At 46.3% G+C, this 56,445-nt stretch carries 58 protein-coding genes and 3 pseudogenes (2 of these 61 running past the window's edge); 25 read left to right on the forward strand and 36 right to left on the reverse strand.

Going from position 1 to position 56,445, the window contains the following annotated elements:
* On the forward strand, positions 1-1,376 hold the 3' portion of the coding sequence (locus tag ACFQZR_RS23815) for a glycoside hydrolase family 15 protein (protein ID WP_379350529.1). The gene continues 589 nt to the left of window position 1, outside the view; only the last 1,376 of its 1,965 coding nucleotides appear in the window; its start codon lies off the left edge, out of view; it ends in the stop codon at positions 1,374-1,376.
* 295 nt (positions 1,377-1,671) lie between these two features.
* Here ACFQZR_RS23815 and ACFQZR_RS23820 read toward each other — a convergent pair whose 3' ends face one another.
* Together ACFQZR_RS23820 and leuB are read right to left on the reverse strand one after the other, a co-directional pair.
* On the reverse strand, positions 1,672-2,211 hold the full coding sequence (locus ACFQZR_RS23820) for a peroxiredoxin (protein ID WP_018756256.1): 540 nt from the start codon (positions 2,209-2,211) through the stop codon (positions 1,672-1,674).
* Between the two features lie 151 nt (positions 2,212-2,362).
* Positions 2,363-3,457, reverse strand: coding sequence for a 3-isopropylmalate dehydrogenase (gene leuB, locus ACFQZR_RS23825; RefSeq protein ID WP_018756257.1), 1,095 nt, complete (start codon positions 3,455-3,457; stop codon positions 2,363-2,365).
* Positions 3,458-3,664: 207 nt separating this feature from the next.
* On the opposite strand from leuB, the gene ACFQZR_RS23830 reads away from it, so the two are divergent.
* Positions 3,665-4,513 (forward strand): polysaccharide deacetylase family protein, encoded by an 849-nt coding sequence (locus ACFQZR_RS23830; protein ID WP_379350532.1) that lies wholly within the window; start codon positions 3,665-3,667, stop codon positions 4,511-4,513.
* Between the two features lie 95 nt (positions 4,514-4,608).
* Here the strand turns inward: ACFQZR_RS23830 and ACFQZR_RS23835 are convergent, their stop codons facing one another.
* The 4 genes from ACFQZR_RS23835 to ilvB form a co-directional block, all read right to left on the reverse strand.
* A complete protein-coding gene (locus ACFQZR_RS23835) occupies positions 4,609-6,156 on the reverse strand; it encodes a 2-isopropylmalate synthase (protein WP_379350534.1) in 1,548 nt (515 codons plus the stop codon).
* A 97-nt stretch (positions 6,157-6,253) separates the two neighbouring features.
* Positions 6,254-7,246: a ketol-acid reductoisomerase gene (gene ilvC / locus ACFQZR_RS23840; RefSeq protein ID WP_018756260.1), complete on the reverse strand. Its 993-nt coding sequence runs from the start codon at positions 7,244-7,246 to the stop codon at positions 6,254-6,256.
* 313 nt (positions 7,247-7,559) lie between these two features.
* On the reverse strand, positions 7,560-8,048 hold the full coding sequence (gene ilvN, locus ACFQZR_RS23845) for an acetolactate synthase small subunit (RefSeq protein WP_026263840.1): 489 nt from the start codon (positions 8,046-8,048) through the stop codon (positions 7,560-7,562).
* Entirely contained in the window at positions 8,048-9,790 is a 1,743-nt protein-coding gene (gene ilvB / locus ACFQZR_RS23850) for a biosynthetic-type acetolactate synthase large subunit (protein ID WP_379350537.1), read from the reverse strand. Before ilvB ends, ilvN begins: the two co-directional genes overlap by 1 nt.
* Positions 9,791-10,299: 509 nt before the next feature.
* Between ilvB and ACFQZR_RS23855 the strand changes: the two genes are divergently transcribed.
* On the forward strand, positions 10,300-10,749 hold the full coding sequence (locus ACFQZR_RS23855) for a GNAT family N-acetyltransferase (RefSeq protein ID WP_314585703.1): 450 nt from the start codon (positions 10,300-10,302) through the stop codon (positions 10,747-10,749).
* A 23-nt stretch (positions 10,750-10,772) separates the two neighbouring features.
* On the opposite strand, the gene ACFQZR_RS23860 is transcribed toward ACFQZR_RS23855, so the two are convergent.
* The 6 genes from ACFQZR_RS23860 to ACFQZR_RS23885 all read right to left on the reverse strand — a co-directional run bounded on the left by ACFQZR_RS23860 (position 10,773) and on the right by ACFQZR_RS23885 (position 14,866).
* On the reverse strand, positions 10,773-11,075 hold the full coding sequence (locus ACFQZR_RS23860) for a hypothetical protein (RefSeq protein WP_379350539.1): 303 nt from the start codon (positions 11,073-11,075) through the stop codon (positions 10,773-10,775).
* Between the two features lie 199 nt (positions 11,076-11,274).
* Positions 11,275-11,634: a 50S ribosomal protein L20 gene (gene rplT, locus ACFQZR_RS23865; RefSeq protein WP_018756265.1), complete on the reverse strand. Its 360-nt coding sequence runs from the start codon at positions 11,632-11,634 to the stop codon at positions 11,275-11,277.
* A 31-nt stretch (positions 11,635-11,665) separates the two neighbouring features.
* Positions 11,666-11,866 carry a 50S ribosomal protein L35 gene (gene rpmI / locus ACFQZR_RS23870; RefSeq protein WP_018756266.1) on the reverse strand — a complete coding sequence of 67 codons (201 nt, stop codon included), beginning with the start codon at positions 11,864-11,866 and terminating at the stop codon, positions 11,666-11,668.
* 26 nt (positions 11,867-11,892) lie between these two features.
* On the reverse strand, positions 11,893-12,387 hold the full coding sequence (infC, locus tag ACFQZR_RS23875) for a translation initiation factor IF-3 (RefSeq protein WP_379350983.1): 495 nt from the start codon (positions 12,385-12,387) through the stop codon (positions 11,893-11,895).
* 338 nt (positions 12,388-12,725) lie between these two features.
* Positions 12,726-13,970, reverse strand: coding sequence for a glycosyltransferase family 2 protein (locus ACFQZR_RS23880; RefSeq protein ID WP_018756268.1), 1,245 nt, complete (start codon positions 13,968-13,970; stop codon positions 12,726-12,728).
* Between the two features lie 437 nt (positions 13,971-14,407).
* Positions 14,408-14,866 (reverse strand): type 2 periplasmic-binding domain-containing protein, encoded by a 459-nt coding sequence (locus tag ACFQZR_RS23885; RefSeq protein WP_379350542.1) that lies wholly within the window; start codon positions 14,864-14,866, stop codon positions 14,408-14,410.
* A 10-nt stretch (positions 14,867-14,876) separates the two neighbouring features.
* On the opposite strand from ACFQZR_RS23885, the gene ACFQZR_RS23890 reads away from it, so the two are divergent.
* Complete coding sequence (locus ACFQZR_RS23890) at positions 14,877-15,185, forward strand: helix-turn-helix domain-containing protein (protein ID WP_379350544.1); 309 nt, start codon at positions 14,877-14,879, stop codon at positions 15,183-15,185.
* A gap of 97 nt (positions 15,186-15,282) precedes the next feature.
* Positions 15,283-15,822 (forward strand): phosphatase PAP2 family protein, encoded by a 540-nt coding sequence (locus ACFQZR_RS23895; protein ID WP_379350546.1) that lies wholly within the window; start codon positions 15,283-15,285, stop codon positions 15,820-15,822.
* 105 nt (positions 15,823-15,927) lie between these two features.
* On the opposite strand, the gene trmB is transcribed toward ACFQZR_RS23895, so the two are convergent.
* The 3 genes from trmB to ACFQZR_RS23910 all read right to left on the reverse strand — a co-directional run bounded on the left by trmB (position 15,928) and on the right by ACFQZR_RS23910 (position 17,851).
* A complete protein-coding gene (gene trmB / locus ACFQZR_RS23900) occupies positions 15,928-16,683 on the reverse strand; it encodes a tRNA (guanosine(46)-N7)-methyltransferase TrmB (protein ID WP_379350548.1) in 756 nt (251 codons plus the stop codon).
* Positions 16,684-17,198: 515 nt separating this feature from the next.
* A complete protein-coding gene (locus tag ACFQZR_RS23905) occupies positions 17,199-17,504 on the reverse strand; it encodes a hypothetical protein (RefSeq protein WP_379350550.1) in 306 nt (101 codons plus the stop codon).
* A 164-nt stretch (positions 17,505-17,668) separates the two neighbouring features.
* Positions 17,669-17,851 (reverse strand): hypothetical protein, encoded by a 183-nt coding sequence (locus tag ACFQZR_RS23910; RefSeq protein ID WP_379350552.1) that lies wholly within the window; start codon positions 17,849-17,851, stop codon positions 17,669-17,671.
* 258 nt (positions 17,852-18,109) lie between these two features.
* On the opposite strand from ACFQZR_RS23910, the gene mnmL reads away from it, so the two are divergent.
* The 5 genes from mnmL to ACFQZR_RS23935 all read left to right on the forward strand — a co-directional run bounded on the left by mnmL (position 18,110) and on the right by ACFQZR_RS23935 (position 22,224).
* Entirely contained in the window at positions 18,110-19,063 is a 954-nt protein-coding gene (gene mnmL / locus ACFQZR_RS23915) for a tRNA modification radical SAM protein MnmL/YtqA (protein ID WP_379350554.1), read from the forward strand.
* Position 19,064: 1 nt separating this feature from the next.
* On the forward strand, positions 19,065-19,712 hold the full coding sequence (locus ACFQZR_RS23920) for a class I SAM-dependent methyltransferase (RefSeq protein WP_379350556.1): 648 nt from the start codon (positions 19,065-19,067) through the stop codon (positions 19,710-19,712).
* 63 nt (positions 19,713-19,775) lie between these two features.
* Complete coding sequence (locus ACFQZR_RS23925; RefSeq protein WP_379350558.1) at positions 19,776-20,171, forward strand: VOC family protein; 396 nt, start codon at positions 19,776-19,778, stop codon at positions 20,169-20,171.
* 75 nt (positions 20,172-20,246) lie between these two features.
* Positions 20,247-21,209 carry a type I phosphomannose isomerase catalytic subunit gene (locus tag ACFQZR_RS23930; RefSeq protein WP_379350560.1) on the forward strand — a complete coding sequence of 321 codons (963 nt, stop codon included), beginning with the start codon at positions 20,247-20,249 and terminating at the stop codon, positions 21,207-21,209.
* 67 nt (positions 21,210-21,276) lie between these two features.
* Complete coding sequence (locus tag ACFQZR_RS23935; protein WP_379350562.1) at positions 21,277-22,224, forward strand: alpha/beta hydrolase; 948 nt, start codon at positions 21,277-21,279, stop codon at positions 22,222-22,224.
* A 79-nt stretch (positions 22,225-22,303) separates the two neighbouring features.
* On the opposite strand, the gene ACFQZR_RS23940 is transcribed toward ACFQZR_RS23935, so the two are convergent.
* The 7 genes and pseudogenes from ACFQZR_RS23940 to ACFQZR_RS23970 all read right to left on the reverse strand — a co-directional run bounded on the left by ACFQZR_RS23940 (position 22,304) and on the right by ACFQZR_RS23970 (position 30,372).
* Complete coding sequence (locus ACFQZR_RS23940) at positions 22,304-22,840, reverse strand: GNAT family N-acetyltransferase (RefSeq protein WP_379350564.1); 537 nt, start codon at positions 22,838-22,840, stop codon at positions 22,304-22,306.
* A gap of 114 nt (positions 22,841-22,954) precedes the next feature.
* Positions 22,955-24,721 carry a B12-binding domain-containing radical SAM protein gene (locus tag ACFQZR_RS23945; RefSeq protein WP_379350566.1) on the reverse strand — a complete coding sequence of 589 codons (1,767 nt, stop codon included), beginning with the start codon at positions 24,719-24,721 and terminating at the stop codon, positions 22,955-22,957.
* Between the two features lie 258 nt (positions 24,722-24,979).
* Positions 24,980-26,779, reverse strand: coding sequence for a DNA helicase RecQ (gene recQ / locus ACFQZR_RS23950; RefSeq protein ID WP_379350568.1), 1,800 nt, complete (start codon positions 26,777-26,779; stop codon positions 24,980-24,982).
* A gap of 142 nt (positions 26,780-26,921) precedes the next feature.
* Positions 26,922-27,311, reverse strand: a pseudogene (locus tag ACFQZR_RS23955) (TioE family transcriptional regulator); the annotation flags it as partial.
* Positions 27,312-27,522: 211 nt separating this feature from the next.
* Positions 27,523-28,641, reverse strand: a complete 1,119-nt coding sequence (locus ACFQZR_RS23960; protein WP_379350570.1) for an ABC transporter permease — start codon at positions 28,639-28,641, stop codon at positions 27,523-27,525.
* The gene (locus ACFQZR_RS23965) at positions 28,638-29,618 is read right to left on the reverse strand and encodes an ABC transporter ATP-binding protein (RefSeq protein WP_379350572.1); all 981 of its coding nucleotides are present in this window, start codon (positions 29,616-29,618) and stop codon (positions 28,638-28,640) included. The genes ACFQZR_RS23960 and ACFQZR_RS23965 overlap by 4 nt, the downstream gene beginning before the upstream one ends.
* A gap of 88 nt (positions 29,619-29,706) precedes the next feature.
* Positions 29,707-30,372 carry a hypothetical protein gene (locus tag ACFQZR_RS23970; RefSeq protein ID WP_379350574.1) on the reverse strand — a complete coding sequence of 222 codons (666 nt, stop codon included), beginning with the start codon at positions 30,370-30,372 and terminating at the stop codon, positions 29,707-29,709.
* A gap of 278 nt (positions 30,373-30,650) precedes the next feature.
* On the opposite strand from ACFQZR_RS23970, the gene ACFQZR_RS23975 reads away from it, so the two are divergent.
* The 3 genes from ACFQZR_RS23975 to ACFQZR_RS23985 all read left to right on the forward strand — a co-directional run bounded on the left by ACFQZR_RS23975 (position 30,651) and on the right by ACFQZR_RS23985 (position 33,222).
* Positions 30,651-31,571, forward strand: coding sequence for an RluA family pseudouridine synthase (locus tag ACFQZR_RS23975; RefSeq protein ID WP_379350576.1), 921 nt, complete (start codon positions 30,651-30,653; stop codon positions 31,569-31,571).
* Positions 31,572-31,832: 261 nt separating this feature from the next.
* Positions 31,833-32,354, forward strand: a complete 522-nt coding sequence (locus ACFQZR_RS23980; RefSeq protein WP_379350578.1) for an ankyrin repeat domain-containing protein — start codon at positions 31,833-31,835, stop codon at positions 32,352-32,354.
* A 298-nt stretch (positions 32,355-32,652) separates the two neighbouring features.
* A complete protein-coding gene (locus tag ACFQZR_RS23985) occupies positions 32,653-33,222 on the forward strand; it encodes an SF0329 family protein (RefSeq protein ID WP_379350580.1) in 570 nt (189 codons plus the stop codon).
* 170 nt (positions 33,223-33,392) lie between these two features.
* Here the strand turns inward: ACFQZR_RS23985 and ACFQZR_RS23990 are convergent, their stop codons facing one another.
* Positions 33,393-34,229, reverse strand: a complete 837-nt coding sequence (locus ACFQZR_RS23990) for a GNAT family N-acetyltransferase (protein ID WP_379350582.1) — start codon at positions 34,227-34,229, stop codon at positions 33,393-33,395.
* An 82-nt stretch (positions 34,230-34,311) separates the two neighbouring features.
* On the opposite strand from ACFQZR_RS23990, the gene ACFQZR_RS23995 reads away from it, so the two are divergent.
* The 3 genes from ACFQZR_RS23995 to ACFQZR_RS24005 all read left to right on the forward strand — a co-directional run bounded on the left by ACFQZR_RS23995 (position 34,312) and on the right by ACFQZR_RS24005 (position 35,690).
* Entirely contained in the window at positions 34,312-34,689 is a 378-nt protein-coding gene (locus tag ACFQZR_RS23995) for a DUF1259 domain-containing protein (RefSeq protein ID WP_379350584.1), read from the forward strand.
* A 158-nt stretch (positions 34,690-34,847) separates the two neighbouring features.
* The gene (locus ACFQZR_RS24000; protein ID WP_379350586.1) at positions 34,848-35,393 is read left to right on the forward strand and encodes a cupin domain-containing protein; all 546 of its coding nucleotides are present in this window, start codon (positions 34,848-34,850) and stop codon (positions 35,391-35,393) included.
* 33 nt (positions 35,394-35,426) lie between these two features.
* Positions 35,427-35,690, forward strand: coding sequence for a hypothetical protein (locus ACFQZR_RS24005; RefSeq protein ID WP_379350588.1), 264 nt, complete (start codon positions 35,427-35,429; stop codon positions 35,688-35,690).
* A 65-nt stretch (positions 35,691-35,755) separates the two neighbouring features.
* On the opposite strand, the gene scfB is transcribed toward ACFQZR_RS24005, so the two are convergent.
* Both scfB and scfA read right to left on the reverse strand, forming a co-directional pair.
* Positions 35,756-37,147, reverse strand: a complete 1,392-nt coding sequence (scfB, locus tag ACFQZR_RS24010) for a thioether cross-link-forming SCIFF peptide maturase (protein WP_379350590.1) — start codon at positions 37,145-37,147, stop codon at positions 35,756-35,758.
* Positions 37,148-37,236: 89 nt separating this feature from the next.
* A complete protein-coding gene (gene scfA, locus ACFQZR_RS24015) occupies positions 37,237-37,386 on the reverse strand; it encodes a six-cysteine ranthipeptide SCIFF (RefSeq protein WP_083927148.1) in 150 nt (49 codons plus the stop codon).
* A 139-nt stretch (positions 37,387-37,525) separates the two neighbouring features.
* Here scfA and ACFQZR_RS24020 point away from each other — a divergent pair.
* Positions 37,526-37,705 (forward strand): annotated as a pseudogene (locus ACFQZR_RS24020) (SUMF1/EgtB/PvdO family nonheme iron enzyme); the annotation flags it as partial.
* On the opposite strand, the gene ACFQZR_RS24025 reads toward ACFQZR_RS24020, so the two are convergent.
* Positions 37,634-38,509, reverse strand: a complete 876-nt coding sequence (locus tag ACFQZR_RS24025) for a GNAT family N-acetyltransferase (RefSeq protein WP_379350592.1) — start codon at positions 38,507-38,509, stop codon at positions 37,634-37,636. The pseudogene ACFQZR_RS24020 and the gene ACFQZR_RS24025 sit on opposite strands and share 72 nt — an antisense overlap.
* 147 nt (positions 38,510-38,656) lie before the next feature.
* Between ACFQZR_RS24025 and ACFQZR_RS24030 the strand changes: the two genes are divergently transcribed.
* Both ACFQZR_RS24030 and ACFQZR_RS24035 read left to right on the forward strand, forming a co-directional pair.
* Positions 38,657-40,159 (forward strand): serine hydrolase domain-containing protein, encoded by a 1,503-nt coding sequence (locus ACFQZR_RS24030; RefSeq protein WP_379350594.1) that lies wholly within the window; start codon positions 38,657-38,659, stop codon positions 40,157-40,159.
* A complete protein-coding gene (locus ACFQZR_RS24035) occupies positions 40,119-40,676 on the forward strand; it encodes a GNAT family N-acetyltransferase (protein ID WP_379350596.1) in 558 nt (185 codons plus the stop codon). The genes ACFQZR_RS24030 and ACFQZR_RS24035 overlap by 41 nt, the downstream gene beginning before the upstream one ends.
* Positions 40,677-40,992: 316 nt before the next feature.
* Here ACFQZR_RS24035 and ACFQZR_RS24040 read toward each other — a convergent pair whose 3' ends face one another.
* Positions 40,993-42,669, reverse strand: coding sequence for a DUF4855 domain-containing protein (locus tag ACFQZR_RS24040; protein ID WP_379350598.1), 1,677 nt, complete (start codon positions 42,667-42,669; stop codon positions 40,993-40,995).
* Positions 42,670-42,763: 94 nt separating this feature from the next.
* The gene (locus ACFQZR_RS24045) at positions 42,764-42,967 is read right to left on the reverse strand and encodes a hypothetical protein (RefSeq protein ID WP_379350600.1); all 204 of its coding nucleotides are present in this window, start codon (positions 42,965-42,967) and stop codon (positions 42,764-42,766) included.
* Positions 42,968-43,343: 376 nt separating this feature from the next.
* On the opposite strand from ACFQZR_RS24045, the pseudogene ACFQZR_RS24050 reads away from it, so the two are divergent.
* Positions 43,344-43,529 (forward strand): annotated as a pseudogene (locus tag ACFQZR_RS24050) (bifunctional hydroxymethylpyrimidine kinase/phosphomethylpyrimidine kinase); the annotation flags it as partial.
* A gap of 207 nt (positions 43,530-43,736) precedes the next feature.
* On the opposite strand, the gene ACFQZR_RS24055 reads toward ACFQZR_RS24050, so the two are convergent.
* From ACFQZR_RS24055 to ACFQZR_RS24075, 5 genes are all read right to left on the reverse strand, one after another.
* Positions 43,737-44,525, reverse strand: a complete 789-nt coding sequence (locus ACFQZR_RS24055) for a response regulator transcription factor (RefSeq protein ID WP_379350602.1) — start codon at positions 44,523-44,525, stop codon at positions 43,737-43,739.
* Entirely contained in the window at positions 44,518-46,218 is a 1,701-nt protein-coding gene (locus ACFQZR_RS24060; RefSeq protein ID WP_379350604.1) for a sensor histidine kinase, read from the reverse strand. The genes ACFQZR_RS24055 and ACFQZR_RS24060 overlap by 8 nt, the downstream gene beginning before the upstream one ends.
* A gap of 154 nt (positions 46,219-46,372) precedes the next feature.
* A complete protein-coding gene (locus ACFQZR_RS24065) occupies positions 46,373-48,028 on the reverse strand; it encodes an ABC transporter permease (RefSeq protein WP_314585754.1) in 1,656 nt (551 codons plus the stop codon).
* Entirely contained in the window at positions 48,025-49,125 is a 1,101-nt protein-coding gene (locus tag ACFQZR_RS24070; protein ID WP_379350607.1) for an ABC transporter ATP-binding protein, read from the reverse strand. The genes ACFQZR_RS24065 and ACFQZR_RS24070 overlap by 4 nt, the downstream gene beginning before the upstream one ends.
* A 22-nt stretch (positions 49,126-49,147) precedes the next feature.
* Positions 49,148-50,170 (reverse strand): ABC transporter substrate-binding protein, encoded by a 1,023-nt coding sequence (locus tag ACFQZR_RS24075; RefSeq protein WP_379350609.1) that lies wholly within the window; start codon positions 50,168-50,170, stop codon positions 49,148-49,150.
* 220 nt (positions 50,171-50,390) lie between these two features.
* On the opposite strand from ACFQZR_RS24075, the gene ACFQZR_RS24080 reads away from it, so the two are divergent.
* Positions 50,391-51,188, forward strand: a complete 798-nt coding sequence (locus ACFQZR_RS24080) for a class I SAM-dependent methyltransferase (protein ID WP_379350611.1) — start codon at positions 50,391-50,393, stop codon at positions 51,186-51,188.
* A 215-nt stretch (positions 51,189-51,403) separates the two neighbouring features.
* Positions 51,404-51,946, forward strand: a complete 543-nt coding sequence (locus ACFQZR_RS24085; protein ID WP_379350613.1) for a histidine phosphatase family protein — start codon at positions 51,404-51,406, stop codon at positions 51,944-51,946.
* Positions 51,947-51,993: 47 nt separating this feature from the next.
* Here ACFQZR_RS24085 and ACFQZR_RS24090 read toward each other — a convergent pair whose 3' ends face one another.
* The gene (locus ACFQZR_RS24090) at positions 51,994-52,797 is read right to left on the reverse strand and encodes a helix-turn-helix domain-containing protein (protein WP_379350615.1); all 804 of its coding nucleotides are present in this window, start codon (positions 52,795-52,797) and stop codon (positions 51,994-51,996) included.
* 146 nt (positions 52,798-52,943) lie between these two features.
* Here ACFQZR_RS24090 and ACFQZR_RS24095 point away from each other — a divergent pair, with 146 nt between their 5' ends.
* Positions 52,944-53,393 carry an SRPBCC domain-containing protein gene (locus ACFQZR_RS24095; RefSeq protein WP_379350617.1) on the forward strand — a complete coding sequence of 150 codons (450 nt, stop codon included), beginning with the start codon at positions 52,944-52,946 and terminating at the stop codon, positions 53,391-53,393.
* Between the two features lie 141 nt (positions 53,394-53,534).
* Here ACFQZR_RS24095 and ACFQZR_RS24100 read toward each other — a convergent pair whose 3' ends face one another.
* Complete coding sequence (locus ACFQZR_RS24100; protein WP_379350619.1) at positions 53,535-53,765, reverse strand: nucleoside triphosphate pyrophosphohydrolase family protein; 231 nt, start codon at positions 53,763-53,765, stop codon at positions 53,535-53,537.
* 340 nt (positions 53,766-54,105) lie between these two features.
* Here ACFQZR_RS24100 and ACFQZR_RS24105 point away from each other — a divergent pair, with 340 nt between their 5' ends.
* Positions 54,106-54,861: an SDR family oxidoreductase gene (locus ACFQZR_RS24105; RefSeq protein ID WP_379350621.1), complete on the forward strand. Its 756-nt coding sequence runs from the start codon at positions 54,106-54,108 to the stop codon at positions 54,859-54,861.
* Positions 54,862-55,153: 292 nt separating this feature from the next.
* Here the strand turns inward: ACFQZR_RS24105 and ACFQZR_RS24110 are convergent, their stop codons facing one another.
* Positions 55,154-55,309 (reverse strand): hypothetical protein, encoded by a 156-nt coding sequence (locus ACFQZR_RS24110; protein WP_379350623.1) that lies wholly within the window; start codon positions 55,307-55,309, stop codon positions 55,154-55,156.
* Positions 55,310-55,452: 143 nt separating this feature from the next.
* Here ACFQZR_RS24110 and ACFQZR_RS24115 point away from each other — a divergent pair, with 143 nt between their 5' ends.
* Positions 55,453-56,445: the 5' portion of a DEAD/DEAH box helicase gene (locus ACFQZR_RS24115; RefSeq protein ID WP_379350625.1), read on the forward strand. The gene runs 267 nt beyond the window's last position; 993 of the gene's 1,260 nt are visible here — the first part of the coding sequence; it begins with the start codon at positions 55,453-55,455; the stop codon falls past the right edge of the window.

Raw genomic sequence — 56,445 nt, forward strand, 5'->3', positions numbered from 1 at the left:
TTGACAGCGTGATCAGCGTTAAAGGGATCGTCCCCGCGCGAAGCAGTATTCTTGGCTATTATTGGTTATCTGCGGGGCCCTCCCTCGAAGAAGTGAAGAAGCTGGATACGTATGTACGGGATAGTGGGCCTGGTAATTTGCTGGACCGTATTACCATCTACTGGCAGCGTTGGGCCAATAAATCCGATCGTCAATATGCGGATCTCGGTGTAGCGATTGAGAAGCTATTCAAGCATAGTCTGCTCATTGTCCGGACCCAAACCGATGTGAATGGTGCGATCATCGCAGCCAATGACACCGATATTATGCAATTTAACCGTGATCATTACAGCTACATGTGGCCGCGCGACGGCGCACTCGTAGCCCATGCCATGTCGATGGCCGGATATCACGGCATGATCGTTCCTTTCTTCCATTTCTGTGCTAATGCATTAGCACCTGAGGGCTACCTGCATCACAAGTACAATCCGGACGGAACCGTCGGATCCAGCTGGCATCCTTACATTCATGATGGCAAACAGCAGCTGCCGATTCAAGAAGATGAGACGGCCCTTGTCTTATTTACACTATGGCAGGATTATGTGCGCAATGGAGATGTTGAACTGCCGCAATCGCTCTATCGGACCTTAATCCGGCGCGCAGCCAACTTCTTATATACTTTTGTCGAAGAGGAATTGCAGCTGCCAAAGCCAAGTTATGACCTCTGGGAAGAACGGTATGGCATCTTCACTTTTACCTCTGCTGCGGTCTATGGCGGCTTATCAGCAGCAGCGAACTTCGCCAAATTATTCGGGGATGACAAACGTTCGATTAAGTACCAAGAAGCGGCGGAATCCATGAAGCAAGGAATGGAAAGGCATTTATGGAACGAAGAATTAGGTCGGTATGTGCGCGGATTATATCGGAAAGATGGAGAATGGCAACAGGATTTGACCCCGGAGAGCAGCATCTTCGCCTTATTCGAATTCGGCGTCTTCCCCGCAACGGATGAGCGTGTGCAGCGCACCATGAATGCGCTTCGAAACCAATTATCCGTGAAGACCCAAGTCGGTGGTATTGCACGTTACTACCACGATTATTACTTCCAGAAGAGCAGTAACTTGGAGCAGGTTCCTGGAAATCCATGGATCATCTGCACCCTTTGGTTTGCCAAATTCGATATCGCCAATGCCCGCAGCCTTGCGGATTTATCCATCCCTCGAAGGACACTGATGTGGGTCGTGGAGCACAGCATGGAGAGCGGCATGCTGCCGGAGCAGGTGGACCCGTTCAACGGCACCCCCCTCTCCGTTGCGCCATTAACATGGTCGCATGCGACGTTCGTGTCGACCGTAATCGAGTATTTGCAGCGGTATGAGGAGCTGTCAAAGGTGTAGAAGGTATTCAAGGTATTGCAGGTTTTAAAAGGTTATAAAAAAACCAAAAACCCTCGCGATGGGCCGAGATACTCGGCACCCGCGAGGGTTTAATTCTTTTGAACTTAAATTCAAATGAAGGTTAAATATCGACTTTTCAGCACCGAGAAGGTTGCATGAACCCGAAGAACGAGTAGCGGAGTTTAGGGATACCTAAATGAGCAACGGAGTTCGATGGGTGAATGCAAGATTCGATGTCGACAATGCATCCTGAAAAGGCATCGTGATGGAAAGGTGATATTTAAGTTACCTTATATTATAGGTTTTTGTCGCCTGGTTTCCAGTTGATCGGGCAAAGACCACCAGATTGTAGCGCTTGAAGTACACGAAGTGTCTCTTCAACGCTGCGACCTACATCGTTGTGGTTAACCACTTGGTATTTCAATTCGCCTTCTGGATCGATAATGAACAAGCCGCGAAGCGCGATACCTTCTTCTTCGATCAATACGCCGTAGTCACGAGCAACGTTCTTCGTGATGTCGGAAGCAAGTGGGAAGTTAATTTGACCCAAACCGCCAGCTTCTTTTGGAGCGTTGATCCATGCTTTGTGGCTGTGTACGGAGTCGATACTTACACCAAGGATTTCAGTGTTAAGTTTCTTGAACTCAGGAGCCGCATCGCTAAGTGCTGTAATTTCAGTTGGGCACACGAATGTGAAGTCAAGTGGGTAGAAGAAGAATACTAACCATTTGCCGCGGTAGTCATTCAGTGATGCCGCTCCGAATTTTTGTCCATCTCCTGTTGCTGTCTCCATGTTAAACTCAGGAGCTGGTCTTCCAACTAAACGTTCTGCCATGATAAAAATCCTCCTCTGAATCTATGAAATATTGTTACTTTCAAAGTAAATAACTCACAAGTTAGATGTTATCATTCGCCTATTTGAAAGTCAAGATTAAAGCAGTTACTAATTTAGAATCATTATAAATTAGATGGCTAATTTGTGAAAACTATACTGCGACGCTGACTTTCTCCATCGCTGCGATGATCAAATCGCCCATTGCTGTCGTTCCGATTGCCTTGCTCTTATCGACTGCAATGTCACCTGTACGGTGTCCCGCATCAAGAACATTTTTAACCGCATTTTCAATCGATTGCGCTGCATCTTCATAACCGAATGTGAGACGGAACATGAGTGCAACAGATAGGATCGTTGCGATCGGGTTCGAGATGCCTTGGCCAGCAATATCCGGTGCGGAACCGTGTACCGGTTCGTACAATCCGAAGCTTCCTTCGCCAAGTGATGCAGAAGACAACATGCCAATCGATCCTGTTAACATCGCTGCTTCATCACTGATGATGTCTCCGAACATGTTCTCTGTTACGATAACATCAAAGCTCGATGGGCGGCGAAGCAATTGCATGGCACAGTTATCGACAAGTACGTGCTCCAGCTCAACATCTGGATACTCTGGTGCAATCCGATTCACCACTTCACGCCATAGGCGGGATGTCTCTAGAACGTTCGCTTTATCAACTGAAGCCAATTTTTTGCGGCGCTTCTGAGCGATTTCGAAACCTTGACGCGCAATACGTTCAACTTCTTTTTCGCTGTAAGCACATGTATCAACCGCTTCTTGTCCATTCTCTGTATCCCGACGGAATTTCTCACCGAAATAAATACCGCCTGTCAATTCACGAACAACGATCAAGTCCGTACCTTCGAGCACTTCTGGTTTCAAAGTCGATGCTTCTTTCAAGCAATCGAATACATTTGCAGGGCGGATGTTCGAGAATAAGCCGAGTGCCTTACGAATACCGAGTAACCCTGTCTCTGGACGAAGCTCTTTCGGATTGTTATCCCATTTCGGTCCGCCAACAGCGCCAAGCAGTACAGCATCAGCCTTTTGACAAATTTCAAGCGTCTCTTGCGGTAACGGTGTACCTTTCTCATCAATCGCAATCCCTCCGAACAGACCGTGCTCGGTTTCGAACTTGTACCCGAACAATTCTTCTGTACGTTTCAATACTTTCTCCGCTTCTGCTACCACTTCTGGGCCGATTCCGTCACCGGCAATAATCGCAATCTTTTTCACTTCGGACATATGAACAACCTCCATCTATTTGATCGATCTGATTTTCCTCAATTTCATCATGTACCCATTTTATCGCAATCCTATTATTCTGACTAAGATATAAAATCTATGATCTTAATAGGAATCGACTATAAAGCTGCATAATTTCTGGCCTGGCAACTCACACTAAATCTGGAATTTGATGAACGCATATATGCCGTATGGAGGTCATGCATCATGAGAATCATCAAGAATACACTCCTGCTCCCACTCTTATTGACGCTCATCCTATCAGGTTGCACGAGCCCTTCAGCTCCAAAAGTGAAAAACTATTCAAAGCCTCATACCCTGAGACCTTTCTCGATGAATGAATCTGTGACGCCCGACTTGGCTGGGGGTGCAGAATCTAGTATACGTAAGCCGCAGCCACTTACCTTAGCAGAGCTTCGTGCCAAATATAGCTCCACTTTCTTACTTCATGGTCCACCCGCCCCCAGACGTATTGCGTTAACATTTGACGATGTGCCTGATGATTATTTCACACCACTCATTCTTGATACACTCAAAAAGCTTGATATCAAAGCAACATTCTTCGTTGTCGGAAACCGTGCGGAGAGCCATCCTGATATCGTTCAACGAATGATCAACGAGGGACATGTTATTGGCAATCATTCCTATACACATGCGAACTTGCCCAAAATCGCCGATGCCGCATTTCAAAATGAAGTTCTAAAGACAGAGCATATTATCAAGAAAATTACGGGTAAAACGATGCTATTCATTCGACCTCCTTATGGCAATGTAAGCGAAGATCAGATTAAATGGCTTGCGAGCAAGCATATGAAAATTATTAACTGGAACGTCGACTCCCTCGATTGGAAAGGCTTATCTGCCGATCAAGTTAGAGATAATATCATGAGCCATATCACTTCTGGCGCGATCGTACTTCAGCATGGAGCCGGAGGCGTAGGGGAAGATTTGACGGGGACGATCGAGGCGCTGCCAAGTATGGTTGCAGAGCTCCGAGCACAGAACATTGAAATTGTGACCATTCCGGAGTTACTGCATAAACCTGCATATCGGTAAACAAAAAACCACTTGGACACTACTGCATGCCCATTGTTAGATGATCTGACAATTGGGTGCAGTGCAAAGTCGCAAGTGGTTCTTCTATGTTTTCGTTAGATTAGGCTCATTTTGTCGCGGCGACCTGTAGATGTCTTCCGCTTCTCGATTAGACGATTCAATGCATCGATGTATGCTTTGGCACTCGCTTCGAGAATATCCGTACTTACACCGCGGCCCTGTTCCGTAATGCCATTCTGTGCCAGAATGACATGAACTTCGCCTTGCGCGTCTTTCCCGTGCGATACCGATTTGATGGAGTAATCGCTAAGCTCCACCTCTTCGCCCGTCGCTTTATCAATCGCATTGTAAATCGCATCAACCGAACCATTGCCTTCCGCTTCTTTTTCCAATGTCTTCCCATCGATGGTGTGCAGCGTCACACGTGCAGATGGAACGAATTGATTGCCATACGAAACATGAAGGATATCGAGTTTGAATACTTCTTGCGTTTCGATCAATTTCTCTTCGATCATCGCGCGAATGTCTTCGTCAGATACTTCTTTTTTCTTGTCGGCCAAGTCTTTGAACTTCGCAAATGCGATATTCACTTGCTCTTCGCCCAGATCATAGCCTAGATCAATCAATTTCTCACGGAATGCATGACGACCTGAATGTTTGCCAAGCACGAGCTTGCTATCTTTCAGTCCGATCGTCTCTGGCGACATAATCTCGTATGTTGTCTTCTCTTTCAGCATGCCATCCTGGTGAATGCCTGATTCGTGCGCGAATGCGTTCGCACCCACAATGGCTTTATTCCCAGGTACGACCATCCCTGTCAATTTGCTCACGAGGCGGCTTGTTCGCGCAATTTCGGACAAATGCAACGTCGTCTTCGCTTGGAAAAAGTCTTGGCGTGTCTCAAGTGCCATCGCCACTTCTTCGAGGGAAGTATTCCCGGCACGTTCTCCAATTCCATTGATTGTGCCTTCAATCTGATCCGCGCCATTCAAGATGGCCGCTAGTGCATTGGCAGTTGCCATCCCCAAATCATCGTGACAATGAGCACTAAGCTGAATCGTCTCGATACCTTTGACGTTCTCCTTCAAAGTCTTGAAAATATTGCCGTATTCATACGGCGTCAAGAATCCTACCGTATCCGGAATATTAACGACCGTCGCACCTGCTTTGATCGCCATCTCGGTCACTTGGCATAAGAAGTCCAGCTCCGTACGCCCCGCATCTTCTGGTGAGAATTCAATTTTGCTGAAATACTTCTTCGCATACTTAATCGCCGATTCTGCCGCTTCGAGCATTTGCTCCTTCGTCATCCGAAGCTTGTGCTGACGGTGAATTGGAGAAGATGCAAGGAATAAGTGGATGCATGGATCTTGCGCACCGATTAAGGCTTCACGTACCGCATCGATATCTTGGGTACGTGAACGAGCGAGTCCGATCACGGAAGCATTCTTTACCGCACGAGCTACTGCATTCACCGCCGCCAAATCCCCGGGCGATGCAGCAGGAAAACCTGCTTCAATCCGATCAACACCCAGTTTTTCAAGCTGGTAAGCGATTTCCACTTTTTCTTTCGTATTCAAATTGACGCCGGGCGATTGCTCACCATCCCGCAAAGTTGTATCAAAAATATAAATTTTACGCATGCTGCACCTCCGAATTGAACTAAGAAGCTTTATTGCTAAAAGCTTCCGAAGGTGACCCTCCGGAAGCTTTTCAAAAACGCTATGATATTATTATTTATTATTTCTTGATCCAATGCATCAATTCACGAAGTTGACCGCCAACCACTTCGATTGGGTGGTTTGCTTCGTTACGGCGAGTTGCTGTCAAGAATGCACGGTTCGATTGATTTTCAAGGATGAAGTCGCGAGCGAATTTACCTTGTTGGATATCGGACAATACAGCTTTCATCGCTTTCTTCGTCTCATCTGTTACGATACGAGGACCTGTTACATAGTCGCCGTACTCAGCTGTGTTACTGATGGAATCGCGCATGGAAGCAAGTCCGCCTTCATACATCAAGTCAACGATCAATTTCAATTCGTGCAAGCACTCGAAGTATGCCATTTCAGGAGCGTATCCAGCTTCTGTCAATGTTTCGAAACCTGCTTTAACAAGTGCGCTTACACCACCGCAAAGTACAGCTTGCTCACCGAACAAATCTGTTTCTGTCTCTTCAGCGAATGTTGTTTCGATAACCCCTGCACGCGTACATCCGATACCTTTTGCATATGCAAGACCGATTGCTTGTGCATTACCAGTTGCATCTTGCTCGATTGCGATCAAGCCAGGAACGCCGAAGCCTTCAACATACGTACGACGAACCATATGTCCTGGGGATTTCGGTGCTACGAGCAATACGTCGTTACCTTTCTTCGGAACGATTTGTCCGAAGTGAACGTTGAAGCCGTGGGAGAAGAGTAGTGCCGCATCGGATTTCAAGTTTGGTTCGATTTCGTTCTTGTACACGCTAGCTTGCGTCTCATCCGGCATCAAGATTTGAACGACATCCGCACGGAGTGTAGCGTCTGCAACCGACAATACTTCAAAACCGTCATTGCGAGCTTTATCAGCTGATTTACCTTCGCGAAGACCGATAACAACGTTCAATCCGCTATCACGCAAGTTTTGTGCTTGAGCGTGACCTTGGCTTCCGTAACCGATAATTGCGATTGTCTTCCCTTTAAGAACGCTTAAATCTGCATCATTTTCGTAGAACATTGTAACTGCCATAATAGATAAATCCTCCTTTTAATGTAAACCCTCGCTAAGCGGGTGTCTCAAAGGATAGGGTTGTCCTATCCTCTCAAACACCCGCTTAGCGGGCATTTGATAATAGATTTTAATATAGCATTTTCAAAAAATATAATCGTGCTTTAAATTAAGCTTTTCAGCACCGAGAAGGTTGCGTGAAAGCGAAGAAGGAGAAGCGCAGTGTAGGTGAAACCTACATGAGCATCGGACTTCGAGCTTGAACGCAAGATTCGATGCCGATAATGCCTCATTGAAATACTTCGTGATCAAAAGCTTTATTTAAAGCTTCCACTTAGTTGGCGTTGCCGCGGATCATGGCGGTTACACCAGTCCGGCTAAGCTCCTTGATTCCGTAAGGTTTCATCAACTCGATCATCGCATCGATCTTGTCGGTATCCCCAACGACTTGAACCATCATGCTATGTGTGCCAATATCGACAACCGCTGCACGGAAGGTTTCAACGACACCCATAATCTCAGGACGTACATTGGGTTCTGCCTTTACTTTGATCAAGGCGAGCTCGCGTGCCACCATCGGCTTCGAGCTCAGATCAATAACTTTGATAACATCAATCAATTTGTACAGTTGTTTCTCGATTTGCTCTAGCGTTCCGCTGTCACCTTCCGTAACGATAACCATCCGGGACAAGCCGGCTTCTTCCGACTGTCCCACAGTGATACTCTCGATATTAAATCCACGGCGTCCGAACAAGCCGGATACGCGTTGCAATACACCTGGTTGATCATTTACTAGAACGGCGATGGTATGTTTAGTCTGCATCATTCGCTATCCCCCAATAACATTTGATCGATCGTGTCTCCTGCTTGAACCATCGGGTAGACGTTCTCACCCTTGCGGACCACAAACTCGACGACGACCGGACCCGATGTATTTAGTGCTTCCTGCCATGCAGCCTCAGCTTCTTCTTTATTCGTTGCACGCAATCCCTTCACGCCGTAAGCTTCGGCGAGTTTCGGGAAATCCGGGCTTCCTTCAAGATCAATATGGCTATAGCGACCTTTATAGATAATCTCTTGCCACTGACGAACCATCCCCAATACTTGGTTGTTAATAATAACGACCTTGACCGGAATGTTGTTGATTGCACAGATCGCAAGCTCTTGCGCACACATCTGCATACCGCCGTCGCCGTTGATCGAGATGACTAGGCGATCAGGATGTGCCATTTGCGCACCAATCGCGGATGGGAATCCGAAGCCCATCGTTCCAAGACCACCGGAAGTGACGAAGGAGCGCGGTTGATTGAATTTGTAGAACTGTGCTGCCCACATTTGATGCTGCCCAACGTCTGTCGTTACGATCGCTTGACCTTGTGTTGTGCGGTGCAGCATTTCAATGACCCATTGCGGTTTTAATTCCGTCTCGGAATCTTCGTATTGAAGCGGCTGCTCTTCTTTCCACTGCATCACTTGAGCTCGCCAAGCATCGACATGCGCATATTTTGCATCTTTGTTTAAGATTTCAAGAACGGATTTGACATCACCCACGATTGGGATGTCCGTCGGTACATTCTTGCCGATCTCCGCTGGATCAATATCAATATGAACCACTTTGGCGTGTGGAGCAAAACCTTGAAGCTTCATCGTTACCCGATCATCAAATCTAGCGCCAATGTTGATCAGCAAATCTGTATTCTGGAGCGCCTTGTTCGATGCAAATGTTCCGTGCATCCCCGGCATTCCTGTCCAGAGATCGTGACCGCTTGGGAATCCGCCAAGTCCGAGTAATGTTGTCGTAATCGGAATGCCCGTTGTCGTAACGAACTGATACAATTCCTCGTGACCACCAGAGTAGACAACGCCGCCACCCGCTAGAATAAGTGGTCTTTGTGCCGATTCGATGGCCTTCAGCAATTTATCCGTCTGTAGACGATTCGGATTCACCGTTGGGTTATATCCACGAATGTTCACTTCCGTCACAGGTTTGAACATCGTTTTGTTCGCCGATACGTCTTTTGGGATGTCGATAAGGACCGGACCTTTACGACCTGTAGAGGCAATATGGAACGCTTCGTGAATGATGCGCGGTAGATCCTCTACATCGCGGACGAGATAACTATGCTTCGTGATCGGCATCGTAATCCCTGTAATGTCTGCTTCTTGGAATGCATCCGTTCCGATGAAGTTCGTCGCTACGTTGCCTGTAATGACTACGAGCGGCACCGAATCCATATAAGCTGTCGCAATTCCAGTGACGAGGTTGGTTGCCCCCGGTCCAGAAGTTGCGATACACACGCCGACGTTGCCGCTTGCTCTTGCATATCCATCTGCCGCATGAATCGCGCCTTGTTCGTGACGTGTAAGAACGTGTTTGAAATCATCAAATCCATGCATTGCATCGTAAATGTAGAGCACTGCGCCACCCGGATAGCCGAAGACGCATTCGACACCTTCTAGCAGTAGACTGCGAAGCAGAATTTCCGAACCCGTAATCACTTCCGGCTTCATCCATTTTTCGCGTAGTTGTTCTTTTGACCCCATCATTGCACTTTGAGCGTTCATAAGTGTTCCTCCTTTTTTGAAAATTAATTTAAAATCAAAAAAACCTTCCGTCCTCACACGTATTGCACGTGATGAGGGACGAAAGGTTGATCTTCCGTGGTACCACCCAAATTTGCTACACATCTCGCAATGTGTAACCTTCATAGGTACAATGCAGCCAATCAAATCCTCTGCATGTACGCTGATACGTAACGTGTACCTTACGACTCTCCCTAATAGTTCCCAAATGGAATTCGTTCAGGAGAACAGCTCCGAGGTGAGCTCGTATATAAGGGATTTCGGTGGTGGTTGCAGCAAGTTCCACACACTCTCTGAGCAAAAGGGCCCTTAAAACTTCGTCCTCTTCATCGCTATTACCAATATGTTTCAAATTGTTAGATGTATTATATTCCTAGCTTATGACAGAAGTCAATAGCTATGTAATAAAAAAATTCCCTTTCCATCCGCACGCACATACAATACATAAACGCATGGATCATCTAACTTTCCTTCGAACGGGGTGAAAACACATGCTTATCCGTATGCGCCAGTCGCACTCTGATGATGCAAAAATCATTGCACTCGTAGAGTCAGAATTACTTCCGATGTCCCCCTACATCATGTCCCACGACGAAGTGGCAAAGGACGTTCTAACAAGGTTGAAACGCGGAAGAACCTTCATTCTGTCCGCGCTTCCGAGCAGTGAGCCGCTTGGTTTCATTCACGTCATGATCCACGGCAAATGGATGTACATCGATATGCTTGCTGTGAAGTCCAGCCACAAACGCAAAGGGTATGGAGCTAGGTTGCTGCTCACAGCTGAAAACTATGCACGACGATTAGGATGTCATCAATCCAAGCTGCTCGTCGATGACGTGAATCAAGGTGCACTGCTCTTCTATATTCGCTCGGGTTATCATATTATGCATCATTGGCAGGAAACGCATTACTACGAATTGCTCAGACGGCTCGACCTTTAAGATTTCTGCTGCCCATTCCCTCTTTAATAATATCCATATTGATTGTATCCGCCATAGCCGTTGCCGTAACCTCCGTATGGATAACCGCCGCCATATCCACCATACCCTCCGTAATATGGACTGCTCGCTGTCCCAATCGCCAAGAGGTCGAATAATACAAGTGGAATAATTGCTTTTGTATGGACTTTTTTACCAGAACGACGTTCAAGAATAAGACGATTTCCGGCAATTCGAACCAGTTTACCCGTAACATGAATTCCATCTTTCCGAACGGCTAAAATCTTCTTACCGATAAGTTTCTGGGCTTGAGCCTTTGTGACTGCCATGAGAAAACCCTCCTTTTCCTGGATTATCTACACTCTATTCTATGAACCAGAAAAAGATTGGACTCTTGTCCCCTAGCATTCGCACAACATAACACACGTAAATTTATTAACCATCGTTCAACTCTTTATCCATCGTGGCCGAACAACCAAAAAGAGCCGTCACAGATGTGACGACTCTCTTAACAGCACTTAATATATATTAAGCGTTGATTTTTTCTTTTGCTACGCCAGCCAAAGAGTTGAACGCATTTAGATCGTTCACTGCAAGGTCAGCCAACATTTTGCGGTTGATGTCTACACCAGCCAATTTAAGGCCGTGCATCAATTTGCTGTAAGACAATCCGTTCATACGAGCAGCCGCGTTAATACGTACGATCCACAATTTGCGGAAGTTACGTTTTGTTGTGCGACGATCGCGGTATGCATAGACCAGGGATTTATTAACCTGTTCTTTTGCAGTTTTGAAAATTCTATGTTTCGAGCCAAAGTAACCTTTAGCAAGCTTTAAAATCTTGTTATGACGACGACGTGTTACAAATCCGCCTTTTACTCTTGCCATTTCGAAGTACCTCCCAATAGATTATTGTGTATTATTTCAAGTTCGCTAAGCCTTGTTTCAAGCGTCTAACATCGCCTGCAGCCATGTTTGGTTGCGTGCAAAGAACACGTTTAGCACGGTTAGATTTGTGTGAAAGCAAGTGGTTTTTGCAAGATTTATATCTTTTCACTTTACCTGTACCTGTGACTTTGAAGCGGTCTTTCAGACTGCTATGTGTTTTCATTTTCGGCATTTGTTGTTCCTCCTCAATAGACTTAATTACGCTTTAGGCGCTAAAATCATGATCATGCTGCGGCCTTCCAGCTTCGCAGCACGCTCAACCGAGCAGAGCTCTGTTGCTTCTTGCAACACACGATCCAATACCTTCTTACCGATATCCGAATGTGCAATCTCACGACCACGGAAACGCACGGAGCATTTCACTTTATCGCCGTCTTTCAAAAATTTCAATACATTACGAAGCTTCGTTTGGAAATCATGTTCATCGATGTTGGCACGGAACCATACTTCCTTGACATCGACGATCTTCTGATTCTTACGAGCCTCTTTTTCTTTCTTCTGCTGCTCGTAACGGAATTTACCGTAATCCATAATCCGACAAACTGGCGGTTTCGCCGTTGGTGCTACGTTGACCAGGTCTAGATTCAAGTCGATCGCCATTTGGAGTGCTTCACGAAACGGAGTAATACCGATTTGCTCGCCTTCTGCACCCACAAGACGTACTTCCTTCGCTCGAATTTCATCGTTAATCATATGATCCTTGCTAATACCTTCCACCTCCAACTTGAATTCCCTCTATAGAACAATAAAAGGATGTGAGCCCCAGAAGAACCCACATCCATTTGATCATTATCATTAATGAACAATATCTCCATGAACTATTCATGGACTCATGGACCAGCCAACTGATGTCGGGCAGGTGAGAAGCGTGGGCTTCTACTTTGACTATGTACGTCAAACGTACTCAAATAATATATCATGCTGTCAAAGTGATGTCAAGCACTTTATGTAGTACTCGGGAACTTATAAATTTAGTCTTAAAAAAAGCGAGCTGTATGCATGAAGCATACGCCCGCTTTTGACAAATTCAATTAAGATGCTTGTTCGCTCTGAACTTCCTCAAGGCGAACAACGCGCGTATGCTCCGTGTGACTCCATGTTTTGTTGTTCTGCGTGAAGAACGCATAGACCGTAATCGGCCACCAGGACAACAAGAAGATCGGGAATGTGATCAGCGAGACGTAAATTCTCCATGACTTCACACCCTCTAGAATAAGCGCGAGTACGAATGTGACACAAGACGCTAATAGCGATACAATGGCCACCCAAGGCGGCAAGAACTGATAGAAGGTCATAATGTTCGGACCGTCAAAGAATGCTGCATCCACCCATAATACGGCCGACAGTAAGAAGGTCGCCAATACGGTATAGACCGTAATCGTATATAACGCCATATCGAATTTCGCTAAATTTCTTTCTTTAATCGCCTTCCACAAGAGCGGGAAGAAATAACGACGTGCGACAGTAAAGTGACCTTGCATCCAACGCAAACGTTGGCGGGAAGATGCTTTGAACGTTAATGGCTTCTCATCGAATACCTTTGCATCGTAGTTGAACACCGGATTCACACCGCGGGATACGCAGCGTGCCGTGAACTCCAAATCCTCTACGAGGCTTGTCGCGCCCCAACCCATTTCCTTCAGCAATGCCGTCTCGAAGCACATTCCTGTACCGCCTAAGAAGTTAGCCATGTTCAAGTTTCTACGGGATAGCTGCCATAGACGGTTGCAATACCAGTATGTTACGCCATAAGCGGCTGTAATCCATGAGTCATGCGGGTTCTTCGTATCCAAATACCCTTGAATAACGCGAGCGCCGTTGCATAGATCATTGTTCATCTCGGACAAGAACTCAGGGCTTGCCAAGTTGTCCGCATCGAACATCACGATCGCATCGTACTGACGCGGGTGTTTCCACAATTCCTTAAGCATCCACTCAATCGCGTACCCTTTACCACTCAATGTTGGATTGCTCCGTTCGCATGCATAAACCCCTTCGTAGCTGCGAACGATATTGGCTGTATTATCGGTGCAATTATCACAAATCACGAAAATATCGTACATATCTCTTGGATACTTGAGTTTCAATAAATTCTCGACAAGCGCTCCAACAACCGTCTCTTCGTTATGTGCGGCGACGAGCACTGCGAATGTTTTCTTCGGTTCATGACGTACTTTGTTCTTCTTTCTAATAATCCCAGCTAATGACAGCGTAAATTGATATATCCCAATTACTGCCAGTAAGACCTGCAGCACAACCATAATGACGTCGATCATACAGTTGATACCCCCTTTTACCCCTTTAATATTGTTTGTGTTGTTTTTCTCTCTCTATATTGTTCTTGTCTTGCAGTTCTCATTATGCGCGATCAGGAGGTTCAATTGCAACTTCGCTGCACCCTAATGATTCTCTTCTCTTTATGTTCATTTGTCAAAACCGATCTAGGTCTTGAATATCGGAAATTAACCCAATATAACGCATATGATCGTGACCTAAACCTGCTTATGTCTTATTTTCATCCAAATCCTCTGTTTTTATTTCGCTTTCTCCTCCTTTTTTCTGAAAATTTTCATCTTAAGATACTTTACCTTAACATTAACAACGTTACAACCCGGCAAAAAGTTCAAATATTTGGTTGAATTCACACAATATTCACAATTAAAAAACAAGAGCCCTCATTAGAAATCTAATGAGAGCCCTTTCAAGTACACGCTTACTTCCATTCGCCCTGGATATTGTTCTTCTTCATCTCATCGTTTACTTGATCGATAACTTCCTTACCGCCCTTGCTCATATACTCTTCCACCATCTTATCCCAGTCGGAAATAGGGCGCTGGCCCACGACCATTTTAGTTGTCTCATCGGAGATGTATTGGGAGAGCTCAGTATTCTTCTCCATATAACTTGTTGAAATAATGCGTTTGACAGGATTTACATAAAATTTAGACGATTTCAAGTAATCGGTCATCGCACGGTTAAATGCTTTTCCTTCTGGCGTTGTCGAAGTCTTCACGAACACTTCGAGATCCGAATCATCCGTTACCCACCCTCGGTTCATAATGTACGCAGCTGGAGCAACCTTCGAGCGTTGGTTCAAATCTGGTTGAACAATACCGTCTTTCATCGTATATCCTGTGCCTTCATGACCATTGAGCCAGTCGATCGATCCCATCGTTCGGTTCGTGCATGATTATCTAGCGAATCATTACGCTGAAGCCGTCACCTTAGATATTGTGGCTGACAAGCTTAAAATTACGTCCAGTTATCTCTCAACCTATTATAAGGAGAAGACTGGAACGAACTTCGTCGAGCACCCTGCTGCTACACTGCTGCATACCGATCTATTCGTCCAGGAAATTGCGGTCCAGACTGGATTCCTGAATATCAGTTCTTTCAATCGGGTATTCAAAAAGTTCACAGGGATTACAGCGAGTGATTATCGTCGAAATGCTTCCCAAGCCTACACGCCCGAAGAAGACTTTCCCGCGTAATGTAAAGAATCGAACTGGTAATTTTAACATGAATATTCCAACTACAGACTGGCGTAGATTGGGGGTATTTGTGTTAGAATATAGCGGGGGGGATTCAATGAGCCGTGTTTTCAATTGGTTGTTGCAGCGTGAGAAACGGGTATTCCTATGGATAAACGGCCGCTTGCATCATAAATTTCTTAACGTCATCCTGTATTACATCACGCATTTAGGCGGTGCAACACTAACGATCTGCATCACCTCCGTGCTAGCCATTCTAGCACCTCATCCATGGAATCGTGTCGGCCTGCAATCCCTGATCGCACTCGGGCTCAGCCATATTCCAGTAGCAATTATCAAAAAATTATACCCGCGTATTCGTCCGCATCTCGCACATCCGCAGACGAATACATTCCGTAAGCCGCTGGTCGATCATTCGTTTCCTTCCGGTCATTCCACGGCTATATTTTCGATGCTCTTACCGATGATGATTCAGTTCCCAGTGCTCACCATGGTGCTGCTGCCACTCGCACTCATCGTCGCGCTATCGCGAATCTATCTCGGACTTCATTACCCGTCAGATTGCTTCGCAGGCGCTTTCATTGGCACCTTGTTCGCGGTGATCACCGTGGCATGTTGGCCTGCTAACTTCATATGAAAGCAAAATAACCTCCGTCATCGCATTGGGATAACGGAGGTTTCTTATTGGATACGGGCTATGCCCATTTATGAAAGATATCTATCGGATATCGTCTAACATAGATTATTCATCTGTGTCCTCATCTTCTTGATCAGCTACTTCCGCTTCAGCCTGCTGTGCAGCAAGCTTGCGCTCTTGATAAGCTTGAAGCGCATCTTCCCCGATTACAACCTCAACGCGGTGGATATTCATGCCTTTACCCATGAACTTCTGCTCGTATTCAGTCATGACATGCTCTTCGTTCAATCCGTTGCGATGTAAGTTCAAGGAGATATTCGTCATTTGAAGACCCATATCCGCGAAGGAATTGAGAGAGAACTCGAACAACGTCTCGGAATCGGTCTTAAAGTGGATCTCGCCCTTCGCATTCATGACACCGATGTACTTGTCCACAAAACGATGATGCGTCAGTCTGCGGCGTGCATGACGCGCCTTCGGCCACGGATCGCTGAAGTTCAAGTATACACGCGTAATTTCACCCGGAGCGAAAATTTCTTCAAGCTTCTCAATATTCGCACGCGCTAGCGCTACGTTCGGCGGGCTGTCTACGCCTTGCTCGGCCCATACCTTACGGGCCTTGTCGCTCGCACGGCGAACCAACTCATCATACATATCCATACCAATGAAATTCACTTCGGGATACTTCGCGCTCATTCGGCTGACGAATTGGCCTTTTCCCATGCCAAGCTCTACATAAATCGGACGGTCATTACCGAAGAACTCGTGCCAACGACCTTTATACGTATGGGGCTCAAGAACAACCAGATCGGTCTGTTGTTCCAGGTTCTCCCGAATCCCTTTTCTACCTCTTAGACGCATGATGAATCCTCCTAAGCTATTCTAAAGCTTTATTGTGCCGAAGAAACACAAAAAAGTAAAGAGGATGTTCCTGTTAGACGGGAGAAAATGATTTGGGAATGTGCGCGGCTAACATGGATATGAACAGTGACTTGGGTGGTGAGTGCACCTATCGTGGATTTTTGCAGGAACTTGGGGTAGAGCGCCTATCGTGGATTTTGCAGGGACTTGGGGGTGGAGCGCCTATAGTGGATTTTTGCAGGAACTTGAGGGTAGAGCGCCTATCGTGGATTTTTGCAGGTACTTGAGGGTGGAAAGTTACTCCTGGATTGCTATGTTGGATATTTGCAGGAACTTCGCTTGTTGGGACCCAGATTCAGCTAATTTTGCCGCTCTATCCTGCAGAAATCCAACATAGAGGGGACATTGACATGAACCGAGCCCTCTATGTTGGATGAAATACAGGATAGGAACAAGCATGAGGACGCTGCGATGATCTTCCCCTCTCCCACTGCGCCAACTGCATCACGAAGATTCTACTTCTTCACAATACACTTCCGGAGAACGAGGACTTTACTGCGCCGGAAGTACGAAGCGAGCACGCGCTGGTTATTTCGAAGCCCTAGCTTACGCGCATGCGTCTTCGATAATCGAATCTCCTTACCCGTATCCCCTTCAAGGGATAGTAGTTCCACAAATAATTGCGTTCTCGCTTTTCCTCGAATAACCGTGATACGCCCGCTTGCACCAAGCTTCTCCTGAATGCTCGCATTCAATCCAATATGAAATGGCCCGCCGAGCGGCGTCTGAATGCGAATGATCCCACGTGCTGATTTCTTCATATTAACCCTTCTTTCGAATCGGATGTCTACAGTAATATATACATCCGGCCTAATCCGGGTGCTGAGAGAAAATTGGGTACAAGAGCATCGAAGTCAAATAAAAAAATCCGAAGGCATCAGCAGATGCATCCGGATTTCAAATCTTCTATTTCTAAAGCGTCAACTTAATGTACATTCTCTTCAATCTCATACTTGCGTTCAATCGCGGAATTCAATTTGCGACGAGCGGAAGCAGCTACCTCTCGATCCTCATTAAAACGGACACCTGTCAGCGCCATGGCTTCATTCAGCGTCAGTTCAACCAACACTTTCTCTGTTCCTTGCGAACCTTTAACTTCGGTATGCATTGACATCACCTCTTAACGTTATTGTGTTCAGAAACAAGAAAAATATGAAATTATAGAGCATATATGCGAGGTTAAATCGTTCTTGCTGATAGTTGTAATATAACATAACATGTAAGGTTTTTCAAGTGACAAATGGCTTCACTTCGCCTCAATTCATGGGAATTTATTCGATTTTTCGTTCCTTTATTGGTACAATAGTAAAATGATTATCGATCTAGAAAAATCGCTTAACTGGCAATAAAGGAGCACGTATCACCAATGATAACGACTGAACCGAATCATCCCAAGCTCTGGGGAGATAAACGATTTCATACATGGAACTACGAAATGCGGGAGCAGTTCGGAGATAAAGTATTTAAAGTTATGCTGGACGCCGGATTTACATGTCCGAACCGCGACGGTTCCATTGCCAAGGGCGGATGTACCTTCTGCAGCGCTAGGGGATCTGGTGATTTCGCGGGAAGCCGACGTGACGATCTGGTCACCCAATTCAATAAGATTCGGGATCTCCAGCATCAGAAATGGCCTCACGCCAAATACCTCGGCTACTTCCAAGCCTATACAAATACGTATGCGCCGGTCGAAGAGCTCCGTGAATATTTCGAGGTTATTTTGCAGCAGCCTGGCGTTATCGGCCTCTCCATCGCAACACGTCCGGATTGTCTGCCCGACGATGTCGTTGAATATTTGGCTGAGTTGAATGAGCGTACGTACCTCTGGGTCGAGATGGGCCTCCAGACCGTTCATGAATCCACGTCAGAGCTCATTAACCGCGCGCACGATACGCAATGTTATCTCGATGCGGTCGCCAAGCTGCGTAAGCATAACATTCGCGTCTGCGCTCATATTATTTATGGACTTCCGCAGGAAACCCATGAAATGATGCTGGATACAGGTCGCGCCGTAGCACAGATGGATGTGCAGGGCATTAAGATCCACCTCCTCCATCTCATGCGCAAAACGCCGATGGTGAAACAATATGAAGCTGGACTGCTCCGCTTCTTGGAGCAAGACGAATATATTAAGCTAATTGTCGACTCGCTCGAATTCCTCCCACCGGAGATGACCGTCCATCGTCTGACGGGCGACGCACCGCGTGATCTATTGATCGGTCCGATGTGGAGCCTTAAGAAATGGGAAGTGCTCAATGCCATTGACGCTGAACTCAAAGCGCGGGATTCATGGCAAGGCAAATTCTGGAGAGGACGCTAATATGGGTTTCCTTTCCGTACTGAGCTTCGCCCAGAAGCTCGTCGCTGAACGCGCGCAGCTGGGCGATATTGTCGTGGATGCCACCGTGGGCACCGGTGTCGACACGCTGTTCCTCGCCAAGACGGTGGGCCCGCAGGGCACCGTCTATGGCTTCGACATTCAGCCACTCGCGCTAGAGCTTGCGCGCGAGCGGCTGAATGCGGCGGCCGCGCCCGGCGAAGCTGGCGCGGCAGAGCCTGCCGCAGGCGCCCGCGCGATGCGCAAGGGCGCTGGCGGCCTCGCCGCTGCTCGGCTGCTGCTCCGCAGCCATGCCGAGCTTGCGGCGGCACTACCCGAGGCGGCGCACGGGCACGTCGCCGCCGTGATGTTCAATCTCGGCTACCTGCCGGTGGCCGAGATGGATGCGTCCGCGCGCGTCATTACGCTCGCGGACACGACGCTGCCTGCGCTCGAAGCCGCGCTCCGCGTGCTGAGACCGGGCGGCATCGTGACGATTGTCGTGTATCCCGGCCATGAAGGCGGGGATACCGAAGGCGATGCTGTTGAAGCATGGGCTGCGGCCTTGCCCGCGAGTCAGGGCCAGACCATTCTGTACCGGATGACGCAGCGTCCGAAGGCGCCATACGTCATTGCCATCGAGAAGCGATAGATCATTGCAGTTGTTCTGTAGCAAACGCTACATTAATTAATAATTTTAGGAGGCAATGGATTCATGAGCGTTCAGAAAATTGAACATGTCGGTATTATGGTACAATCTTTAGAGCGATCCATCACTTTCTATCAGGACGTAATCGGGTTACAATTACTACATATCTTGCAGCCGAACGATCAAGTGCGTCTTGCATTTCTAGCTTTCCCAGGGGCAAGCCAGACGGAGATCGAACTCGTTGAGAAGCCGAATAACGGCGAGCTCCCGAATGAAGGCAAAGTCCATCACGTCGCATTCACCGTGCAAGATATTGAGTCAGAGCATGCACGTCTGCGTGAACTTGGCATTTCACTGATTCATGATCAAATCGTTACGATTCCCAATGGAAGCAAATACTTCTTCTTCGAAGGACCTGACCGCGAGCAGCTCGAATTTTTCGAACCTGCTGCGCAAGTCTAGTACGGCTCCACTAGGAATCCTAATATACATTTTCACTATAATCGCTGTTTATTTTGAAAGGAGCAATATTTCAACATGACCCAAGCATACCCAATTCAATTCAAAGCTGAGATGAAAGAAAAAGTATGGGGAGGCCGCGCCCTGGAGCAATTCGGACTTGACATGCCGGATGGCGCAATCGGCGAAGGCTGGATGATCAGCGATCACCCGAACGGTACAACAAGAGTCATTAATGGCGAATTTGCAGGCCTGAACTTAGAAGACATCCGCCACAAGGTTGGCAAAGAATGGTTCGGTACGAAATCAAACATTGACGCAGATACACGCTTCCCGCTCTTGATCAAATTGTTAGATTGCAACGATGATCTGTCCGTTCAAGTTCACCCGAACGATGATTACGAGAAATTGCCGAAGGGCGAGCTCGGCAAGACGGAAATGTGGTACGTCCTTGATGCCAAGCCAGGCGCTAAAATCATCTACGGTCTGAAACCAGGCGTTACTCGCGAACAGCTTGCTCATGCACTAGAAAATAATGAAGTGATGGACACACTGCAAGAAGTTGAAGTCGCTCCTGGCGATTCCTTCTACATCCCAGCTGGGACTGTGCATGCGCTCTGCTCCGGTGTCGTCGTCGCTGAAATTCAGCAGAACTCCGATACGACGTACCGTCTATACGATTACAACCGTCCAGGTCTGGATGGCGAGCTGCGTGAGCTGCACATCGAAGATTCCCTGAACACTGTCGCTTTCGGTGACTCCGGCGCGACGTATATGAAGACCGACACTGCACCAAATGCATGGTTAACGCTAGCGAAATCACCTTACTTCCACGTGGAAAAAGGGATCGTAACCGCGCCATGGCAGCTGACTACAACACCTGAGAGCTTCGTAATCCTCATCGTCTGCGAAGGTGAAGGAACATTAACGTGGGAGAACGGCCAAGAGTCGCTTCAAGCCGGCCAATGCTTCTTGCTTCCTGCAAACTTAGGCAAGTACACGCTTGAGGGGCACTGTACGGTGCTTCGTTCTACTCTATAATTAGACCTCAAGAGCGCAGCGCCGTAGCTGCGCTCTTGCTATAAGATCATGAGAGAGGATGAGCCGAATGAAGACAACGAATTTCACCCTACAAGATGAGGAACGATTCAATCTCTATATCTATCATTGGCGCCCTGACGTAGACGATGCCTCCTGTAAAGGGGTTGTGCAAATCGCGCACGGCATGGCGGAGACTGCCGCTCGTTATGCCAGATTCGCCGAAGCGCTGACGGAGCAAGGCTATATCGTCTATGCCCATGATCATCGCGGCCATGGCCGTACCGCCGCATCGACTGAGGATTTAGGACACCCTGGTGATGATGGTTTCAACTGGAAAGTTAAAAATATGGCCCAAGTGAGCAAGCATATCCGCAATGCACATCCCACACTACCGCTTTATCTCATGGGGCATAGTATGGGTTCTTTTCTAACCCAAAAATATATGGTTGAATATCCGCATCTGGTCGATGGGATTATTCTATCCGGAACAAATGGTCCAAGAGGATTGTTAGGTCCAGGCCGCGCCATCGCAAAGCTCGAGATGACACTTCGAGGCGAACGACATCCGAGCAAGCTGCTCAATGACATGTCTTTTGGTTCGTTCAACCGTGCATTCCGCCCAACGCGAACAGAGTTCGACTGGCTATCCCGTGATGCAGCTGAAGTCGACAAATACATCGCCGATCCATATTGCGGTTTTCTCTGCACATCAGGCTTCTTCTATCATTTCTTCGGCCTACTGCAAGAAATCCATCAACCCGAGCAGCTGCAGCGTATTCCGAAGGATCTTCCGATCTACGTCTTCTCGGGGGATCGAGATCCTGTTGGCCTGCACGGGAAAGGCGTACGGCAACTGCTGAAGCTCTATCAAGAGCTTGGTCTATCCAACGTGCGTTCGAAGCTGTACCGCGACGGTCGCCATGAAATGTTGAACGAAATCAATCGAGATGAGGTCACGAACGATACGATCGCTTGGCTGGACCATCAGATTGAATCGCGATCAGCTCAAGCTTAAGCAGAACAAGACCGCAGGGATATCCCTTGCGGTCTTTATTGCATTTCAACGCACTATGACTTGCATCTGGTGATGCAATCTAGAATGGCACATCGTTTATTTTGATAGGCGTAATCATTTTGTTTTCCCAATCACATCTAATGATGGCGTAACACACCGAATCCGAAATGCTGCCATCATCATTTTCCCAAGCATGTCGTAAGTATCCTTCTTTTACAAACCCGCACTTCTGGAATGTTTTGCGCATCGCAATATTATCGCTTCGCGTGTAGGCTTCGATCCTTATCTTCTCATCTGGCAACGTAAAGATGTAATCGGTAATCCATCTTACTGCTTCCGCCCCAAAGCCTTTCCCTCTATATTTGCTGCTAAGACGCAGGTCGAATAGCGGAATCGTGTCATCTATATCATGAATGACGATTAATCCGACTTTTTCATTCAGATATTCAATCCAATACGTTTCATTGTCTTCTTGATAATATCCGCTATCATACGTCTTAACGATTCTTTCAGAAGATGGATTTGGGTTAGCATGGAAATCCCACGTATTACTTGTCATAAATGAGACCAAATCGTCTAACTCATTTTCAAATTTTTTGAATTGCAATTCTGTCATATCTTTCTCTCCTTGTAGACTGTGTCCCATTTCACTTCTACATAGAGGAATAAATTACCTTCTATAACAAATGAATGACCACCGGCTCCCCGATGGTCAATCTCCTTACATCCGCTATTCAACAACCGCCGTAAGCAGCGGCATCGTATAATAAACAGGCTTCTCTTGCTCATTTTGCTGATACAAGACGATTAAAAGTGTCGACTGCTCCTCAACGGTCGCCTGATCTCCGATCAACGCATGCAGATTGAACGGCAGCATTTCAATGACTGCGTGCTTATGAAGCTCCTTCTCCGATAGGCCTAGCGCTGCAAAGTCTGCGGATATCCGGTCCGGATGTTCCGCTATTTCCTTGATATACGCAGCCCACGCATTCTTCTCCATCGTGAAATCCCACCAGATTTTACGCGGCTTATACTTGTGATTGAGGAAGTAATCGAACTTCATCAACCCCAAGATGATGTCCATCTGCTTGGTATCTCGTGATTGGAGGAAGCTGTAGAGTCTCGTGAACAGATCTTCGAGCTGATGTCCGATCTTCTGCCAGCCTTGCCCTTCCCAATAATCGCCGAACGCTTGGAAGAAATCGAACGCTGAGTCGAATTCCTGGGTAATCAAATATTCGAGCGTATGATTCATCCGATGGGCGTTCCAATATTTCTCCAGCACATCCTCTACCCGCTTAATCCGTACCAGATCCGAGAACGGCAAAATATCGTTACCCAGAATCTCATACGGCGCATGATCCATATAAATATAGTTGTACTTATGCGCATCGATTCGCATCCCCGTACCGCGCAGCATTTTGAGGAACCCGAGCTGTAATTCTTCCGGACGCAGTGCGAACACATCGTTGAACGTCTTCCGGAACGTATCATAGTCCTCAAGCGGCAAACCTGCGATCAAATCCAGATGCTGATCGATCTTCCCGCTGTCCTTCACCTTCTGAACCGTACGCGTAAGCTTCGCGAAGTTCTGACGACGCTTCACCAGCTCATTCGTCTCATCGTTCGTCGATTGTACACCGATCTCGAAGCGGAATACCCCTGGCGGCGCATGTTCTGATAAGAAGTCCAGCACCTCTGGGCGCATAATATCCGCCGTAATCTCGAATTGGAACACGCATCCGCGGTGATTATCGATTAAGAACTGGAACATCTCCATTGCGTAATCCCGCTTAATGTTGAAGGTCCGGTCCACGAATTTGATCAGCTTCGCCCCATTGTCAATCAGATAGATGATATCTGCTTTCGTCTTCTCAATATCGAAATACCGCACGCCTACTTCAATCGAAGACAAACAGAATTGACAGCTGAATGGACAACCCCGGCTCGTCTCAAAATAAACAATACGCTTCGATAAATCCGGCAGATCCTCGGCAAAACGATGCGGTGACGGCACCTGTTCCAGATCCAGCTTCGGTCGGCCTGGCATCAGTATCACTTCAGTCCCTTTACGATAAGCAAGGCCGTAGACGAAATGATATTTTTGCGTCGTCTGAATTTCGGTCAGCAGCTGATGGAAGGTCTCTTCCCCTTCCCCCATCACGATGAAGTCCACGTCCTGAAGCCGATCCATCCAATAGTCTGTATCATAGGAAACTTCAGGACCGCCGAGGATGATCTTCACTTCCGGCATTATTTTCTTCACCATACTGATGACCTCAATCGTCTCTTCGATGTTCCAAATGTAGCAGGAGAATCCGATGACCTCGGGTTTGCGGCGGAATAGGTCGGACACGATGTTCATGACCGGATCTTTGATCGTGTACTCGGCCAGTTCAATATCCGGGAAGTCTTTCTCGCTGAACGCTTTGAGGAAGCGCAGCGCAAGTGATGTATGAATGTATTTCGCATTTAGCGTAGATAGTACGACTTTCATGTGTTTACCTCGTTCTCTATGTGCAAATTTTATTAGAGGTTGTTCAAAAAGTCCGCTGCTCATTTAGCTTCCACTAAACTCCGCTGCTCTGAAAGTTTTTCGAAGAAAAACTCGCTTCGGAAGCATAGGCCTTCAAGTTCTTGCAACCTTAGCATAGGCTTACGATGCTCGTTTTCTGCGAAAACGCTCAGGTGCTGAAAACCGTACTTTTTGAACTCTCACTTTTAGAATGCTCTTATTCTAGCAAATTTAGCCGACCTAGTCTTCAAAACCATGGCTCTCCTGCATACTCTTCTCTTGGAAAAATTGCAGGAACGGCGCGCCGTAGTTACGGAACTTCTGCTCTCCGACCCCTTTGATACGCAGCATGGCTTTCTCGGTCGTCGGACAGAGCTCAGCCATCTCACGCAGCGTCGCATCGTTGAAAATAATATACGGCGGCACTTTAGCCTTCGCAGCCAAATCCCGGCGGATGAGTCGAAGCTGCTCGAATAAGGTCTCGTCCATGGAGCCAGGCCTTGCTTCTGGCTGCTTGTGCACCTTCTGGAACACTTGGCGCTGACCCTTCAATACCTCAACGGCGAGAGGGGCGATTTTGACAACCGGATACTGCCCTTCAGCCAGCATCAGATAGCCTTCGGCGATCAAGACATTGATCAGATCACTGATCTCCTTGTCCGTCGATTTACGCATCACGCCATAGGTCGGCAGTTGGTCGAAACGGTATTGCAGCACCTTCTTGTTCGCCGAGCCTCGAAGCACACCTGCAATCATCGATACGCCGAACCGTTCGCGCATACGATGGATACAGGAGAATATTTTCTGCGCCTCAATCGTAATGTCGACGAGCTCCCGTTCATCCTTACAGGAACTGCAAAGACCGCAAGGCTTGCGCTCACCCTGATCTTCGAAATAATCGAGAATCGCAATATTGAGACATTTCGGCGTATAGCAGTAATCTACCATCGTCTGCAATTTCCGATATTCATTCGACTTGCGCTCCGGGGATTGCATGTTCTGTTCGATCAAGAACTTCTGCGTAATAATATCCTGCGGACCGAAGAGCAAGATGCATTCGCTCGGCTCGCCATCCCGGCCTGCCCGGCCCGCTTCTTGGACATAGGCTTCCATATTTTTCGGCATATTGTAGTGAATGACGTAACGCACGTTGGATTTGTCGATCCCCATACCAAAGGCATTCGTTGCCACCATCACCCGAATATCATCATAAATAAAGGCTTCTTGGTTGTGAGCACGCTCCTCGTCTGACAGCCCAGCGTGATATTTGCCAACATTCAGACCTTTGCGATGCATCGCCGTGTGCAGTTCGTCCACATCTTTACGCGTAGCTGCATATATAATCCCCGGCTGCGATGCATGCGATAGTGCATAGTTCATCACGAAGTCCCGTTTGTTCTCACCACGCAGCACCTGCATCGCCAGATTGTCGCGCCCAAATCCTGTTACGAACAGATTCGCATCCGTAAGCTCCAGCAGCCTCGCCATATCCTGTGTGACTTCCGGTGTCGCCGTCGCAGTAAATGCGGCAAGGATCGGCCTTGTCCGAAGGTTTCGTACGAATGGCGCAATCGCGAGATAGCTCGTCCGGAAATCATGTCCCCATTGGGAGACACAGTGTGCTTCATCAATCGCAACACAAGAAATCTGCAGTGACTCGACACGCTGACAGAACCAATCGGAGTCAAGCCGTTCTGGCGCAACATAGAGCAGTTTAAGTTCACCACGCTGTGCAGCGGATAGCCGCTCATTGACTTCCCGTGTTGTCAGCGAACTATTAATATATGCTGCTGAAATACCTACCGTATTCAGTGCATCTACCTGATCCTTCATAAGTGAGATGAGCGGGGATATTACGAGCGTCGTTCCCGGGTAGAGAAGCGCAGGAATCTGGTAGCAGATCGACTTCCCGCCGCCCGTCGGCATAATGCCGAGTGTATCGTGGCCTTCAAGGAGGCTCGTAATAATCTTCTTCTGCCCCTCGCGGAAGGACGGGTATCCGTAATATTGCTGCAAAGCTTTTTGAGCTTGCTCTAACATGTAATCTCTCCCATGACCATGATCTTCATCTCTCTATTTTACCACAATAGAATTGAAAGTACTTCGACAGAAGTTTTCTCACTATATTTTCCAGCCTACCTGGATAGGAGGATCTGGTAAGTTCCTGCCGCTAGATCAGAAGCTAATGGTCCCGCTCCTTATCGAACGTGTGATGAATGGAGGGACGATCATCCCCCTCATCCCCTATCAACCCAATCTCCTTACATAATTCCATCAATTGATGGACGCCTGTATATTGCTGCCGATTACGCCGATGAATCCGAAGGAGTGCATCTTCGGCGACTGCTGTAGCTTTCTCTATGCTGTGATGCTCAATGGCTTGAACGATCTCTTTCATCTTGTCCAAGTAATACACCGTCTTCCTCAAGGTGCTAATCAATAAAATTCGTCTCACATGCAATGGTGAATAGAGCCGATATCCGTTGTCAGGATTCCGTATGGGTGATAATAGCCCTTCCTTCTCCCAGTGCCTGATCGCCGAAGTCTGTACATCAGTCATCGCTGCCACTTCGACATCATCGGACCGCTGGTAGAGCGACGCCAAGAAATTGAGGCTTACGGTTGGGACGTCGCCTTGCTTGAAGGACTCGACCACACCCAAGCGATGCAGGCTGCGAGCGTGCTGCCTATTCTACGTCCTTGGCTAGATAGGAAGCTGTAACCATGAAGTAAAAACCTCCAATTCACAGATGTCATGTGAATGGAGGTCTTCTTGGGTCATGCTATTCCCACTTAAACGTAAAGCTAGCCACGATAAACGCAACAATCATCCAGGCGCAGAGCAGCAATCCTTCGCTCCATAACTGGGTAATGCCAGCGCCGACGTTCATAATCTGACGAAGCGCCGTACTGAGATGCGCAATTGGAAGCGCCTTGATGATCGGCTGCAGGAATGCCGGCATACTCTGAATCGGGAAGAACACGCCGCCGAGGAACATCAACGGGAACGAGATAAAACCTGCGATTGGGCCCGCACTTTCCGGCGTCTTCGCAAGTCCCGCGATTATGAATCCAATTGCCATGAACGCCAGTGTCCCGATGATGACAAATCCGAGCAGTAGCGCCCAGGATCCGTTCATCTGCGTACCGAAACCAATGGAACCAATGAGCAACACGATTAACGCCTGTGCGCCATTTAAGATGAGTCTTGCCGTAATCTGTGCTGCGATAAAGGTCGATGCTTTGAGCGGTGTGCTCTGCATCCGGCGTAATACGCCGCGCTCCCGCCAGGAAGCGATCTGCCCTGCTACACCATTTAAATTGTTCGACATGATCATCATCGCCACGATCCCTGGTACGAGAAAGTCGATATATTTCAGATTCAGGGATTCAATGCCTTTGGGCTCAATTGTGACCACAGGATTATATTTCAGGAAGCTTTTACTGATACCGTCGACAACCTGGGACACGGCATTTAATGCTGCCCCTGACTTCTGTGCCTGGGTCTCATCATAGTACACTTCGACGCTACCATGCTCCGCAATGGCAGCTTCAGGAGAGGCCATCGCCGCCTTCAGCTTATCCCCATAGCCTTTCGGAATGACGATAACCATCTGATTGTCGCCTTGCTTCAACTTCTCCATCGCATCGGCTTGAGGCGTCTCGCTATCCAGCTTCAAAATTTCTTTCTGCTGATCAAGCGCTGCGACGAAAGCCTTCGATTCCGTCGTCTGATCCAGATCAATAAGACCGCCATAAATGCTCAGGCTGCCGTTGCCGCTGAACAAATAACCGAACATCACCATGAAGAAGACCGGGAAAAATAATGTAAAAAACAACACTTGCTTATTGCGTCCGAATAACCGGAGCTGTGCGATCGTTAATTGGCCATAGGCTCTCATTCTTCTCTCAAGCTCCTTCCGGTCATATGGATGAAGACATCTTCTAATGTCGCTGTTCGTGTTAGTAAGTCTGCGAATTGAATGTCCTGCGCTTTACAATGATCAATGAAGTCCGTCAGCGTCTGTTGAAGATCGTCTGTATAGAGCACATACGTGTCCTTGCGGAACTCCGCAAGGCGTACGCCACTCAACTGCTGCAGTTCACTCAGCAGATTTTCTTTCCGCGCACCGCTCCATTGCAATTCTTCAGGTATCCGGAATTCAACCGCACTCTCCGAATTCATATTCGAAATGAGGTTCCGTGGTGTATCGAGCGCAATAATTTTCCCCTGATCCATTAGACAAATCCGATCACAGAGCAGCTGAGCTTCATCCATGTAATGCGTACTGATGACGACGGTTTTGCCGTTATCGCGCATTTTCAGAATAATATCCCAGAGGGTACGCCGTGCTTGCGGATCGAGTCCTGTCGTTGGTTCATCAAGGAACACGATCTGCGGATCGTTCACGAGTGCCAATGCGATGGCAAGACGCTGCTTCTGCCCACCGGATAAATTTTTCACCCGGTCATTGAGCTTCTCTTCCAGCGTCACACTCGCGAGCAGGGGGCCAATTGGCACCGTATGCTCATAGAAGCTGGCATACATCTTCGTAATTTCCTTCACTTTCAAGAGCTCGAATAGCGAAGTCGACTGGAGTTGTACGCCGATCACCGTCTTCACCTTGCCAAGATCCGTGCGGGTGTCATATCCCGCAACCTTCGCACTGCCTTCATCCGGCTGCCGAAGACCTTCGATCATCTCCATCGTCGTTGTTTTCCCTGCTCCATTCGGTCCGAGAAGGCCGAAAATCTCGCCTCTGCGCACTTGAAAATCGATGCCGCCCACTGCTGTAAAGGAACCATATCGTTTGCGCAGTCCTTGCACATCAATAATCGTCTCACCTTGATCGCTATGCTGCTGTAGATTCGAAGTCACCTGGTCCCCTCCTTCATGAAATTTACCAAACTTTACCTCGTATAGTATAATACGCGCACTTTCCAGCTACAAGAGAACAACTCAGAATTTATGAGAAGTTATTCTGACCATGGACGAACGCCTTGGCGAGTGCAACCATCTGTTCCTCTACCTTTCGATTTACCCGATTGCCGTCCACCTGATAAGCGATCTGGTAGTGAATCCCGTCTATATAGAAATTGATTTCATTCGCATTCGTCACCGTCATGTTGACCCGCTGCTTCTCTTCGTCATATCCATAATATTGATAAGTGTAGGCGCTATTTGTTTGAATGATATGATGATAGTAAGGAACCCCTTCAAGGATATAACCTTGCTCCAGCTTATTTCCGAAAAGATCTATATCCTTTACTCCTGTCAGATTAGCGAATGGATCCTGTGCCACCTCTGTCATCCGAATAATGAAGAATTCGTTGCCATAACGCCCGTACTCGTCCTTATCTTTCAGATAAGTCAGCTGGATTTGATGATGTAGCGTCTTTAATTGACCTTGCTGGAATGTAACAAGATAAGCCCGCTCTTGACCAACGTGAAATGGAAGCTTCGTCGTATCAACTGTCTTTATCTTCGATTGCCAGGGCTCAGGCAGTGGTGGAAGCCCTTCCTTCATATCTAACGGCTTATAATACGAGATAGACTTCTCATCCATTACAGATTGATAGATTTCGCTATTCGCAAACCCAGCCCCTTTTACCGTCCCTGCACCACTTTGCATCTCACATCCTCCTAAGATAAGAAGGCAGAGGCTTATGAGGCCGATACATCGTAAACGTCTCATATGGTTCATTTTTTATCACACCATCCATTGGGAATTACATCCATTGTATCCTGCGTATGGCTATCTGTTCAATTCGAAATGAACGGGAAGCCGTAAATTTTGTCCGTTTAGGCGTGACTCCGCATTCATAGCAATTCCAAGCCCTTCATGGTATAGTGAGTCCCAGAGATATGTAGAAAAGTATCGTTAAAAGCAGAAAAAAGGTGGTCTCACGCATGCAACATCACAAAAAGAACTCCCCGAAAACCAAGCGTCCCAATATTAGTCAATATACAGTCAAAGAACCGGCAGAGCTGCTGCCTTTTTTATTACATAAACAGTCCAACCTTGGCCGCAATGCTGTAAAATCTATACTGGCTCGTGGGCAGGTCTCGGTCAACGGTCGGGTCGTGACGGAATACAATTGTCCCCTCGTTCCCGGACAAACAGTTACGATCAATAAAGACAAAGTTGCGGAGGAGCCGCAGCTCGTCGGCCTGACCATTTTACATGAAGACGAGGACATTATTGTCATCCAGAAAGATGCAGGTTTGCTGTCGATCGCATCTCCCCAAGAAAATGAAATGACAGCTTACCGGCAGCTAACGAGTCACGTTCGAAGTAAAGACCCCAAAGGCAGAATTTTCGTCGTGCATCGGCTGGATCGTGATACGTCTGGTGTTATGATGTTCGCCAAGAGCGAGAAAGTCCAGCAATTGCTACAGAACTCCTGGCAGGAAAGTGTGAAGGATCGTTCCTACGTTGCCTTAGTGGAAGGACAAGTCAAGAAACCGGAAGGCACCATTTCGTCTTGGCTGAAAGAGAGCAGCACACTAAAAATGTATTCCAGTTCTCGCCCAAATGACGGTCAACACGCTGTGACCCATTACAAAGTTATGCAATCCAATAAAAACTTCAGCTTATTAGAGGTCCATCTCGAAACTGGGCGGAAAAACCAAATTCGCGTCCACATGCAAGATCTAGGACATCCCATTGTCGGCGATAAAAAATATGGTTCGCGTTCTAACGCGATTCGTCGACTCGGTCTTCACGCACGTGTATTAGCTTTTGTGCATCCGACGACAGGTCAGCTCTTACGGTTTGAATCCACCATCCCCAAATCGTTTCTTAACCCTTTCCGACAATCTCCTTCTTAAGAATTTTAAGGTTTGCTGACTTGTTTTTCAAAGGCACGGATATAATTGTCCGTGTCTTTACTTTTGTAATCAAGGATTTCAGTTTAGGCGGCGGTTAGCCTGCTGCCATAAATGATCAAAGCAGGAAAATGGATCATCCATCCAGAAAAAATATAAACAAGATATTTAAATTGATTAGGTGGAAATGTTCAAACTGTAGATATAATTTAAGTACAACCCGTATTTGCATCGCATAAAACAGTCGAAATGGAGGCTATATGAATGGAGTTAACACAAATCATTGATGATGTATTTCAAGCGGCTCAGTCAGGTGAAGCTTCACGGATAAAAGACATTTTAGAATCTCACCCGCACCTTGCAAATACAGAAAATGGAGATGGGCTTACACCTTTGGGATATGCGGCACATTTTGGTAACAAAGATGTAGTAGAGATATTGCTAAATTATGGTGCAAATGTTGATGCGATATCTCATTCCAAGATATCTTACATTCCTTCGAATACAGCACTGCATGCAGCAATAGCGGGGGAGCGTAACGTGGATGTAATCAGATTGCTCTTAACTCATAATGCGCAGACAAATATTAACGACAGCAATGGTCATACTAGTCTACATACTGCTGCATTCCATGACGATAACATAGAAATTATTCGCTTATTGATCGAACATGGAGCCGATGTTAACGCTAGAATCGAAGGTGGAGAAACTGCATTGTCTCTTGCAATAAAGCAAGGTAACAATAACGTAGCGGAACTTCTTCGCCAAAACGGAGCGATACTCTAATTTCTTATAGTAGCTTGCTACAAGTATGTCTAGGTCTTGACGTGATTTACAGTTCAAAATAGAATAGAGCCCTGACAATCGCAGTCAGGACTTAAGTTGGTAGAGGCTTGTCGTATAGCATGTTCACACTGTCCTCAACACATGTGGAGTGCTGCTCACTGTTAGTCAGGAAAGACTAATATCGGAGGTGTATTAGCGGGCCTTTTTTACTCTCCACCATACACTCGGAGAATTGTATTATGGGTAATAGAACAACTGCCTTAATAGGTATTTATTATATAGAACATAGGAGGATTACATGGCCTGGAGCAAATTGAAACAACAACTAGAGGGTTTTCTCTGTCCTGCGTTATATGGAAGGGTCGAATACCGTGCAACCAGCTACCGTTATTTACCTGATAAAGCAGGACTTTGTTATATTGCGGTAGATAAAAAGAACGTACTCAATATGAGTGATAAAACTACCTTAATCAGATGGTATCAGACGGAGCTGGAAATTAAGAATGATTCAGCTATCCAAATTCCTATCCATGATGAAGAAATTGAAGCGATCAGAAAAGACACCAAGGGAACAGTTCCGGAGGATCGTCTAAAGGTAATTGCAAGAAGTAGAAAAATATCAGAATATGCAAAGGAGCTTTTGTCAGCACAATCATCATTAAGTAAATCAAATTTTATAGTTGTTGCTACTAAGTTTTTATCCATTTCTATAGAGGAAAGCATGGAGAGCAATGATATCTTATTGAATATACTAGCTTTGGTAGACAGACGAGTTGGAAAAAAGCGAATTTTAAACATGACCGAGAAGATGAAGTTAAAGCATCCAATTGTGCAATATTTTTATGAACTACGGCTTAGTACGTTATAAAAATAACTCATTTACCTCCAGTCGAGAGTCCTGCAAAGGATATAGCAGCCAAAATCTAGCCATATCAAGAAAGATCGAATGCCATTCCTGTGTTAAGAGGGGAGATTTACTGTCTTCCCTTCGAGGGGGCGCGACACGTTTGATGCTTCCGATTGGTGTTACTTTTGTTATCAAGTTTGATCTTGTTGAATGTTGTCCTTAACCCTATACCAGTACTTATAAATTTCCGAGTAACCGATTTTTGAATAAAGTCTTAACGCAGGTGCATTATTGGCTACTACCGCTAAATAACTGTATCTTGCTCCATTTTCTTTCCCCCACTTTAACAGATTTAGTATCATCTGTTCTCCGAAACCTCGATTTCTAAAATTTATATCCGTTACGATATCATATAACCCAATGTATTCTCTTTCAATAACTCCAAGACCGCAAGCAATAACTTTTTCTTCGTAATAAAGCGATACAAATCCTTTTTTGGTTTTAATATTGGATAGCATACGTTCCATAACGTGTTTGTCTTTATCTTTAACGTTATTGAGCCTACAAAAATTTTCTAACCAATCAGCAGTGATGTTTTCATAGATTCTAACTGAAGTTAGTTCGGGTTCGATTATGTTATCTAACTTCAAGGTTTGGACGCTTGTAGTATCAATCACTGAATAGCCCTTTCCCTCTAATGAGCCATCTAGATTTATGGGGTGAACAAAAGGAGTGATTTTGTATGTTGTTGGTAAATTATTTGCTGAATAAATTTTCTCACACTCTTCGATTTTATTATTCAAATCATAAGTTGAATAATGAATTGGGTTAATGGAGTTTGCTCGTTTTGTATAGCCATCTGCGAAGCGCAACACCCATCCATCATATAGCAGAGTGGATAAGGGTTGCCAGTGGTTTAAAGATAATTCCTCAATGAGTTTGTTATCCATCATTATCCTCCACATTATTTTTGAATAATAATACTCTATATCAAATAAATATACAATCAGTTTTATTGCGATGAACACAGGGGTTTATCTCCCCTCCATACACCGTTTCCATCCTGTTCCAGTACTCATATCATAAACGAAAACAGGGAGGAAATGATGTATGCCTAGCAACGGAACGCTGTGTGAGCAATTTTCAAAAATAATCGGTGGACAACCCGGCTTTGCCGGCGGAAAATGCGTCTCGACCATCAATCGAAATGACATCAAAGCAACGATTCTAGGGAAAAGATTTCGCATAACGTCCTCTTTCTCGTTCGAATCATTAAATGAAAGGACGGGCAGAGCACTTTGTTTAGGTAGAGCGGCATTCTTAGAGAAAGAAGTCAATAAATTCATCGCGGCTATTCAAGTGACGTCTGTCCATAACGAATGGTTATTCGAGCGGCCCCGCTTGATTTATATCAATATTGAAACAGTCGATAGACCACTTGTTTTCGCAAGGAAAGTGAAGCGAGCGTTAGATGCTATTCATAAATAAGAGGTTGAGAAGGATGGCTATAGGACACGCTGTTGACAGATACCGTAAAGAGGAGCGATAACGCCCCTCCTTTTTTGGGCTCTTGCCCATTTTCCACAACGATAGATAGGCGCTAGCATAGGATACATGGTGAATGAAAGCATGAGAGGAGATTGAGGATGTACCCTAGATCATACTGTCAATATCCATGGCACCATCCGATGCATAGCAACTGGCACAACCCGTGGGTTAACCCTTGGAATCAACCCTATTATCATTGGAGCGGCAACTGGGATGCTTATTATCGAGACATTGTGTTGAAAGATTATGGACCCTATCCATTTGTCGTGAATATTGATCAAGCAGCCAAGCAGAACAATAACTACCGCACCGCTTTATGGACAGGGAAACACTTGCAAGTAACGCTGATGAGCATCAATCCTGGAGAAGACATCGGTTTGGAAGTCCATCCGACTACAGACCAATTTATACGCATTGAAGATGGTCAAGGACTCGTCCAGATGGGAGATCGCAAGGATCAATTAGATTTTCATCAAAACGCCTACGATGGCTATGCCATTATGGTCCCTGCTGGGAAATGGCATAATGTCATCAATACAGGGAATAAACCGCTTAAAGTTTACGCGATCTACGCGCCACCTGAGCATCCATTCGGAACAATTCATGAGACGAAAGCCATTGCCATGGCTTCTGAAACATCGTAAGGGGGGTAAAGCCCCCTCTTTTTTGTCATTGGCATGCGCAAGGAACCTGCTGCTTCTGCATCTCATCTAAATTTTCCTTCCTGGCTAGATTATGCGTCCATTCATGAAGCGGCAGATCGTGGCGCGCTTAACCTGAAGCAAGACGTAAGGCTGGTTAATGAAATCACAACGGTCGAATCGAATTGGTTCTTGGAGCTTGTGAAAGAAGGCCATTTCACTGAAGGTCAACAAGTGTTGTGTGTCGTTCCCGAGAGTGGTAGATTCTCAGACCTCTATTATGATGTAGGACCTGCATGATATGATCATAAGAAAAAGGGGCTCCTCCGTCATTTTTTTGACTGTGGAGCCCCTCTTGCATGAATCTAACCGTGATTCTCCATCGCTCGCATCGACTCAGCAATCTTCGCCATGATGGAGCATTCGATTCGCTTGCGGAAGATATCGCAGCTGAAGTCATAGATGCCGTTGATGGAGCCCGTTGCGTGCAGGGCATTGGCCGGACAGCCGCCGCTGCAGTACAGCTTGGCCCAGCAATCTTTGCATTCTGGCTTCGAATAACAATTGCTTTCTTTAAATTGGCATTGCAGCTCAGGTCTTGTGATGCCATCCCAAATGTTCCCCATGCTATACGCATCATCTCCTACGAATTGGTGACAAGGGAACAGTTCGCCCCATGGCGTGACCGCGAGATATTCTGTGCCTGATCCGCAGCCGGTGATTCGCTTCTGGATGCAAGGACCTTCTGAGAGGTCCAGCATGTAATGATAGAAGATAAACCCTTTGCCTTGTTCATCCCGCTTGACCATTTCCTTAGCGAGTATTTCGTACTGATTGTAAATCTCCGGGAGATCCTCCTCGGTAAGTGCATAAGGCTCCCGCGGATCACAGATGACCGGCTCCATCGAGATTTTGTCGAACCCAAGGTCTGCGATATGAAATATGTCATTCGTGAAATCGACATTGTTACGCGTATAGGTTCCCCGTACATAGTATTCTTGGTCTCCACGCTGTCGAATGAATTCTTGGAACTTCGGTACGATATGATCATAGCTACCTTTTCCAGTCACGGTTGTGCGAAGTCGGTCATGAACCTCTTTTCTGCCATCCAAACTTAATACGACATTGTACATTTCCTGATTTAAGAACTCGGTGATCTCATCGTTCAACAGCATGCCATTCGTCGTGAAGGTGAAGCGGAATTTTTTCTTATATTCTTTTTCTTTGCTTCTTGCATAAGTTACAATCTGTTTGACCACGTTCCATGCCATCAGCGGCTCCCCGCCGAAGAAGTCAATGTCAAGATTTCGATGGTGACCCGAATGTTCCAGCAGGTAATCGATGGCTCTTTGTCCAACCTCATAGCTCATGAGTGCGCGATCACCGTTGTATTTCCCTTGGCTGGCGAAGCAATAGTCGCAGGATAGATTGCAGGTATGCGCGACATTCAGGCAGAGCGCCTTCACATAGGTCTGTCGATTTTTCAGATCGATCGAGAGATTTTCATACGGATCCTTGGTGAACAGCTGCCCCTGGCTTCTCAGCTCCTCCACCTCCGCGATGGTTCCTCGAATACTCTCTTCGGAAATGGCCGGATCATATTCGTATTTCTCCGGTATAAAGGACAGGATCTCGTCCGGGGACGCTTGCTCATACAGCGCGATGATGTCATACGCCAATTCGTCGACAACATGCACCGACCCGCTATAAGTATCGAGGACGATGTTATATCCGTTCAGTTGATATTGATGAATCATACTGCTAATCAAGCTCCTTTGCCTACATGTTGACACGGGTTAAAAAATAGCCGCCCATCTACAGCGCAGTGGGCGGTGAACTCCAAATCCTATTTGTTCATTGCGTTTTCACAACGCTGGTTTGCTACTCCACAGGAAGTTTTGCAAGCAGACTGGCAAGATGTCTGGCATGCGCCGCATCCGCCGTGTTTTGCGGTATCCATCAGTGTTCGTGTGCTTAGTGTTACGATTCTTTTCATCATGAATAACTCCTCTGCCATTTCAATTCGTTCAAACCAATAAAGATAACAATGTGAATGATTTCACTTTTTTACCTTTAACAAAGGTAACAACGACCACAGATGGACGTCAATCAAATAGATCACACCTAAATCACCGTCAGACGGCTACCGCCTTCCGACCGAAGCAGAGTGGCAACATGCATGTAAAGCCGGAACGACGGCCTATCAATATGGAGGGGCACCAAACCCCTCTACACCTAACTTATTAAGCCGTCGATGTCATCGGATGTTTAACGTGTACCGGATAATGATGTTCCCCATTCGTTCTTACGAATAGACCTCCCGGATAGCTAGCCTTATTCAGTACGAGATCAGGATCATCAGGCGTGTAATGAAATGTTATTTTTTTCGTATCACGCCCTGCGATCTTCGTAAGTATATCTTGCGTATGAATCTCCTGCGTGTGGACCATATCGAAAACATCCATATGATGATTCTCTTTCTTATACACCACAATGACATTCTCTTCTTCCAGGTAGTACATATCCTCTCGGAAAACGTTCAAGCCATAAAACATGAAAATCCCTTGCGTGTGGTCCGTTCCTAAGCGCTTCGAAACCGGTAATCTCTCCGATACGAATTGATAGATCAGATGCAGATCCTCCGCTCGACTCACATTTAGTTTTCGGATCCCGGTAGGCTCAATCTCCCTCGGGGTAAAGTCCATCGTAAACAGATATTCTTCTACGGCTTGAAACCCAAACTTCGGGTAGAAACCCAGAACCGAATCATTCGCAAAAAGATACATGACATCATATTGTTTCTCGTAATCTTCTAGCACTTTGTTCATTAAGCTTGTGGACAACCCTTGCCCTCGGAAATCCGGATGTGTCATAACGGTTCCGATTTGTATCGCGCTTTTCTTGTCACCATCTATCACTAAATCAAGTAGGTTCACCGAGACATTTGCAACCACTTGGTCCCCTTGCGCAAATGAATACGGAATGTATCGTTCATTCCAAAAACCCTTCTGGTACCATTCTTCAAAGCTTATCTCAAACGTACGATGAGCAAGCTCCGAAAGACTCTTCCTAAGCACATCGTTATTTTTATAATCCTTCACAAATCGAGGTTCTTGCACGGATATCCCTCCCTCCACTTTCGTCAACATCATAGTATCACACCGATGTGATATACATAGGCAGAGTTTATTTATATTTGTTTTGGACACTTGGAAGGTCGTATCAGGTAGAATATCGAAATCAATAAGTAAAGGGAGGCGAAAGGATTGGACCTACCACACGATTACCCGGAGAATCACGGACTTTCTTCACAAGCTCTAACCCATTTTTACGCTGCAATCGAAAAACAAAGTTTAGACGTAAATACATTTATTTTGATACAAGACGGCTGCGTCACCTCGAAATTCGCGCGCTCCCCTTATCGGCTAGATTGTCCGCAGCTGTTATTTTCACTGAGTAAGAGTATCACTTCCCTTGCTGTGGGGATCGCTTGGGATCACAGTCTATTAAGTTTGGAAGATAAGGTCATATCTTTCTTTCAGAATCGGCTTCCTGATCCTGTTTCGCCGAATTTATCGAAAATGACGATTCACCATCTATTGTCTATGAACGCGGGACACCATGAGGATATTTATGCTGTTGTTGCGCAAGAAGAAGACTGGGTGAGCACTTTTTTATCCTTAGAGATCGAACATGAGCCTGGAACGCATTACCGTTACAGCACGCATTCTACGTATATGTTGGCCGCCATTTTGGAGACAGTCACGGGGCAAAATGTAATAGATTTTCTTATGCCGACACTGTTTGATCCATTAGGAATACCACGACCCACATGGGAAACCTGTCCGAAAGGGATGACCGCTGGCGGAATGGGGTTAAGTCTATCGACGGAGAGCATCGCGAAGATTGGCCTCATGCTCTTAGATCAAGGCGTTTACGCAGGGAAGAGAATACTCTCTGAGCAGTACATTCGACTTGCGACGTCCGAACAAAGCGATAACCGCTTAGGCGCAAAGCGTATCGATTCCGCACAAGGCTACGGCTACCAGATCCATCTGTGTCGGCGTGGGTGTTATCGGGGGGATGGTGGCTTTGGACAGCTTTGTTTTGTTGCGCCTGAAGAAAAGATCGTCATAGCAGCAACATCAAGCTTCGAGAGTATGAATCAATTACAGACCCTACTCGATTTAATTTATGAGCATATTTTCGATCGCTTAGACAAGAGCGATTCGCTTGCTCCCGAGAACCGAAGTGCATTACAATCTCAACTGTCTAAAATGAATAACTCAGCGCTTCCGTCGCAGTCCATCCCTTCGAAGATGCCTGATATCCATCAGCATAGGTATGCCCTGCAGCCTAACCCCTCCGGCCCTCGAACCGTGGCATTCACGCAGCAGGATACAACGCTAACGGTGCATTTTATCTACAGGGATTCGAAAGATCAATTACTGCCTTTCGACTTCACTAGCCCCCTTCACGCAACAAGCGTCTTCAACAAAGACTTATCGATATGTTCGCAGGAGGTTGTCACCTATGCATCTTGGCAGAGTCACGACACCTTACAGCTCACACTGTTCTATATTGAAACGCCCTACGTGGTCACCTATACCATCGTATTCCATGGTGAGTCCATCAATCTCCAGTTCGACATCAATGTATCCCTGAATATATCTGAATATTGTGTTACAGGGGATTTATTACACGACCACTTAATAAAGGAGCGATCCAATGCTGATCCAAGGAACGAACATCGATATGAAACTCGTTGAGGTGTCTGATGCGCAGGCACTTCTTGCTCTTCAAGTGAAGAATAAAGATTTTTTCCAAGCGTTCTCGGGTAAACGAGACGAGCATTTCTATACGTATCAAGGACAAGTCGATCGAATTCTTAACACGCTGAAATCTCAAAAGGACGGTACAAGATATCTTTTTCTAATCCATTCACGAAATGCAGGCGAATTAATCGGTGAAGTGATGTTATATAAGGTCGTTCGTGAAAATCTAGAAAGCTGTGGAATTGGCTACATATTGGATCAAGATCAGAATGGAAAAGGATACATGACGGAGGCGGTAAAGCTGGTGGTGAACTACGCTTTTACGGAACTGAAGCTTCATCGGATCGAAGCCGGGGTTATGCCACATAATACCGGGTCTATCAAAGTGATGCAAAAAGCTGGTTTCACCCAAGAAGGATTAGCCAGAAAAAATGTAAACATCAATGGACGATGGGAAGATCATCTGACATTCGCCATTCTGGAAGAAGATGTTATCGGGCAAGAAGGTTAACAAGGTTTATACGAAGCGCCTTGCAGTTCAGGAACGCTCCTGGCCGCAATAGCTCGAGCTGACCAGTTCATCTTTAACAACAGCTCTAGTTTGCTGCGTTCGGTTAGTATAACTCATGGTGAGATTCCCTTGTGTGAATGGTGTGTGGTAACTTCATTCTACACGAATCTTCCATGGGCTATTTTTATTTCAGAATGTCGCACTTCATATTACAATCCATCAAAAGAAAAAGCCATGTCTCCCCCCAATCGGATAACATGGCTTGAAATTGTATTATTGAGCTTGATCCATCCTCATCAGGAGACAAGCTGCTGGGTTATGGTGTCTGTTTCATATAAGTCCCTTTTATAAATTGATACATCCAGTCATACAGCTGACGTACCGCGGGATCTTCGCTTCTCGAGCTGTCCAGCAGTGCCGTGTTTCCTTGGTAATACGCTTTGAAAATATCTCCCATATAACCGTAATCGATACCGCCGTTTAAGTACTCGATATATCGTGCACGAAATGCGGGATCATCAATCATACGTTCGTCAAACTCCATCTCAACACCCATATGATACTGTTGCGACAGTCCTGTGGACGTTTCAAGCCGCTCTACCGGTGTTTCATCAAAGAAATGGTTAGGCTGCAAGGCAGCGATATCGAAGCCCAATTCCTCCCATGCGTAGTTTTGGTTCCCGAAGAAGTTAGGAATCCAGAAGAAGTGCTTTTTCTCATCATGGACAAGGTCACTTGTATAGCGTATTAACTGTTTATCATATGAGTCCCCAGCATGTTCAGCGAGCCAATACATGCCCGTCAGCTCCAGATGGGAATAACCGGAAGCCTCCCAGCGTGTGCGGAGTTCATTCATGTACCAATCCACGGCCTTCTTGCGGTTAGCCAATGCTGCTTCTTCGCCCACTTCTTGAGATACCATATTTTCGGATACACCGTCACCGTCCACATCTCCAAAATCGCTGAGCTCTTTCCCCGGGTGAGGAATCATCAATACAACCTTCGTTTTGTGCTTCTGATCGCCAAGCTTCAGTCCCGCTTCCTTCGTGGCATCATTCAGCTGCTTCAAATCGCCTTCCGGAGCGAACGTTTTGTCCAGATACCATTGCCAGGCCGTTAGATTAGCTGTTCCTGTTCCGTAATTACCTCCCCAGTCTTTATACCATAAGCCCAAATACAGCACACCGTCATACAACCAGTCCTGCGGCTTGCCCTTCTCATCCACATAACTGATGTATGGCATGATGTTCTCCTTCGTCCAATCCCCATCGCCGTTTTCATACCAGCCGTTGTAGAGCAGCATTAGATTGTCAATGCCGCCGCTGGCTTTGCCGGCAAGCGCATAAGCGGGCTCGTCGACCGGGATTTTCGCCGATCCTTTGGCTTTGCCGTCAACACCCCATACTTCGATTTCATCAAGGAATGCAAACGTTCCTGCAATGAAGGTCACTTTCACATACCGAGCCTGCGCCGTGGTGGCCTTGGGATGTCCCTTGGCAGGCACGCCGTCGGTAACGCCATCCCAATTGTAATACTGCTCGGTAGCCGGTCCCGACTCCCAGATCGGAAGCTTCGTATTGACATGGGCGAGCGTTCCCCATTTCTCACCATCCATCGAGACGTACATGGATACGGTATTGGGATAGAAAATGCCGACTTCTGAATGCTGCATAAAGTGCGCCTTGATTCCGCTGATGGATTTCAGCTCTCCTAAATCGAAGACAACCTCTCTCGTTTTGCCTCTCAGATGACCTTGCCAAGCGGGATCGTAAAAGGTAAGGCTCGCATCATAGATGCCGTCGGTTAATTCCCGCTCCGAATCGGGGTAATTTTCATAAGGGGGATCTGACAAGGTATAGCTTAATCCCGCAACTAAATTCCTGGGCTCTACATGATCCTGATCGGCCTGCACGATTGATATACTCATAACAAACGTAATTGCTGCAAGCCCGAGAAGCAGCAGCTTGCGTCCCTGATTCCATTTTTTACTCATTCGTTCAACCTCCGCATACATTAATATTTAGATTGAATAATACCGATTGCCATAGAAAAACGGATTCCAGATAAACTTGATTCATGCAGTATGGTTAACCGACGATGCCGGATCGCTCGACACTTTCAACGAACTGCTTCTGCAGCAGCAAGTAAAAAATAATGATCGGTATGATCACTAGCACAATCCCGGCATTTAACCGAACAGATGTCAGCATATACTCCGGCGAATTTCCAGCAAGCAGACCAGGAAGCGCAGCAAGCTGCATCGACAGAACCTTCGTTTCCGTCAAATACATCGATACATAGAATGAATCGTTATACTGCCAGACAAAGGAGAATAGTTATCAACTCCTAATCAGAAAGCGTTTTCACTTTACTGTTAATAGACCCTTTCAATCTTCAATAACATATGATATTCATAGAAACGGCTAACAGATCACCACCTCAATAATTCCCTTTCTAGTTTTCATTAGTTATAATTTACTTAAAATACCAAATGTTGATTGAACTAAATTATAGCATTAACCCTAAAGTCGTCTTTACACTTTTGTATAAAATTATAGGATTATCGTACAATTCCCCGAAGACATTTGACCAAGCTTAGTTAACGAATAACATACACAGGATTCCTGCATTTTTAGGGGTTAACAAAGATGATACACAAAGCTCTAACCGGAGACGAATGAAGCGCTTCGCAATATTCTTGTGCCGAAGGCTCTTGTGGTTACGCCTAACTTATTCGAGGCTTTGCAACTCAGCGGCATGACGCTGATTAAGAGCGTTGAGGAAATGAAAGAAGCAGCTGCCCGAATTCACGAGAAAGACGCGAAATACGTCCTTGTCAAAGGCGGCGAAAAGCCTTCATTACCAAAGCCATTCGCCATTCCTTCGTGTTGAATCAAGGGTGCCTATATTCTCTCGCACCTCTAGCTTTTATGTTGATTTTGTAAGAATTGGAATATATTCTTTCCGCGATTGGGATGAGCAAAAACTAGAAAACGCCTTGCAGTTCAGGAACACTCCTGTCCGCAAGGCGCCTTTCGTTGTCTCCAACGCTTCACCGTACTACATCTCCTTCTCCCCGAAATATTCCAGGTATTTGCTGGGTGTGCCGTGGGCGTATTTCTTGAAGATACTGATAAAATATTTGTAGTCGCTGAAGCCAATATCCTGTGCGATCGTATAGACTTTACCGTCCCCCGCTTTTAATAAATCAATCGACTTATGGATGCGGTAGCGATTTAGGAATTCATTGAATGTATAACTGGTCTCTGCCTTGAATTTTTGATTCAAGTAATAAGCGCTTAAGCCAAGCTCTTCAACCAAGTCATGAATGCTGATTTTTTGGGCGTAATTCTCTTGCACATAGGCGATCATCTTGGATACATACTTCGAAGTCTTCGTCTCTTTCTCCAGAAACCGACTGTTAATGATCTCCTCTTTCTCTTGCGGATGATTAGAAATAATCTCGTATTTGCGGAGAAGGTCCACTTTGGCCTTCGCCGACTCCAAGGCTGCGATGAGCTGGTCGTCCTCTAGCGGCTTCACGAGAAACTCGGTCACACCTAACTGAATGGCCTGCTTCGCCAAATGAAATTCATTATAACCCGAGATAATGATACTGCTGAAGGTATGCTGCTCCAGCCCCTCACGAATCATGGAGATGCCATCCATAATGGGCATGTTAATGTCCGTAATCACGATATCAGGCTTGTATTCGCAGATTTTCTGCAGCCCATCTTGTCCGTTCAGCCCCTCCTCAATCACAATACAATCATATTTCAACCAATCGATACTAAATCGAATGCCCCGCCTTATCATATCTTCATCTTCAACAAGCAGTACTTTAAACATCTGATCCACTCCTTTCGAAAGGAATTGTAACGGTCACACAGGTACCTTTTCCTTGGATGCTATTCATGCGAATCCCAGACGCTTCGCCATACAGAAGCACTAGACGACGATGAACGTTGTACAGTCCGATATGCTGCGTCATGTTGTTCTGGCTTTGCAATAGCTGATTGACTTCCTGCAATGTCTTCTTATCCATCCCTTGACCATGATCTTGAACCTCAAGAATCAGCTGTTCGTCTGATATATACACACGAATCTCAATCAGGACATTGCTCTGATTCTGATACCCATACTTGATAGCGTTTTCGATAAAGGGCTGCAGTAAAAGCTTAGGAATGCATATATCTTGCGTCTCCTCCGTAACGGAAATGCGATACTCGAGTCGCTCATTGAATCGAATTTGCTGAAGCTTCAAATAATCGCGCACATAATTCATATCATCCTTCAGCTTGACGCTGCGATCATGTCCGATACTATAACGCAACAAGCGAGATAATAGGATTACAATCTCTTGTGCTTGATTTGCATCGATCTTGATCGCATACCGTAAGGTTTCGAGCACGTTAAAAATGAAATGCGGGTGGAATTGCGCCTGCAGTTGTTTGACTTCGATCATGGTACTCAGTTCCGACAGCTCTTTATTTTTCTTGAGCAAGTCCTGCAGCCGGTCCAGCATCGCATTATACTCATGACCCAGCGTTTCGAATTCATCCCCCGTCTGAATATCGACGTAACCATCTAACTTCCCATCTCTTAACACGTCCAGCGCAGCAACGAATTTGTCAATCGACTCCGAATTTCGGGATGACATTTTATTCGATAGGAACTGCAGCATAATCCACAACAGCAAACAAGTCGCTACGATAAAGATAGCCACGGTATAGTACGTGTATTGCTCTGAGTTATAGGAATTCAGCGTAAATACTTGCAGCGGCGTGCCTTGGATAGGTTTGGAATACATATAGTAGCTTCCGTTGTTAATCTGGGCATGTCCCTGATTATCCAGCGTAGGTTGGAACTTGTTTAGAACCCCTTTGGTAATGTTACTGGTGGTCGCAATGATCGTCTTATACTCATCGGTAATCAACGCGATTTCATTATTTTGCGTAAAGATCAGCTTCTGAAAATCGGCTTCATATAACTGATAGACAATGTAGCCAATCGTCTGACCATCTTTCACGATCGCTCGGCCAAACGAATAGCTTGTAGTCCGATCATGCGAGTACCGGAAGCTGTTCATTTCAGCTATCGTCTCATTCGGATACATCTCTACCCGGTGAATGAAGTTTCGGAAAGAAAAGTCGGAATCCAATAAATTCGTTGGTGCAGAGGTAGCGAGGAAAATCCCGTCTTTGTTCAGGATATGGAATATGCCCTTCACCTTCTGTTGGTTGTTGAAATCATAGAATTCAGAGTATACCTTCTCGCTTCCCAAATGTGTACTCACATAGTTCACAACGGCAGGCGAATCCGCCATCCGCTGAATCTCATCATGGTATTGTTGATAGACTTCAGTGATGGAATGACTGATGGATTGTGCAGCTTGATTCGTTTTCTGCATGATGTTGATTCTGCCGTTGACAATCGTAAATATAACGAACAAAACCATTAATATCGCAAACGGTATCATCGTATATAAACGAAACAAGCGACGGGTCGATTCTTTAAAATTGCGATGTTTTCTACGTTTCATGCTGTCCTCCGACTATAAAATCCGTCTATGTACCTTACGCCTCTCCTATTCAGTGTAAGGAAAAAGAAAGACATTCGTCCATGGTAATAAACTCTAAATGTCAAAACAAGCCGACCCTTATGCCAGGTGCCGACTTGCATGATATGAACGAGCTTTATAGCGATACTTCCTTCTGCCCAGACAGCTTGAGGAAGACCAACAGTGAGATGACGGTAATCAATGTTAATATGGTAGACAACGCTGCAGCGACGCCATAGTTGCCTCGAATAACTTCGGTATAAATCGCAACCGTAACCGTCTTCGTTTTCCCCGTATATAAGATGATCGAGGTACTTAATTCCGTAATGATGGTAACCCAGCTAAGAATAGCTCCCGAGACGACACCCGCCACCATCATCGGAAGTGTAATTTTGAAAAATGTTCGCATCTGGGAAGCTCCCAAACTGATCGCCGCTTCTTCAATGCCCCCGTTGATCTGATGCAATATCGCTGCACTCGATCGAATCGTATAAGGCAGACGACGAATCACGAAGGAAATAATCATAATGAGTGCGGTTCCGCTTAATGCGAGCGGCTTATCGTTGAAGGTAATGAGCAATGCAATACCTAAGATGGAACCAGGAACGATATAAGGGAACATCGTGAAAATATCCAGCGTATTCGTTAAAGCATTGCGACGACGAACCGTTACATACGCGATGAGAATCGCAAGCAGTATAATCACGACGAGGGATACAACCGCAAGGAAGAACGTATTGGCAATCACGCCGCCGATATTGCTGAATGCATCGATGTAACTCTGCAACGAGTACCCATCGACAAAGATTCGACCGTTTGTTTTGAGAAAAGATGTATAAATAACGTACAGCTGCGGCAAGAGCGCGATTAGCGTATAGGCATAGATCACAACGTGAGCCACAATATTACCGATACCCGACTTCTTCTTCGCTTCAATCGGATGCAAAGCGCTCATTGTAAAAGATTTACGATTGGATACGTATTTCTGCAGCAGGAAGATCACTGTAGCGAAGAGTACGACAATGACGCTGATCGCAGCAGCAAACCCATCATCGCCGCCAACCTCACTAATAAATTCGTTGAAAATAAGGACGGGAACGGTTTTGAACCCTTCACCGATCAGCATTGGTGTACCAAAGTCAGCAAGTGCACGCATGAATACGAGCAATCCGCCAGCGAGCAAGGTTGGTGTAATCAATGGAAGCAGAACCTTGCGCATTTTGTTGAAGCCTTTGTACCCCATACTTTCCGCTGCTTCCATGAGCGATTGGTCCACATTCTTCAGCGCACCGGATACATACATGAAGATAAGCGGAACCATCTGTAACGTTAAGACGACGAGAATCCCTGTAAACCCATATATATCAGGCATAGTGAACCCAAAAACATTTTTGATGAATTGAGTAATTACGCCGTTTCGTCCTAATAGCAGGATCCAGGAGTAAGCGCCTATGAATGGTGCTGACATCGACGAGATCAGAATCATAATGCGGATGGTAGAATTCCCTTTAATTTTGACCGTGGCCATCAAGTAGGCCAGCGGCGTTGCAATCAGCGCAGAAAGTGCGGTTACACAGACCGTTACTTTAATACTGTTGAATAGTGCCGTTAAATAATAGGGCTTGCTGAAAAATTTCGTGAAATACGCAAGTGAAAAGTCGCCTGTCGTGCCGTTGTAAAAACTCTTAATCAACATGGTGAATAACGGAAGTGCTAGAAAGAGAATATAGAAGACAAAGATCAGTAATGAAATGTTCGTCCAGATGTCAAACCGTTTGCGCGTATCATTCATAGCTGACCGCTCCCTGTGTAGTTCAATTCACCCGCAGCATCGTATACATTAATTTTGTCTGTTTTGACTTTCAGATAAATCACTTCACCGGGGGAAAGGATTTGACTCGTTTTCGATTCCTGCGTGATTTCGATCCGCTGACCCGATTCAAGATCGACGAAATAATGTGTATTTTGTCCTAAGAATACGCTGTGTACAATAGTAGCTCGGATCCCGCTCTGGTCCTCCGTCATGATGAACTCCTCCGGGCGAACCGAAATTTGTACTTTCAGCGAAGCTTGTGGTTTAGGAACGCGAATGTTAGACATTGGCTCAGCATAATCAGAACCGATCTGTAAGGAATAACGGCCTTCCTCTTGCGCTAGGGTGCCTTCAATAATGTTCGTTCGGCCGATAAAAGTAGCAACGAATACATTGGCAGGACGTTGATAAATCTCTTGCGGTGTGCCCAGGTGCTGAATGATCCCCGATTTCATGACTGCGATTCGATCTGATACAGCCATCGCTTCTTCTTGATCATGCGTGACGTATACGGTTGTGATCCCAACTTCCCTCTGAATATCCTTGATCGCATTCCGCATGTCGATCCGTAATTTCGCATCGAGGTTGGATAGAGGCTCATCCATGAGCAGCACATCGGGACGAATGACGATCGCTCTAGCAAGCGCGACACGCTGCTGCTGTCCCCCAGATAGATTCTTCGGCATCCGATCCTTGTATTGTTCGATTTGTACAACCTTCAGAATATCATCGACCTTAGCGGCAATTTGTTCCTTAGGGATCTTCCGGTTTTCAAGACCAAACGCAATGTTGCCTTTGACCGTTAAATGAGGGAAAATCGCATAGTTCTGAAATACCATCCCGATATTCCGTTTGCCCGGTTCGACCTGATTGATGACCCGTTCATTGAAGCTGATCGTCCCGCCTTCAATGCTGTTAAAGCCAGCAATCATCCGTAATAGTGTGGTTTTCCCGCATCCGGAAGGACCGAGAAGGGTGAAGAACTCACCCTTCTTAATCTCCAGGGACAACGCAGGAATGACCGTCGCATCTGCATACTTTTTGACTAAGTCTTTGATGTTAATCGTTACTGTCATGGTTGTCACCTAATTCTTTCGTTTATTTTGTGCTTGTGAATACATCCGTGTAGTGCTCGATGATTTTGGATTTATTTTTACTGACATAATCCGTGTCTTCGTTGATCATGTTGATCTTGTCGTACGGTGTCATATAATCGCCAAGCTTCGTATCTTTACGTAGTGGACGGTTCGTTAATTGCGTGCCAAATGCATCCTGCGCTTCTTTGGATAGAATGAAGTCGATGAATTTCTTCGCATTGTCCATATGCGGCGCGCCTTTGATAATACCGGATGCCGCATCTAGGAATACCGCGCCTTCTTTCGGATAGACCACTTCAACAGGAGCACCGTTTCTTACATAGGTGTTCGCTGGATCTTCATACGTCAAGCCAACCACATACTCGCCGTCAGCCACACTTTTATGAACAGCTCCTGAACCGCTCGCGATTTTACCATCCAAGTTTTTGATTAATTCGCTAACATAGCTCCAGCCTTTCTCGTTCTCATAGTCGCCGCCCATCGCTTTCAGCATATTCGTAAGCTGTGCAAATGCGGAGCTTGAGCTTGCCGGATCGGCCGAAGCAATTTTCCCTTTAAGCTCCGGGTTCAACAAGTCAGCGTAGCTGTCAATCTTGATGTTGCCGATCAAATTCTTATTCACTAAGAGAACGCTTCCATCTGAAACAAAAGGAGTAGCAAAGCCTGATTTATTGCGATGGCCTTCAAGTAAGAATTCATCGTTCGGTGATACGTACGGCTCATATAAGTCAGCGTTCTCAAGATAGCCCGCCATCGAACCGCCAAACATCACGTCTGCGTAAGGATTTTGTTTCTCTGATTGTAAGCGTTTAACAATTTCGCCCGTTCCAGCCGTTACGAGCTCGACGGTAATTCCCGTTTGCTTTTCGAACATTGGGATAATGGTCTTAATGATCTCTTCACTATTCGGACTGTAAACAACAAGTTTATTGGACGAAGCTGACTCTTTCTCACCACTGCCGCAACCTGTAAGTGCCGTCATAACGAGCATACATGCGATCAACAGCATGGAAACCTTCTTCATTGCTATTTCCCCCTTGAACCGATATGTTTTTGTTTTTTTATTTACAGGTTTATTGTATCAGGCATGATACCGCTTACAGAATCCTATAATCCGCAAACATCGTCTAAAATACGCAACAAATTTTGGACAAAAGAAAAAGAACCACCCCAAAAAAAGGAAATCAGGTGATCCTGCCGAATAGGTTAATCCCCATATGATTCGAAAGAAGGTGTAACAATTAATGATTGATTACGGTGCAGATCTCTTTAAAGGTACGGCGTGGTACTACGCTAGATACCGTCCGCTGTATCCCGCATCGCTGGTTCGGTATATTGTAGACAAGTTTTCACTCGATGGCGAAGGTCGGCTGCTTGACCTTGGATGTGGGACAGGCCAGCTCGCGCTCCGGTTTCAGGATTGGTTCGACGATATCGTAGGAATCGATCCCGAACCAGAAATGTTAGATGAAGCGAGACGCTTGTCCATAGACAATCGGGTGGATAACGTGCAGTGGCTCCAAGGTAAAGCAGAAGAGCAAGCGAATGATCTGGGGACTTTTCGACTCATCACGATTGCCAAAGCTTTTCACTGGATGGACCGGGAAACGGTTCTCGAAATGTTATATCACCATACGGACGTGAATGGCGGGATTGTGATTATCGGCAACGATTCAGAGAAGCAAGAACCCCTGCCTTGGCAGCTCAAGGTCAATGAAGTCGTAGCACGATGGCTAGGTAGTGAGAGAAGAGCGGGCAATCTTACCTACCAACCGCCGACAGAAAGGTATGAGGATACGTTAGCCAAGTCACGTTATCGGAACATCGAAAATCACGTGCTGCCGACGTATTCGCACACGTGGACCGTTGATTCGATTGTTGGCAATCTGTACTCCACATCCTATGGTGCTAGGCGTTTCTTCGGCGAAGATCTGGAACGATTCGAGGACGAGCTCCGAACTGCATTGTTAGCGATTAACCCTGCTGATCAATTTGTGGAGGAACATTCAGTCTCTGTGATCACAGGTATGCGACGCGACTAACGAACTCTACAATGCTTATTTAGGCAAAAATACGTGTTCTGAAGCTGTAACGAATCTCAGCGGCGCTATCTCCATCAAAAGCGTGTTATTTCACTTGAAAATGAGTCAATAACGCCACTAGGGTTCGTTAGTACGAAAAAACAGTCCATTTTCCCCCGTTAAGCATCATTCGATTCGTTAGCCACGAGATAATCATTATAGGGAGGTACATACGCATGAAAAATATCTATGTCGTCCGGCATTGTAAGGCAGCGGGACAAGCCGCTGATGCTCCATTAACCGAGATCGGTAACGAGCAAGCCCAGACTCTCGCCGAATTCCTCGCAGACAAAAATATCGATTATATCGTAACCAGTCCCTATGTGCGGGCTTACCATACCATCGCACCATTCGCAGATCAACAAGGGATCGACATTCGTATGGATGACCGTTTAACAGAGCGGGTCTTATCAGGGCAGGACTGTCCCGATTGGATGGATAAACTTCGCGCCACGTATGACAATCTGGATCTATGTTATGCGGGTGGGGAATCCAGCCGCGTGGCGATACATCGCGCTGTTCAAGTCGTTATGGATGTTCTGGATCAACCGTGCAAGAATGCTGTTATCGTGTCCCACGGTAACTTGATTTCGCTGCTGCTCAAGCATTTTGATGACAGGTACGGATTCTTCGAGTGGCAAGCTTTATCCAATCCTGACGTATACCAGCTTACTTTCGTCGATGGCTTGCCTAGCATTCAGCGAATCTGGACAGTATGATTGTAAGGGGCCGATGGCCCCAGATCATGCGGATGGAATTGAAGCATTCATTCCCTTGGCAGCGTCCTGTTGATCTTCGCATATTCTCTCGGGGATTTGCCGACCGCAGCTTTGAAATCTTTACTGAAATGAGCTTGATCCGTATATCCAAGGTCCATCGCCAAGTGAGCCAGGTCCAAGCCCTGCTCGATCAACTCTCCCGCTTCATGCATTCGGTATCGTTGAATCACCCACTTAGGACTCACACCAATGTATTGACGAAATAACCGTTGAAGCGTTCGCTTCGTCATGCCGAACCGCTCGACGACATGTTCGACTTGTGTAATTTCACGATCTTTCACAATGCCATTGATCACATCATTCAATATATCCACGGTCTCATCTCGGTCAGGCACCCATTGCATCAATAATCGCTCCACCATCTCAATTCTCTTCCCATGATCCTCTAGCGAAAATAGTTCTTCTTCGAATGCACGACAATTAATGGGGAAGTAATCGGAAAGAGGTGCGGTGTGATCGGTCAAGGTTGCTGCGGGTGTTTTAAAAAAACTATAAAATGCACCTGGTCTGAACAATACACCCACAATCTGTCCCTCTCCTTGGAGCAGATTAACGGACTTTCTGCGATCAATACCGCTTATGCGAGAGTTTCCCTGTTCGAAAACAATATTCACCCCCGGATGCTGCAAGACTTCTTGCGTGTAGGGCTCCTGTCCGCGCAAATCCCACGTAACAAACCAATAATGTTGTATCCAGAACCCTAACTCTCCGGAAGAAGGATAACGAGAAATCGAAAACTTGGTTTTCCCTGTATTAAAATGTAGAATCCCCTGATTCGGATTACGTTCCATAGGTATCCCCTTCACCTCTCAGCACCGAATTTTACAATTTTACAATCGCAAGAAGCATAGCGCGTTTTTACAAGAATGCCAGCTGACATCGTGTTAAGATCGCTGTATTCGAGAGAAATTCAACTCGTATCGAGGAGGTATTTCACATGAAGCTGGAATATACGTTCTACATCAACACAAACCCTGAACAGGTATGGGAGGTTCTGTGCGATCCTGAGAAATCATTCCACGCCTTCATGGGCGGGGTCATCCGGTCAAGCTACCAGATCGGCGATGATATCACGTTCGTAGGACCTGGCGCTGATGGCGAGCAAACTGTCCATATTTACGGAAAAATACTGGCCTATGAACCGTATCGGATCCTAAGCTATACAGACCACCCTGGGCCCTCCCACTATTCGCAGCATGCAGAGATGGAAAGCCGTGTCACTTTAACACTTGAACAAGTCGGTTCATGTACCCAATTGCATCTCATCAACGATGCGTGGACCGAGGACAACTCACTCTTCGGCAAAACCGAGCGGTTTTGGTGGATGATTCTAAGCAATATCAAGACGATCGCGGAGACCGGAAAATCACTTGATTTTGGGTTCTAATTGTTCATTATTTGTTATACTTCACCCGAATCTCATCCAACTTCGAACGAAGCTCATCTTCCAAGTCATATTCGAAATAATTCGCTAATTACAGAGATAAGCCAGGCAATCAGCCAGTTCTTTGCCCAAGTTCTCACGAACTTATTGCTTCGCCTGTAAAAAAGCCGCATTCTGAGCCATCCCCGTCTCGGTCAGGTCTTTCGTTCGATAGAGAATCGTACGGAATTCTTCAGCAACTTCGGCGACCTCCGTCGTTAACAGCATGTGAGTGTATAATAAGAACTCTTTGCTGGATTGAAAATCTTGTGGATCAACCTTGTCCCAACCCATTTCCTCTTGGAAGGTTTGGTAGTATGCTTGTACGTCCTTCAAGTCATGTCCATCCTCTTGTCATCAATTTCCTAACCCTTATTTTATGTTGATTTCTATTGAATTGGAAGATATTATGGGGTGAGAGATGATTGGAAGGGGAATTGAGAATCTACATGTGGACAATCTTGTCATGATGAATGAACTAAATCGCGTGCTATACCCATAAGCTTTCGGGTGAAGTATGCCTTTTTATCATCATACAAGGACTGCATGGTGGGGTTGATATATCCATCGACTAAGCGGATACCTTTGTGTATCTGCTTTTTTTATTGTTCGACGGAAATAAACCATCTCGATTGACCTACATGATCGCATCCTCAACCTATGGAGGGATTACGTTATGACACAATTACACCATCAAATCGCCATCGTTACAGGGGCCAGCAATGACAGAGGTATCGCTGCTGCGATCTGTCGCAGGCTAGCCGCGCAAGGAATCGATATTTTCTTTACATATTGGAAGTCAGAGGCGTCATGGCCTAATACATTTCAGCAGGAGATCATCCGTCAGGGCGTTCGATGTGCAAGCATAGAGATTGATTTATCGCGGATCGATGCTCATCTCTTATTATTAGACAGCGTATCGGAACAGCTCGGTTTCCCCACGATCCTGATCAATTGCGCCGCCCATTCTATCGACTCGAACTACATGGATCTCGATGCCAAGACACTCGATGATCATTACTATACGAACGTCAGAGCAACGTCCTTGTTATGTGTGGAGTTTGCTCGTCGTTACGAGCGATTGAACTTATCCTCAGGTCGAATTATCAATCTAACTTCGGGTCAAGCTCTAGGTCCGATGCCTGGGAATCTGGCTTATGTGGCATCCAAAGCAGCCATCTCTGCGTTCAGCCAATCTTTGTCCGCGGAGTTAGCGCCACTTGGGATCACGGTCAATGCGGTGAACCCTGGACCAACCGATACGAATTGGATGACGGATGAGATCCGAGATCATCTCCTGCCGAAATGCCCCATGGGACGAATCGGTCTTCCGGAAGATGCTGCGCGTGTGATCGCGTTTCTGGCGAGTGAGGATGCTTGTTGGATCACAGGACAAGTGATTCATTCAGAGGGTGGATTTTATCGGGGTTAGGTTGGCGAGATGAGCGTGCAGCACGGAGCGGACTGGACGGCTAACGAACCCCATGAAGCCTAGTTCGTCCAAAAAAGGTGTTTTGAAATTGTAATGAATCTCAGAATCGTTATTCCCATCAAAAGCGCCACATTCCACCTAACATTCACAAAATAACATCGCTGGAGTTCGTTAGCTTGAAAAAGAAGCTATTTTCCGGGCAATAAGTATCGTACGATTCGTTAGCGGAGAGAGACACCTCGTCCACACGACGATCATCATCAAATAAGGGGCTCTCGCCCCTCTTTTTACATCACGTTCCGAAGCTCACACTTCTGCACCAGTCGATATGATGATCCAGTATTGCCATTCTTTTCTGCAACGTTCCTGGTAAATCTTCGATCCCCTCACCATCCTGCTTCAGCAGGCAACCGTCTTCGGTGAACGATGCAATATCTTCGAGCTTCACTCTGAACGTGAACCCTAACTTCCTGCGGCCGGATTATAGAAGTTCGAGTTGACTCGAAGTCAAGCGACTTTCACGGACTTTTATGGTATCCTTATATGTTATGACGTAAATGATCCAAATCCGTTCCATATGAAGGAGACAATATGACTTTTAACGACTTACAATTACACCCTGCTATATTACAAGCTTTGGCGAAAGAGAACTATACAACGCCAACACCGATACAGGAACAGGCAATCCCCTCCGTGTTAGCCGGCCGAGATCTGCTTGGCTGCGCACAGACAGGGACAGGGAAGACGGCTGCCTTCTCGCTGCCGATCATTGATCGATTACTGAACCAACCACGTAAATCCGGTTCGGTTCGCCCGATTCGCTCCCTCATCTTATCGCCGACACGCGAGCTTGCGATCCAAATCGCAGATAATATCACCGCGTATTGTCAATTTACAGATTTGCGCTGTACGGCGATCGTTGGGGGTGTGTCCCAGCGCGTACAAGAGCGAGCGCTCAGCCGAGGAACGGACATCCTAATTGCAACGCCGGGAAGACTCATTGATCTGCTCAACCAGAAGTGCATCCAGTTGCATGATGTGCACACCCTCGTGTTGGATGAAGCCGATCGTATGCTGGACATGGGCTTTATTCATGATGTGAAGCGGATTCTGAGCAAGCTGCCGCGTGAGAAGCAGACGTTATTCTTCTCCGCCACGATGCCGCCAGAGATTACGAAATTGGTCAAATCGATTCTCGTGAATCCCGTGAAAGTCGAAATTACACCTGTATCTTCGACCGTGGACCGCATTCAGCAATCCGTCTATAAGGTAGAAAAGGGCAATAAACGACATCTCTTGAAGCACTTGCTAGAGGATCCATCGATCGGCTCAGCATTGGTATTCACTCGGACCAAGCACGGCGCAGACCGCATGGTGCGTGAACTGAAGAAAGCGGATATTACAGCGCAAGCCATTCATGGTGATAAATCGCAGAATGCGCGTCAATCAGCGCTCTCTAATTTCAAGAGCGGCGCAACACGTATCCTGGTCGCAACGGATATTGCCGCAAGGGGTATTGATATCGAGGAGCTCTCACATGTCATTAATATCGATCTGCCGAACATCCCTGAGACTTATGTTCAC

The organism is Paenibacillus sp. GCM10027629 (assembly GCF_042676425.1).
Lineage (GTDB): Bacteria > Bacillota > Bacilli > Paenibacillales > Paenibacillaceae > Paenibacillus_K > Paenibacillus_K terrigena.

What these genes read in the sequence shown, in the direction of transcription:
- ACFQZR_RS23820 (WP_018756256.1), bottom strand. Translation starts at nt 2,211, where the DNA reads ATGGCAGAACGTTTAGTTGGAAGACCAGCTCCTGAGTTTAACATGGAG.
- leuB (WP_018756257.1), bottom strand. Translation starts at nt 3,457, where the DNA reads ATGTCCGAAGTGAAAAAGATTGCGATTATTGCCGGTGACGGAATCGGC.
- ACFQZR_RS23830 (WP_379350532.1), top strand. Translation starts at nt 3,665, where the DNA reads ATGAGAATCATCAAGAATACACTCCTGCTCCCACTCTTATTGACGCTC.
- ACFQZR_RS23835 (WP_379350534.1), bottom strand. Translation starts at nt 6,156, where the DNA reads ATGCGTAAAATTTATATTTTTGATACAACTTTGCGGGATGGTGAGCAA.
- ilvC (WP_018756260.1), bottom strand. Translation starts at nt 7,246, where the DNA reads ATGGCAGTTACAATGTTCTACGAAAATGATGCAGATTTAAGCGTTCTT.
- ilvN (WP_026263840.1), bottom strand. Translation starts at nt 8,048, where the DNA reads ATGCAGACTAAACATACCATCGCCGTTCTAGTAAATGATCAACCAGGT.
- ilvB (WP_379350537.1), bottom strand. Translation starts at nt 9,790, where the DNA reads ATGAACGCTCAAAGTGCAATGATGGGGTCAAAAGAACAACTACGCGAA.
- ACFQZR_RS23855 (WP_314585703.1), top strand. Translation starts at nt 10,300, where the DNA reads ATGCTTATCCGTATGCGCCAGTCGCACTCTGATGATGCAAAAATCATT.
- ACFQZR_RS23860 (WP_379350539.1), bottom strand. Translation starts at nt 11,075, where the DNA reads ATGGCAGTCACAAAGGCTCAAGCCCAGAAACTTATCGGTAAGAAGATT.
- rplT (WP_018756265.1), bottom strand. Translation starts at nt 11,634, where the DNA reads ATGGCAAGAGTAAAAGGCGGATTTGTAACACGTCGTCGTCATAACAAG.
- rpmI (WP_018756266.1), bottom strand. Translation starts at nt 11,866, where the DNA reads ATGCCGAAAATGAAAACACATAGCAGTCTGAAAGACCGCTTCAAAGTC.
- infC (WP_379350983.1), bottom strand. Translation starts at nt 12,387, where the DNA reads ATGATTAACGATGAAATTCGAGCGAAGGAAGTACGTCTTGTGGGTGCA.
- ACFQZR_RS23880 (WP_018756268.1), bottom strand. Translation starts at nt 13,970, where the DNA reads ATGATCGACGTCATTATGGTTGTGCTGCAGGTCTTACTGGCAGTAATT.
- ACFQZR_RS23885 (WP_379350542.1), bottom strand. Translation starts at nt 14,866, where the DNA reads ATGGGATCGATCGACTGGCTCAATGGTCATGAAGGCACAGGATATACG.
- ACFQZR_RS23895 (WP_379350546.1), top strand. Translation starts at nt 15,283, where the DNA reads ATGAGCCGTGTTTTCAATTGGTTGTTGCAGCGTGAGAAACGGGTATTC.
- trmB (WP_379350548.1), bottom strand. Translation starts at nt 16,683, where the DNA reads ATGCGTCTAAGAGGTAGAAAAGGGATTCGGGAGAACCTGGAACAACAG.
- ACFQZR_RS23905 (WP_379350550.1), bottom strand. Translation starts at nt 17,504, where the DNA reads ATGAAGAAATCAGCACGTGGGATCATTCGCATTCAGACGCCGCTCGGC.
- ACFQZR_RS23910 (WP_379350552.1), bottom strand. Translation starts at nt 17,851, where the DNA reads ATGCATACCGAAGTTAAAGGTTCGCAAGGAACAGAGAAAGTGTTGGTT.
- mnmL (WP_379350554.1), top strand. Translation starts at nt 18,110, where the DNA reads ATGATAACGACTGAACCGAATCATCCCAAGCTCTGGGGAGATAAACGA.
- ACFQZR_RS23920 (WP_379350556.1), top strand. Translation starts at nt 19,065, where the DNA reads ATGGGTTTCCTTTCCGTACTGAGCTTCGCCCAGAAGCTCGTCGCTGAA.
- ACFQZR_RS23925 (WP_379350558.1), top strand. Translation starts at nt 19,776, where the DNA reads ATGAGCGTTCAGAAAATTGAACATGTCGGTATTATGGTACAATCTTTA.
- ACFQZR_RS23930 (WP_379350560.1), top strand. Translation starts at nt 20,247, where the DNA reads ATGACCCAAGCATACCCAATTCAATTCAAAGCTGAGATGAAAGAAAAA.
- ACFQZR_RS23935 (WP_379350562.1), top strand. Translation starts at nt 21,277, where the DNA reads ATGAAGACAACGAATTTCACCCTACAAGATGAGGAACGATTCAATCTC.
- ACFQZR_RS23940 (WP_379350564.1), bottom strand. Translation starts at nt 22,840, where the DNA reads ATGACAGAATTGCAATTCAAAAAATTTGAAAATGAGTTAGACGATTTG.
- ACFQZR_RS23945 (WP_379350566.1), bottom strand. Translation starts at nt 24,721, where the DNA reads ATGAAAGTCGTACTATCTACGCTAAATGCGAAATACATTCATACATCA.
- recQ (WP_379350568.1), bottom strand. Translation starts at nt 26,779, where the DNA reads ATGTTAGAGCAAGCTCAAAAAGCTTTGCAGCAATATTACGGATACCCG.
- ACFQZR_RS23960 (WP_379350570.1), bottom strand. Translation starts at nt 28,641, where the DNA reads ATGAGAGCCTATGGCCAATTAACGATCGCACAGCTCCGGTTATTCGGA.
- ACFQZR_RS23970 (WP_379350574.1), bottom strand. Translation starts at nt 30,372, where the DNA reads ATGCAAAGTGGTGCAGGGACGGTAAAAGGGGCTGGGTTTGCGAATAGC.
- ACFQZR_RS23975 (WP_379350576.1), top strand. Translation starts at nt 30,651, where the DNA reads ATGCAACATCACAAAAAGAACTCCCCGAAAACCAAGCGTCCCAATATT.
- ACFQZR_RS23980 (WP_379350578.1), top strand. Translation starts at nt 31,833, where the DNA reads ATGGAGTTAACACAAATCATTGATGATGTATTTCAAGCGGCTCAGTCA.
- ACFQZR_RS23985 (WP_379350580.1), top strand. Translation starts at nt 32,653, where the DNA reads ATGGCCTGGAGCAAATTGAAACAACAACTAGAGGGTTTTCTCTGTCCT.
- ACFQZR_RS23995 (WP_379350584.1), top strand. Translation starts at nt 34,312, where the DNA reads ATGCCTAGCAACGGAACGCTGTGTGAGCAATTTTCAAAAATAATCGGT.
- ACFQZR_RS24000 (WP_379350586.1), top strand. Translation starts at nt 34,848, where the DNA reads ATGTACCCTAGATCATACTGTCAATATCCATGGCACCATCCGATGCAT.
- ACFQZR_RS24005 (WP_379350588.1), top strand. Translation starts at nt 35,427, where the DNA reads ATGCGCAAGGAACCTGCTGCTTCTGCATCTCATCTAAATTTTCCTTCC.
- scfB (WP_379350590.1), bottom strand. Translation starts at nt 37,147, where the DNA reads ATGATTCATCAATATCAACTGAACGGATATAACATCGTCCTCGATACT.
- scfA (WP_083927148.1), bottom strand. Translation starts at nt 37,386, where the DNA reads ATGAAAAGAATCGTAACACTAAGCACACGAACACTGATGGATACCGCA.
- ACFQZR_RS24035 (WP_379350596.1), top strand. Translation starts at nt 40,119, where the DNA reads ATGCTGATCCAAGGAACGAACATCGATATGAAACTCGTTGAGGTGTCT.
- ACFQZR_RS24040 (WP_379350598.1), bottom strand. Translation starts at nt 42,669, where the DNA reads ATGAGTAAAAAATGGAATCAGGGACGCAAGCTGCTGCTTCTCGGGCTT.
- ACFQZR_RS24045 (WP_379350600.1), bottom strand. Translation starts at nt 42,967, where the DNA reads ATGTATTTGACGGAAACGAAGGTTCTGTCGATGCAGCTTGCTGCGCTT.
- ACFQZR_RS24055 (WP_379350602.1), bottom strand. Translation starts at nt 44,525, where the DNA reads ATGTTTAAAGTACTGCTTGTTGAAGATGAAGATATGATAAGGCGGGGC.
- ACFQZR_RS24060 (WP_379350604.1), bottom strand. Translation starts at nt 46,218, where the DNA reads ATGAAACGTAGAAAACATCGCAATTTTAAAGAATCGACCCGTCGCTTG.
- ACFQZR_RS24065 (WP_314585754.1), bottom strand. Translation starts at nt 48,028, where the DNA reads ATGAATGATACGCGCAAACGGTTTGACATCTGGACGAACATTTCATTA.
- ACFQZR_RS24070 (WP_379350607.1), bottom strand. Translation starts at nt 49,125, where the DNA reads ATGACAGTAACGATTAACATCAAAGACTTAGTCAAAAAGTATGCAGAT.
- ACFQZR_RS24075 (WP_379350609.1), bottom strand. Translation starts at nt 50,170, where the DNA reads ATGAAGAAGGTTTCCATGCTGTTGATCGCATGTATGCTCGTTATGACG.
- ACFQZR_RS24080 (WP_379350611.1), top strand. Translation starts at nt 50,391, where the DNA reads ATGATTGATTACGGTGCAGATCTCTTTAAAGGTACGGCGTGGTACTAC.
- ACFQZR_RS24085 (WP_379350613.1), top strand. Translation starts at nt 51,404, where the DNA reads ATGAAAAATATCTATGTCGTCCGGCATTGTAAGGCAGCGGGACAAGCC.
- ACFQZR_RS24090 (WP_379350615.1), bottom strand. Translation starts at nt 52,797, where the DNA reads ATGGAACGTAATCCGAATCAGGGGATTCTACATTTTAATACAGGGAAA.
- ACFQZR_RS24095 (WP_379350617.1), top strand. Translation starts at nt 52,944, where the DNA reads ATGAAGCTGGAATATACGTTCTACATCAACACAAACCCTGAACAGGTA.
- ACFQZR_RS24105 (WP_379350621.1), top strand. Translation starts at nt 54,106, where the DNA reads ATGACACAATTACACCATCAAATCGCCATCGTTACAGGGGCCAGCAAT.